The sequence below is a fragment of the Steroidobacter sp. genome, from assembly GCF_036406195.1.
Classification (GTDB): domain Bacteria; phylum Pseudomonadota; class Gammaproteobacteria; order Steroidobacterales; family Steroidobacteraceae; genus Steroidobacter.
The window spans coordinates 1-55,000 of record NZ_DASWVW010000017.1; the positions used below are offsets into that span (position 1 = coordinate 1).

At 62.3% G+C, this 55,000-nt stretch carries 44 protein-coding genes and 2 rRNA genes (1 of these 46 cut by a window edge); 15 read left to right on the forward strand and 31 right to left on the reverse strand.

Annotated features, from left to right (window positions below; translation table 11 throughout):
- Nucleotides 1-724, forward strand: a 724-nt coding sequence (locus VGE08_RS07455) for a DUF4351 domain-containing protein (RefSeq protein ID WP_331067233.1), incomplete at its 5' end; no start/stop codon positions are given.
- Nucleotides 725-741: 17 nt separating this feature from the next.
- Here VGE08_RS07455 and VGE08_RS07460 read toward each other — a convergent pair.
- The 18 genes from VGE08_RS07460 to VGE08_RS07545 all read right to left on the reverse strand — a co-directional run bounded on the left by VGE08_RS07460 (nucleotide 742) and on the right by VGE08_RS07545 (nucleotide 22,017).
- On the reverse strand, nucleotides 742-1,002 hold the full coding sequence (locus VGE08_RS07460) for a hypothetical protein (RefSeq protein ID WP_331067234.1): 261 nt from the start codon (nucleotides 1,000-1,002) through the stop codon (nucleotides 742-744).
- Between the two features lie 122 nt (nucleotides 1,003-1,124).
- Nucleotides 1,125-1,886, reverse strand: a complete 762-nt coding sequence (locus VGE08_RS07465; RefSeq protein WP_331067235.1) for an SPOR domain-containing protein — start codon at nucleotides 1,884-1,886, stop codon at nucleotides 1,125-1,127.
- 14 nt (nucleotides 1,887-1,900) lie between these two features.
- Entirely contained in the window at nucleotides 1,901-2,209 is a 309-nt protein-coding gene (locus VGE08_RS07470) for a hypothetical protein (RefSeq protein WP_331067236.1), read from the reverse strand.
- A gap of 142 nt (nucleotides 2,210-2,351) precedes the next feature.
- On the reverse strand, nucleotides 2,352-3,131 hold the full coding sequence (locus VGE08_RS07475; protein ID WP_331067237.1) for a type III pantothenate kinase: 780 nt from the start codon (nucleotides 3,129-3,131) through the stop codon (nucleotides 2,352-2,354).
- Nucleotides 3,131-4,168 carry a biotin--[acetyl-CoA-carboxylase] ligase gene (locus VGE08_RS07480; RefSeq protein WP_331067238.1) on the reverse strand — a complete coding sequence of 346 codons (1,038 nt, stop codon included), beginning with the start codon at nucleotides 4,166-4,168 and terminating at the stop codon, nucleotides 3,131-3,133. Before VGE08_RS07480 ends, VGE08_RS07475 begins: the two co-directional genes overlap by 1 nt.
- Before the next feature lie 4 nt (nucleotides 4,169-4,172).
- Complete coding sequence (gene plsY / locus VGE08_RS07485) at nucleotides 4,173-4,814, reverse strand: glycerol-3-phosphate 1-O-acyltransferase PlsY (RefSeq protein WP_331067239.1); 642 nt, start codon at nucleotides 4,812-4,814, stop codon at nucleotides 4,173-4,175.
- Between the two features lie 10 nt (nucleotides 4,815-4,824).
- A complete protein-coding gene (ctlX, locus tag VGE08_RS07490; protein ID WP_331067240.1) occupies nucleotides 4,825-5,814 on the reverse strand; it encodes a citrulline utilization hydrolase CtlX in 990 nt (329 codons plus the stop codon).
- A gap of 9 nt (nucleotides 5,815-5,823) precedes the next feature.
- Entirely contained in the window at nucleotides 5,824-7,806 is a 1,983-nt protein-coding gene (locus VGE08_RS07495) for an alginate lyase family protein (RefSeq protein WP_331067241.1), read from the reverse strand.
- A 10-nt stretch (nucleotides 7,807-7,816) separates the two neighbouring features.
- Nucleotides 7,817-9,175, reverse strand: coding sequence for an AMP-binding protein (locus VGE08_RS07500; RefSeq protein WP_331067242.1), 1,359 nt, complete (start codon nucleotides 9,173-9,175; stop codon nucleotides 7,817-7,819).
- A gap of 8 nt (nucleotides 9,176-9,183) precedes the next feature.
- On the reverse strand, nucleotides 9,184-10,287 hold the full coding sequence (locus VGE08_RS07505) for a glycosyltransferase family 4 protein (RefSeq protein WP_331067243.1): 1,104 nt from the start codon (nucleotides 10,285-10,287) through the stop codon (nucleotides 9,184-9,186).
- Entirely contained in the window at nucleotides 10,280-11,470 is a 1,191-nt protein-coding gene (locus VGE08_RS07510) for a glycosyltransferase (RefSeq protein ID WP_331067244.1), read from the reverse strand. Before VGE08_RS07510 ends, VGE08_RS07505 begins: the two co-directional genes overlap by 8 nt.
- A gap of 3 nt (nucleotides 11,471-11,473) precedes the next feature.
- Nucleotides 11,474-12,610: a glycosyltransferase family 4 protein gene (locus tag VGE08_RS07515; protein ID WP_331067245.1), complete on the reverse strand. Its 1,137-nt coding sequence runs from the start codon at nucleotides 12,608-12,610 to the stop codon at nucleotides 11,474-11,476.
- Nucleotides 12,611-12,641: 31 nt separating this feature from the next.
- On the reverse strand, nucleotides 12,642-13,949 hold the full coding sequence (locus tag VGE08_RS07520) for an O-antigen ligase family protein (RefSeq protein ID WP_331067246.1): 1,308 nt from the start codon (nucleotides 13,947-13,949) through the stop codon (nucleotides 12,642-12,644).
- 273 nt (nucleotides 13,950-14,222) lie between these two features.
- The gene (locus VGE08_RS07525; protein WP_331067247.1) at nucleotides 14,223-15,266 is read right to left on the reverse strand and encodes a sulfotransferase; all 1,044 of its coding nucleotides are present in this window, start codon (nucleotides 15,264-15,266) and stop codon (nucleotides 14,223-14,225) included.
- 104 nt (nucleotides 15,267-15,370) lie between these two features.
- Nucleotides 15,371-16,876 (reverse strand): lipopolysaccharide biosynthesis protein, encoded by a 1,506-nt coding sequence (locus tag VGE08_RS07530; RefSeq protein ID WP_331067284.1) that lies wholly within the window; start codon nucleotides 16,874-16,876, stop codon nucleotides 15,371-15,373.
- Complete coding sequence (locus VGE08_RS07535) at nucleotides 16,833-18,863, reverse strand: ArnT family glycosyltransferase (RefSeq protein WP_331067248.1); 2,031 nt, start codon at nucleotides 18,861-18,863, stop codon at nucleotides 16,833-16,835. The genes VGE08_RS07530 and VGE08_RS07535 overlap by 44 nt, the downstream gene beginning before the upstream one ends.
- Before the next feature lie 25 nt (nucleotides 18,864-18,888).
- Nucleotides 18,889-20,445 (reverse strand): undecaprenyl-phosphate glucose phosphotransferase, encoded by a 1,557-nt coding sequence (locus tag VGE08_RS07540; RefSeq protein ID WP_331067249.1) that lies wholly within the window; start codon nucleotides 20,443-20,445, stop codon nucleotides 18,889-18,891.
- Nucleotides 20,446-20,649: 204 nt separating this feature from the next.
- Nucleotides 20,650-22,017 carry a hypothetical protein gene (locus VGE08_RS07545; protein ID WP_331067250.1) on the reverse strand — a complete coding sequence of 456 codons (1,368 nt, stop codon included), beginning with the start codon at nucleotides 22,015-22,017 and terminating at the stop codon, nucleotides 20,650-20,652.
- Nucleotides 22,018-22,358: 341 nt separating this feature from the next.
- On the opposite strand from VGE08_RS07545, the gene VGE08_RS07550 reads away from it, so the two are divergent.
- The 3 genes from VGE08_RS07550 (at nucleotide 22,359) to VGE08_RS07560 (ending at nucleotide 27,204) form a co-directional block, all read left to right on the forward strand.
- Nucleotides 22,359-24,152, forward strand: coding sequence for a glycerol-3-phosphate dehydrogenase/oxidase (locus VGE08_RS07550; protein WP_331067251.1), 1,794 nt, complete (start codon nucleotides 22,359-22,361; stop codon nucleotides 24,150-24,152).
- Nucleotides 24,149-25,207: an NAD(P)-dependent oxidoreductase gene (locus VGE08_RS07555; RefSeq protein WP_331067252.1), complete on the forward strand. Its 1,059-nt coding sequence runs from the start codon at nucleotides 24,149-24,151 to the stop codon at nucleotides 25,205-25,207. The genes VGE08_RS07550 and VGE08_RS07555 overlap by 4 nt, the downstream gene beginning before the upstream one ends.
- A gap of 281 nt (nucleotides 25,208-25,488) precedes the next feature.
- Nucleotides 25,489-27,204: a protein kinase domain-containing protein gene (locus VGE08_RS07560; protein ID WP_331067253.1), complete on the forward strand. Its 1,716-nt coding sequence runs from the start codon at nucleotides 25,489-25,491 to the stop codon at nucleotides 27,202-27,204.
- A gap of 9 nt (nucleotides 27,205-27,213) precedes the next feature.
- On the opposite strand, the gene VGE08_RS07565 is transcribed toward VGE08_RS07560, so the two are convergent.
- Nucleotides 27,214-27,975 (reverse strand): class I SAM-dependent methyltransferase, encoded by a 762-nt coding sequence (locus VGE08_RS07565; RefSeq protein WP_331067254.1) that lies wholly within the window; start codon nucleotides 27,973-27,975, stop codon nucleotides 27,214-27,216.
- A 177-nt stretch (nucleotides 27,976-28,152) separates the two neighbouring features.
- Here VGE08_RS07565 and VGE08_RS07570 point away from each other — a divergent pair, with 177 nt between their 5' ends.
- From VGE08_RS07570 to VGE08_RS07585, 4 genes are read left to right on the forward strand one after another with little or no spacing between them, the layout of a single operon-like run.
- The gene (locus VGE08_RS07570) at nucleotides 28,153-29,382 is read left to right on the forward strand and encodes a glycosyltransferase family 4 protein (protein WP_331067255.1); all 1,230 of its coding nucleotides are present in this window, start codon (nucleotides 28,153-28,155) and stop codon (nucleotides 29,380-29,382) included.
- Nucleotides 29,383-29,394: 12 nt separating this feature from the next.
- The gene (asnB, locus tag VGE08_RS07575; protein WP_331067256.1) at nucleotides 29,395-31,341 is read left to right on the forward strand and encodes an asparagine synthase (glutamine-hydrolyzing); all 1,947 of its coding nucleotides are present in this window, start codon (nucleotides 29,395-29,397) and stop codon (nucleotides 31,339-31,341) included.
- A gap of 15 nt (nucleotides 31,342-31,356) precedes the next feature.
- Nucleotides 31,357-31,650 (forward strand): hypothetical protein, encoded by a 294-nt coding sequence (locus VGE08_RS07580; RefSeq protein WP_331067257.1) that lies wholly within the window; start codon nucleotides 31,357-31,359, stop codon nucleotides 31,648-31,650.
- Nucleotides 31,647-32,222, forward strand: a complete 576-nt coding sequence (locus VGE08_RS07585) for a serine acetyltransferase (RefSeq protein WP_331067258.1) — start codon at nucleotides 31,647-31,649, stop codon at nucleotides 32,220-32,222. Before VGE08_RS07580 ends, VGE08_RS07585 begins: the two co-directional genes overlap by 4 nt.
- A 134-nt stretch (nucleotides 32,223-32,356) precedes the next feature.
- Here the strand turns inward: VGE08_RS07585 and VGE08_RS07590 are convergent, their stop codons facing one another.
- The 4 genes from VGE08_RS07590 to VGE08_RS07605 all read right to left on the reverse strand — a co-directional run bounded on the left by VGE08_RS07590 (nucleotide 32,357) and on the right by VGE08_RS07605 (nucleotide 36,757).
- Entirely contained in the window at nucleotides 32,357-33,199 is an 843-nt protein-coding gene (locus VGE08_RS07590; protein ID WP_331067259.1) for a CpsD/CapB family tyrosine-protein kinase, read from the reverse strand.
- Nucleotides 33,200-33,244: 45 nt separating this feature from the next.
- Nucleotides 33,245-34,933, reverse strand: coding sequence for a GumC family protein (locus tag VGE08_RS07595; protein ID WP_331067260.1), 1,689 nt, complete (start codon nucleotides 34,931-34,933; stop codon nucleotides 33,245-33,247).
- Nucleotides 34,934-35,010: 77 nt separating this feature from the next.
- Nucleotides 35,011-36,168, reverse strand: coding sequence for a hypothetical protein (locus VGE08_RS07600; protein ID WP_331067261.1), 1,158 nt, complete (start codon nucleotides 36,166-36,168; stop codon nucleotides 35,011-35,013).
- A 31-nt stretch (nucleotides 36,169-36,199) separates the two neighbouring features.
- The gene (locus VGE08_RS07605) at nucleotides 36,200-36,757 is read right to left on the reverse strand and encodes a polysaccharide biosynthesis/export family protein (RefSeq protein ID WP_331067262.1); all 558 of its coding nucleotides are present in this window, start codon (nucleotides 36,755-36,757) and stop codon (nucleotides 36,200-36,202) included.
- A 254-nt stretch (nucleotides 36,758-37,011) separates the two neighbouring features.
- Between VGE08_RS07605 and VGE08_RS07610 the strand changes: the two genes are divergently transcribed.
- Nucleotides 37,012-38,112 (forward strand): glycosyltransferase family 2 protein, encoded by a 1,101-nt coding sequence (locus VGE08_RS07610; protein WP_331067263.1) that lies wholly within the window; start codon nucleotides 37,012-37,014, stop codon nucleotides 38,110-38,112.
- Nucleotides 38,109-39,179, forward strand: coding sequence for a glycosyltransferase (locus VGE08_RS07615; protein ID WP_331067264.1), 1,071 nt, complete (start codon nucleotides 38,109-38,111; stop codon nucleotides 39,177-39,179). The genes VGE08_RS07610 and VGE08_RS07615 overlap by 4 nt, the downstream gene beginning before the upstream one ends.
- Here the strand turns inward: VGE08_RS07615 and VGE08_RS07620 are convergent.
- From VGE08_RS07620 to VGE08_RS07630, 3 genes are read right to left on the reverse strand one after another with little or no spacing between them, the layout of a single operon-like run.
- Nucleotides 39,071-40,471: an HAD family hydrolase gene (locus VGE08_RS07620; RefSeq protein WP_331067265.1), complete on the reverse strand. Its 1,401-nt coding sequence runs from the start codon at nucleotides 40,469-40,471 to the stop codon at nucleotides 39,071-39,073. The genes VGE08_RS07615 and VGE08_RS07620 overlap by 109 nt on opposite strands.
- Before the next feature lie 49 nt (nucleotides 40,472-40,520).
- Nucleotides 40,521-41,762 carry a glycosyltransferase family 4 protein gene (locus VGE08_RS07625; RefSeq protein WP_331067266.1) on the reverse strand — a complete coding sequence of 414 codons (1,242 nt, stop codon included), beginning with the start codon at nucleotides 41,760-41,762 and terminating at the stop codon, nucleotides 40,521-40,523.
- A gap of 6 nt (nucleotides 41,763-41,768) precedes the next feature.
- Nucleotides 41,769-43,187, reverse strand: coding sequence for a nucleotide sugar dehydrogenase (locus VGE08_RS07630; RefSeq protein WP_331067267.1), 1,419 nt, complete (start codon nucleotides 43,185-43,187; stop codon nucleotides 41,769-41,771).
- Nucleotides 43,188-43,594: 407 nt separating this feature from the next.
- On the opposite strand from VGE08_RS07630, the gene VGE08_RS07635 reads away from it, so the two are divergent.
- A complete protein-coding gene (locus VGE08_RS07635) occupies nucleotides 43,595-44,635 on the forward strand; it encodes a sigma-54 dependent transcriptional regulator (protein ID WP_331067268.1) in 1,041 nt (346 codons plus the stop codon).
- A gap of 113 nt (nucleotides 44,636-44,748) precedes the next feature.
- Here the strand turns inward: VGE08_RS07635 and VGE08_RS07640 are convergent, their stop codons facing one another.
- Nucleotides 44,749-45,669, reverse strand: coding sequence for an anti-sigma factor (locus VGE08_RS07640; RefSeq protein ID WP_331067269.1), 921 nt, complete (start codon nucleotides 45,667-45,669; stop codon nucleotides 44,749-44,751).
- The gene (locus VGE08_RS07645) at nucleotides 45,666-46,223 is read right to left on the reverse strand and encodes an RNA polymerase sigma factor (protein WP_331067270.1); all 558 of its coding nucleotides are present in this window, start codon (nucleotides 46,221-46,223) and stop codon (nucleotides 45,666-45,668) included. Before VGE08_RS07645 ends, VGE08_RS07640 begins: the two co-directional genes overlap by 4 nt.
- A gap of 377 nt (nucleotides 46,224-46,600) precedes the next feature.
- On the opposite strand from VGE08_RS07645, the gene lexA reads away from it, so the two are divergent.
- The 4 genes from lexA (at nucleotide 46,601) to VGE08_RS07665 (ending at nucleotide 52,871) form a co-directional block, all read left to right on the forward strand.
- Entirely contained in the window at nucleotides 46,601-47,302 is a 702-nt protein-coding gene (gene lexA / locus VGE08_RS07650) for a transcriptional repressor LexA (protein ID WP_331067271.1), read from the forward strand.
- 32 nt (nucleotides 47,303-47,334) lie between these two features.
- Entirely contained in the window at nucleotides 47,335-48,087 is a 753-nt protein-coding gene (imuA, locus tag VGE08_RS07655) for a translesion DNA synthesis-associated protein ImuA (protein WP_331067272.1), read from the forward strand.
- 4 nt (nucleotides 48,088-48,091) lie between these two features.
- Nucleotides 48,092-49,525, forward strand: a complete 1,434-nt coding sequence (locus tag VGE08_RS07660; RefSeq protein WP_331067273.1) for a DNA polymerase Y family protein — start codon at nucleotides 48,092-48,094, stop codon at nucleotides 49,523-49,525.
- A gap of 193 nt (nucleotides 49,526-49,718) precedes the next feature.
- Nucleotides 49,719-52,871, forward strand: coding sequence for an error-prone DNA polymerase (locus VGE08_RS07665; protein ID WP_331067274.1), 3,153 nt, complete (start codon nucleotides 49,719-49,721; stop codon nucleotides 52,869-52,871).
- 68 nt (nucleotides 52,872-52,939) lie between these two features.
- Here VGE08_RS07665 and VGE08_RS07670 read toward each other — a convergent pair whose 3' ends face one another.
- The 3 genes from VGE08_RS07670 to VGE08_RS07680 all read right to left on the reverse strand — a co-directional run.
- Entirely contained in the window at nucleotides 52,940-53,104 is a 165-nt protein-coding gene (locus VGE08_RS07670) for a hypothetical protein (protein WP_331067275.1), read from the reverse strand.
- Nucleotides 53,105-53,223: 119 nt separating this feature from the next.
- Nucleotides 53,224-53,339, reverse strand: a 5S ribosomal RNA gene (gene rrf, locus VGE08_RS07675).
- Between the two features lie 154 nt (nucleotides 53,340-53,493).
- A 23S ribosomal RNA gene (locus VGE08_RS07680) occupies nucleotides 53,494-55,000 on the reverse strand (it continues 1,398 nt past the right edge of the window).

Genomic DNA, 55,000 nt, shown 5'->3' on the forward strand with positions numbered 1-55,000 from the left:
GGTGCGCATCCTCACGTATGTGGGATTGCTGTATCAGGACCTGATCCACACGAAACAGATCGAGCGTGGACGGCTGCCTCCGGTGCTGCCGATTGTGTTGTACAACGGCGAGTCCCGCTGGGGCGCGGCGCAGGAACTGGCAGCACTGGTCGAGCCCGGACCGGCAGCGCTGGAGATCTACCAACCGCAGGCGCGCTATCTGCTCATTGACGAAGGATGCTATCGGGCCAGCGATCTGCCGCTGTGCAACCTCGTGGCAGCGCTATTCCGGTTGGAGAACAGCCGCAGTCGCGAGGAGATCGATACCGTTCTGGGGGCGCTGGTGGAGTGGTTGCGGAGTCCGGAACAGAGAAGCCTCAGCCGCGCGTTCGCGCTGTGGATCGGCAGGATTATACTCCCCAAGCTGTCCGCCGAACCGGTGACGGGCATAGATGACTTACAGGAGATGCGCACAATGCTGGCGGACCGAATCCAAGAATGGGGCGAGGAGTTCAAGCGGGAAGGTATGCAAGAAGGCATGCGGGAGGGCATGCGAGAAGGCATGCGAGAAGGCATGCAGGCCGGCGAAGCGCAGCTGCTGTTACGGCAGTTGCGCAGGCGATTTGGCGAACTGCCCGATTGGGTTCAATCCCGGCTGCGGCAGGCGCCCTCCGAACAGCTGGAGTGCTGGGGTGAGCGGCTGCTGGAGGTCGACACGCTCGACGCGCTGTTCGAGGGTGAGTGAAGATAACGGGGCTTTCTTCAATAACCTCGTTCTTCGCAGCAAGTAGCGAGAGCGGTGTCGTTGTCGGCGCTGCGAGCACAATCGATTCCGGCGCGGTCGGCGCGCCAATCGCGCCACTCCGCATCACCAGCGCCGAACAGATCGCGCAGCTCTTTGCCGGCGCCCGCCATATACGCTTCGGTACCGCTGCAATAGCGGGCGATCAGACCAGCAGCGAGACAATGCGTCCGCAAGTCCGGCAAACCGGCAGGCACTTTCTCCTGCACGACAGCTTTCATACAACCGTAGGATGATTTGGCCGGCCTCGCCGGCCGATTTGGCACCGTCGCGCAACCAGCGAGAATGAAACTTGCCAACGCCAAGGTGAGCCACCGCATGGCCGGCATGCTTCGCGACGGCGTCAACCCGTCTGCGGACAGCCGCGCAGTTCCAATCTCAGAATCCGGCTCTGCCCCACCTGAAACAAACTGGTATCGATGGTCTGCCCGGGCTCCTTCAGATCCACATCGATCCAGAACACCGAGCCGGCCCGCTTGCGGTCACTGATCTGCGGCGTGAGTCCGATGGCGCGAACTTCCTCGGCGCGGCGTTGCGCGCGTTGATAGTCGGAGAACACGCCGAGGGACAATACATTCGCCGGATCGCTGCCCGGCATCAGATAGACATCCGTGATGCCGTTGTCGTTGATTCTCTTGAGCGCGGCCTCGGCAGCATCGCGCGACGGAAAGTCCCGCACGCTCACCCAATAACCAGCCCACAGCTCGCCCTGCTCCACTCGCTGCCGCGGCTGAAAGCCCATGCTGCGCAAAGTGGCCTGTGCCTGCGACGCCTGGCCAAGATCGGCAAATGGACCAACGCTGGTGCAGCTCAAAGTATCCGCACGCGCAGCTGATGGCGGCGAGCGCGGGGTCGGAGCCGAAGATTCCAAAGGCTCGACTTGCGGCGGGACCACCTCACGCACGTCCGGCACGTCGTCTTCTTCGTCCTCCGCCGGGCCCGCCTGCGCGCCGTTCTGGGCTTCCTTGGCGAGCACGATGCGCGGCGGCGGCGCGGCCACGCGAATCGGCACGCGATCGAGGCTGCTCACATGCACATCGATCACCTGGGACCAGATGAAGTACAGGGCATTGACCAACACCAACAGCAAACAGAACGCACGCATGTACTAGGAATCCATCAACGCCGCTTGTTTTTTCCCTGCTGGCTGCTCTCGCCCCAATAGGCTGCGATGTCGGCAACTTCCGCCGGCGTCAGTTGCAACGGCTGCTTGTGCTTGACCTTGCCGGCCACGATGTCGCGAATCAGGCTCTCCAGCGACGCGGCGCTTTCGCCTTCCCAGTCATCGGCCTCGTGGCACGCGATGCACTTGGCCTGCGATACGGCCTTGCCTGCCTGAACGTCGGCGGCGACCGCGGCCAGCGGCGACAGACCGAGCGCCACGAGCGCCGTGCCTGTAAGCAGTTGTCGGGATCCAGAGCGGGTCATCCGAGCATCCTCTGATTCACGGCCCTGTTCACATCGAGGGCCGTCGCGCATCGAACCGGCCGGATGATACACGAAGGCCCTGCCCCGCCGAGGCAGGCGCGAATCAGACATCGGATGATTCAGCGGGCGATTTCGCTGGGAGTCACGTGCGTGGATCGGGGGCAGCGGCGTCGGGCTGCGCTGCCACTACCGCCAGGCCGCGCAGCACCAGATCGGGAATTTCTCTGCCAGGCGAATGGATTGCGCCCTGGATTTGCCCGCTGGCCCCACCTGTAAGCAACAGGACCGGCGGCTCGCCGAGCCGCTTCCGCATTGTTTCCAGCGCACGGTCGACCAGCGCCGCGAGGGCTTGCACCGCACCCTGTTGAATCGCGCCAAGGGTATTGTCGGCGAACAACTCGTCGCCGGCCCGGCCGCCGGCGGCGCGCTGGGCAATGTCGCTGGTGTTCTTGAGCAGGCTGGACACCATCAGCTCCGGCCCGGGCACGATCACGCCGCCCAGATGCTGGCCACTGGCATCGAGCCCGTCGATGGTCATGGCCGTTCCCACGCTGACCACGCACAACGGCCGCGGTTCAAACGCCCGGCCGCCCAACATGGCGAGCCAGCGATCGACGCCGAGCTTGGCCGGCTCGGGATAGGCATTGCGGATCCCCGCCTGCTGCGCAGGCGAGTGAACAAAGCGCGGCTCGATCTGCCACGCACCTGCGAGTGCTGCTTGCGCCACGTCGGCCATGCGCTTGCCGCTCACATTCGCGATGAACACCCGCTCCATTCGCGGGCCCGAGCCCAGGATTTGCTGAATGAAATCGTCGCTCGTCCAGTTGGCGTGCACGGCCGCCGACTGCTCGGCGATCTCGTTGCCAGCCAGTCGCGCCCATTTGATGCGCGTGTTGCCAATATCTACGAGCAGCGCCGTCATCAACCTTTCACCGCGCGCAGGCTCACTTCCCCCGAAACGAACCTGCGCAGCTCGCCATCAACGTCGACCAGCAGCGTGCCGTCCGCATCGACCCCCCGGGCCGTGCCGAGCGTCGTCTGCGAACCGCTGAGCACCTTCACGGGCGCATTCGCCAATGTGTCCAGCTGCTGCCATTCATCTTTGAAGGGCGCGAAGCCCTGCACCGTGAACGTGCGTAGCATCTCCAGCAACTCGGCGACGATCGCGCCGATCAGCAGGTTTCGAGTCGGAGTCCGCTCGTGCATGATTTCGTGCACGTCCGCGATCAATACGGCTTCGCGTTCCGCCAGTTGCATGCGGACGGTCGCCGGCATGTGCATGTTGATACCGATGCCGATGATCACCTGCGCGGGCCCGGCCGACTCGCCGCGCATCTCGATGAGGATGCCGCCGAGCTTGCGGCCCTGCCATTGCAGATCGTTGGGCCATTTCAAACCCACGCCTTCGATGCCAAGCCGCCGCAGGCCCTTCACCACCGCCACGCCGACCGCCAGGCTCAGCGCGGAAAACGTCGGCGGCGCTTCGGCAAACTGCCAGGCCAGCGACAGGCAGATGCCGCTGCCGAACGGCGCCAGCCAACTGCGCCCGCGGCGACCACGGCCGGCGTTCTGCACTTCCGCCGTACACAACTGAAAATGTCCGGGCTGCGGCAGCGGCAGATCGGCAAGAAAGCGATTGGTGGAGTCGACGGTCAAGAGCACGTCGGCTCGCTCCATCAGCGAGCGGCTCGCGGCGGGCAGCGAGCCGAGGATGGCCTCCTTGTCCAGCAGATCGACGGCGCGCGGCAAACGATAGCCCTGACGCGGCACCGACTCGATGTCGACGCCCAGCGCCTTCAGCGAGTTCATCAGTTTCCAGATGCCGCCGCGGGAGATTTTCAGCTTCTTCGCCAGCTGCTCGCCGGAATAGAACGTGCCTTCGGCCAACAGGGCGAGCAATCGTTGCCGCCGTGCCTGCGCCTGGGTCTTGGGGGGCTGGGCCTTGCTGCTGGTGGGCATTCGACTACCGGCGTAACAGCCAAAGACGGCGGGCCCGGCTTTCGGTGCCGGTCCACATGCGCTCGATGTTGGCGCGATGGGTATAGCAGACGAACACTGTCATGACACAGCCAAAAACCAGCAACGCCATCGGCAGCTCGGCCTGCGTCAACGCCAGGTACGCGGGAAACGAGGCCACGGCCAGCATGGTGCCGAGCCCCACGAACCCGGTGAGCATCACGGTCACCAGCCAGACCATGAACACCGGCAGGACCGCGGTCGGCTGCAATCCAACCAGCACGCCGATCAATGTCGCCGCGCCTTTGCCGCCACGGAAGCCATACCACACGGGATAAACGTGGCCGAGCACGACCGCACTCGCGCAGGCGACCGCCAGCCAATCGCGCGCGACCTGCGGATGGATACCGATACCGGGGAGATTCATGGGCGGCAGCAGAGCCGCCGCGAGCCAGCCCTTGCCGACATCGATGACCATCACCCAGGCCGCGAACGACCAGCCTTGCGTGCGCAGCGCATTGGTGCCGCCAGCGTTGCCGCTGCCGAGTTTGCGAATGTCCACGCCGCCGCGCAGTTGGCCGACCAGCAGGCTGCCGATCAACGAGCCCAGCAGGTAGGCCAGCAGGGATTTGACGCCGAGTTCCAGCATATTGTCGAAATTATAGTCGTTTCTTTTTTGGCAGATGCAGCTCGGCGAGCATGCATCTCACGCTGCCGCCGCCCAGCTTCTCGATGGTCGGGATGGCGGCAGCGACAATGGGACCGGCGCTGCTCTCGAGTGTAGCCCGCTGCTCGGCCGTCAATACGTCGCGCGCCCGCGCCGACATGGCCACCACGCTGCCGCTCAGGGACGAGCCCAGTTCCAGCATGTTGCCCGCGAAAGCGTTCATCTGGTCCATCGACAAGTCGATGACCGTCCTGCCGGTGCCGCGCAGCTGATCGAAAACACCCTGGCGCTCGTCTTCACGAATCGCGCTCAGGCACACTGCGGCGAAACGCTCGCCGACCGACATCAAGACATTGGTGTGATAGATCGCCGCGCCGTTGGCGTCTCGCGCTTCGAACGCCACGATGTCGTAATCGAGTTGCTGGGCGAAGTCACCCAGCACGTCCAGGTCGGTACGAGGTGAAACGCAGGCATAAGCCACGTGATGAATGCGATCGAGTACCAGGCTACCGGTGCCTTCCAGATAGCGGCCATCATGTTCGTGGCGCGTGAGGTCGATCAGCCGCGCAGCGTGAAAGCCATGCTTGGCGCTCAGCTCCTCGATCAGCTCGACGCGCCGTTCCAGCCGACGGTTCTCGGCCAGCATCGGGTACAGCACCACCGTGCCGTCGGCGTGAAAGCTCACCCAGTTGTTCGGGAAAATGGCATCCGGCGTGTGCGGCTCGGGCGTGTCGTCGAACACGTGGACGGTGACACCGGCCTGTTCCAAGGCGCGGGCCAGGCCCTCGAACTCGCGTAATGCCGCGGCTTGGTTAGCCGCGTCGAGTTGCCCCGAATCCAGTTGCTGAAATGCGTTGGACGGCTGGGTCTGTGGATTGCCGGCAAAGGCCACCGGCCGGATCATCATGACATCCGTTGCCGTTTGTCGGTCAGTGAGTCGATCGGCCAGGCCCATGGGCGCCCCCTGCAGTGAGGCCGCCATTATCGCCCCTCAATCGATGAAGTCGAGGACGAAACGCGTGACCAGCCGCGCAGCACCGTCGATCCGGCCGCGCGCAACCAGTGTGGTGGTGGGCACTTTGGAGTCGAAGCTGCGCGAGATCCAGCCGCTGGGCTGCGGACGCTCGACGCCGCGATGCACATCGCAGTGCAGCTCCTTGGGCAGCATCATCGAGATCAATACGTTGCCGCTGGACACCCGGACGTCACGGCCATTGGCCAAGACGTTGCACTGCTCTGCGAAATGCCAGAGCACTTCCACGTCGTGCGAGCCGCTGCCCAGCAATTCGTCGGTAACCTGCAGGCGCGAGGACTCTTTCTCGAAAAGCAGCTCGCGACGATGAGTCACGGGATGTTTGAGCCGCGAGTAACCGTCATGGCTTGCGATCCAGCGGTCGGCCAGCGGCGTGCGCTCGATCGCTATCGCCTGCGCCTGTGCATGTTTGATCCACAGGAAGTTGCCGCCGCTGACGGACTGATCGACGCCATCGACGCGCACGGTGTTGTGCGCCGAAGTGCCCTTGAAGTAGTCGCGCCACATGCGGTTGGTGTGATACGCGTAGGTTCCCGGATCGATCAATATTTCCCGGCCGCCGACGCTCAGCGTGAACGACAACGCATCGGCATGACCGTGCGCGGCGATTGATAGATAACCGAGCGGGCCGGCATCGGCGACGATGCGCACCTCGCGATCGGTTTCGAAGCGATCGCCCAGAATGTAATAGCCCGCATCCGGGAAATCCTTGCGCACGGGCAGCGACACGTTCCCCATCTCTATAGCTTGAAACTTACCCGCCGCCGCATCTCCCAGCAGCCAGCGCGTCTTGTCGTCGAGGTGACCGGCCTTGAACTTGAGCTCGGCGCAGTCGAACAACACCGCGCCAGTAGCGAGCAACGAGCGATATACATCCGTGGCATCGGGATCGAGCCGCGCGATGATGGCGTCGTCGGCATCACCGAAGTTTGGCACCTGTCCGCCGCTATCCATGATGCTGGCAATGTACTGCAACATGCCACGCAGCCGATCCCAGTAAGCCGCACCGAAGTCGCAGCCATTGGCGCGGGCGATCAAGCCGCTGACGATCATCATGTCCGCCACTTCGTGATGATACCAATTGGCCTGCTCGCGATTGACGCCGTCTGAAGCAATCTGCAGCAGGGCCTCGTGCTCCAGCTCACGTTGCGACATGTTCTTCCAGCGCCGGCTGCGCTTCCACAGCGGCCACGTGAGCGACGCTATGAACAGCCCCATCAATTCGCCCAGCAGATGATTGTTCGCCGACGAATAGCGTGAAAAGTGCCCCGCGATGAACTCGCAATGCTGATAAACGCTGGTCAGCCAGCGCTGCCTGAAGGCTTCACCCGCGGCACCTTCGAATACCGGCGCAGCGTCGCCGCCCAGCAAGTGCCAGGCAAACGACCAGTTCACCAGCCGGATCGCATGTTCCAGGCTGCTGGTCCAATGCACCCCTGAAGGGTAGGGACATTGATCGAACCACGACTCCAGCAGCGTTCGGCATCCGTCCTGATACTTCTGCTCACGAGTGAGATGCCACGCTTGCGCCAGCGTCACCAGTTGCGCGTGCCGGCTCGGCTCCCACAAGTATTTGATATCACCGACCAGCGACTCGTCGCGATAGTTCAGGGTCTTGCCGAAGCGCAATGGCGCCTGGCGCCCGGTCTTCGGATCGCGATTCCACTGCGGTGGAAAGCCCAGCGCGGCGGCCGGCATTGCGAACACCGGAAAGCGGCCGGCGAGAATCTCATCGGCGGCGCGGCGATACTTATCTATATTGAATGCCGTCGGCAGCGTCGCCACCCAGGGCGCGCCGGTTCGATCGCGCGCGGGAGCGGGAGGCACCGAAGAATGCAGACCGAACTGCTCGACGCTGGCTTGAACGCGCTGTTTGACCCGGTAGCCGACCTCCCACCCGCTCATCGCCGACAAACGGTGCAGCTTCCACTTCAGGCTCATGGCGCACGCCTCACGCAATGTTTCCGTGGACACGCGTGTTGTCGAGCAGTTCTTTGACCTGCGGCCGATGAATGACGAAAGGCGTCTTGCCGCGGGCGGTGCGCTCCAGGGCGGTCACGCTGCGAATCTCCACTTGCATGCTCACGGGCAACTTCTCTCGGGCGTTGTGCATCAACCGGTCGCGATCACGCTCGCTGTACTCTTCGGTCGGCAGCACCTGGATGATCACCTTGCCAGCGCTCTCCTGAATCACCTGGATGCGCTCGATGTTGGCCACGTCGCGCTGGAAATGACTGATGCCCGTCACCTTCACGCCATCGGGAGTGATCAGGATGTCGCTATCCCGGCCCAGCACGCCCGAAAACGTCCGCAGACCCAGCGCCAACTCTTCCAGCTCACGCTCGCCCCACTGCGCTGGCACGCGAATCAGATCTCCAGTGCGATAACGGATCAACGCCATCGATCGATTCCACAGCGGTGTGCCCACGATTTCATACAACTTGTGCTCGCCATCCATCCCGGCCGATTCGAATTCCACGTGGGCATATCCGGGTAGGAATCGATACTCGTCTGGCGACGTCGCATACGCGAACGCAACGCGCTCGGCCTGGCCGTAGTAGTCGAGCACACGGCAACCGAGAACATCTCTTGCCACCTGCCATACACGCGAGTGCAACACCTCGGATGAACACAATACGGCCGGAATGCGCACACGGCGTCCAGTTCGCCGCAATAGGAAGCACAAGGCTTCGAGCGAGGTCGGATAGCCGAGCAAACAATCGGGAGCGAAGTCCTCGATAGCTTGCGCGAAATGCTCGATAGTCGCTGCATTCAAGTGCGTGGACGACAGCACCAGTCGACTGCCGCCGCCGGCGTAGATCCAATACGGGGGTTTCAAATCGTTTGGATTTTTGATGCTCTCGGTGCGCAGCACCGCGCAGCGCGCGGCGCGGGCATCCACCCCGACCTCTTGCATCATGCGATCGATACAGACCTGCTCGAACACCACCGAGCGCAGCGATCTCAAGATCTGCAAAGGCGCCCCGGAAGTCCCGCCCGTGCTGGCCTTGATGGTGAACAGCCGCGAGCCCATCTGAAAATCGGCCAGCGCGGCACGAACCCTGTCCTTCGTCAGCAAGGGCCAGCTGGCGATGTCGGCGCCGCCGCGCACTTTTTGTCCATAACCCGTGCGACTCGCAGGCCAGAGCACTTCCCTGAGCCGAGCGAGCATCCACTTGCGGCGCTCCTCCAGTCCGGCCTGCTCGAGATGCGTCAGCTCGCGCTGCGCATCGGCATAGAACAACGGATTGCGACGCACCGCCGTGTCGCCCACCTGGAGCAGTTTGAGTTTCTTTACCAGCGCTTGCATGCCTGGTATCACCTCGTGCTCAGCCGGGCGACTGCGCGACGGCCATTGCCGTTGGCGAGCGAGCGATACAGCGCGCACATGCGATTCGAGTAATCCTTCACACACAACGGTTCTACCGTGGCTCGCGCCAGCCGGGCCATCTGCATCCGCTCCGCGTCGTTGGACACCAATCTCTCGATGGCCGCAGCCAACTGCGGAATGTCACCAGGAGTGACCAGCAGGCCATTCGCACCGTCCACCACATGCTCGGGAATGCTGCCGACCGGAGTGCAGATGGGCGCCAGGCCCCAGGCCATGGCTTCCAGCAGCGACATGGGTAACCCTTCGGCGTGCGACGGCAAAACAAACGCATGCGCCGCCGCCAGTAGCCGGTCACGCTCGGCCGGTTCGACCCACTCGCGAATCTCGACTGCATCCTGCAGCGCGAGCTCGTTGACGCGTGTACGCAATCGCTCAGTGTCGCCATTGCCGGCGAGCACGAACTCGACGCGAGCGCGACACTCTGGCGACAACTTGGCAACAGCTTCCACAAGCTCGAATGGCCCTTTTCGAGCGGAGATCAGTCCAAAGAAAACGAAACGCACCTTCTCGCCCGCAGGCCGTTCGGGCACCTTCTCGGGCAGCACCACCGGGTTTGGCAATACCAGGATGCGTTGCTGAGGAATCCCGATCGATACGAAAAATGTCCTCCAGCGCTCGCCCAATACCACCAGCCGCTGCGCCCGCGCCAGTGTGTCGCGCGTGAATGCCTTGGCCGCTGGAGACATCTGCGCCCAGTATTGCTGATAAGCCGCACCGTGCGCGTGCATGATGACGCTAGCGCCGCGCACCATCGCTATGCGCGCCAGGATGATCTTGCGAATGTTGCTGGCGCCGCTAGCGAAGTGAATGTGCACTACGTCCGGACACTGGCGCAGCTCCAGGGCGAACCTGGCGAGCGCTTGCGCGAAAGTCACCGTCTTGGCCCACTTGCCGCCATCGACCATGGTGGCGATGTGAGTCGCGCGCACGTCCTCGGGCAACGCGTCGAGCAGTATCCGTTCCACGCCTGAAACGCCGCCGCGCACGTTCAGAGCAGGACCAAGCATCAAGACGTTGGCTGGCTCAGACACCGTTCACCGCTCCACGCGCACCCAGTATTTGTTGATAAGCAGACACCATGCCTTCCCACGAGAATGACTGCTGGACACGCGAGTTTGCCGCGGCGGCCATGCGGGTTCGCAACACGTCGTCGAGTCGCAGCTGGTTCAGCATTTTCGGCAGCTGCCGTGGCAGGTCGGCGACGTCCACGATGAATCCCTCCCGGCCATGCTCGATCATTTCCGCCGCGCCACCGGTCCGCGTCAAAATCACGGGCAACTGCATGGCCATCGCTTCCAAGGCCGCGTTCGAGAATGTTTCGGAGAGCGAGGGCAACACGAAGACATCGAACGCTCGCAAGGCAGCGCGCACATCGGACAACGCGCCGGTGAACGTAACTGCGCTGGAGATCCCTCGTTGCTCGGCCCGCTGTTCCAAGGCCGCTCGCATTGGGCCGTCACCCACCAGCATCAGATGCGCGTCGGCGCCCAGCGCCCGCAATTCGGCCACCGCATCGATCAACGGCAATTGATTTTTCTCGGCCACCAGCCGCCCCACCGTACCCACGACGAATGCGTTCTCGCCGATGCCGTGCATCGCTCGCTGAGTAGTGCCCTCAAACCACGCCGCCGAGAACCTGCTGAGGTCCACGCCGTTGTAGATGACGCTAGAGCGCGAACGCATCTCGCTCTCGGCGGACAACCAGGCATGGCGCTGCAACTCGCAACCGTACACAGTCCAATCGAGATACCGCAGCACTCGGATATAGAAGCCGCGCCTCCAACGAGCCCCACGGCGCAACTCGGTGGTATTCATCAAGCCAATGGTTCGCGGGCGATGGCGCGACCAACGCGTAGCAGTCACAACGTAGAGCGCCGGGTAGAGATTCACCGATACGAGATTGCGCGGCCGTTGCTCTTCGATGAGCTGGCGCAACGCGGCGTTCGCCTTGAGCGAGTATCGGCCCTGCCGTGCCAGGAAGAATGTCGCGACGCCGGCAGCGATGTCCTCGAGCAAGGTCGCCGGTTCGTTCAGATACGCGATGCCAACCCGCATGCCGCGCGTGGCGAAAGCGTTGGCCAGGCGAACGGTCTTTCGCTCCGAGCCGCCGACCGCAAGATTGTTCAGCACGAACAACACGTCCAACGCATCGTCGCTCACGGCCGGCTGCGGAGCAGCGAGCTTGCGATCGAGCTGTGGTTGGGCGCTCGCCATGATTCAGCCGCTGGTGCCGTAACGCAGAACCTGCGAGGTGTCGCGAGCCGCCAGCATTTCCAGATTGCGACTCGCGATGCGCGTCGCTCCGAACTGCGCGATGGCGTAAGCACGGGCGCGATCGCCGATGCGCTTTCGTTCGGCGTCGTCGCTCAGCAAGCGCTGGATGGCTCCGACCATGTCGTCCAGATCGGTGGCCGTATGACCGAGCTGGCGATGTTTGATCAGTGAATCGGGATCGAAGAACGCCACCACCGGCACGCCGCGCACCCAGGCTTGCAGGAAGGTGTTCGGAAAGCCTTCGATCTCCGAAGTGTTCAGAAACAGTTTCGCGCGGCTGAACAGCGTGCCCACCTCGGTATAGGGCACGGCGCCGGGGAAGGTGAGATTCGGAATCGAGCTCGCGGCTTCGCTCACCGTCCGGTAGTAGTCGTCCGCTCCGGGCAACGCGCCGCCGGCGAGCGTGAAGCGTACATCGGGCAGGCGGCGCGCCAGTTCCAGCAATACTTCAGGACGCTTCACCGGCCGGAGATTCGACACCCACAGCACATCGATGTCCTGGTCCGGCTGCGGGCCGCTCGGCATTTCCACGGCCATTTCGAGCACTTCGCTCTTCAGGCCGTAGTTCTGCTGGAGCAGCGTGCGCTGCTGTTCGCTCTGCGCCACGATGAGATCGGCGTGACGCAGGCCGTATTCATAGATCTTGCGATCGCGCCAGAAGCGGATCAGCTGTTTGCCTGGAATACAGGCCAGGTCGGAGGCGATGCGCGCGATGAAGCGTTTGCCGTTGCGGCGACAGAACCAGGCCGTGATGCCGGTGGCCACTCCGGCCGGCGATTGATAGTAGATGTCGGCGTCGACCTCGCGCATCGCGCCAAGCATGCCGGTCATGCGCGGATGTGCGAAGCGCAGCACCGGAATGCCATCATCGCGTCCGTAAGGAGCAACTGCACGAATGCCATCCACATCGGTGACGCGACCCTGACCGTGATCGTGCACGATCATGGACACGTCGTGTCCCAGGTCGCGCCAGGCCTGCGCCAGCAGCACATGTTGCACGGATTCACCGCCCACGTACTTCGCGTCCTTCAGCCCGGCCAATTGCGGATAGTCGTCGAGGCCGACAATACAAATCTTCATCGTTGCTTCCACGCAGACCCATCATGGGACATCAATGACGGACGGCTCCGATCCAGCCATACGGATCCGGTCGCTGAGTGGCGACGGCGGGCCGATCCACAACCACCGGTTCCGAAACAGTCTCGCGTGCGATCAGCGCGAGGCGCATGGTTACGCCGGTGTATGCCCAGAAATAGATCCAGGGGCCATAAAGGTCCACGAAGAAGGTCGCGCTGGCGAACGCCAGCGTCGAGACCACGAAACCCGCCAGCAAGGCGCGCATGTGGGTCGGAGCCGCGGCAAAGGATTGCAGCGCCGTGCGTACTGGAATGACCAGCAGCAGCACGCTGCAGATCAGTCCCGGCAGCCCCAGGTTGAACCACTGCGACAAATAATAGTTGTGCGGCGAATAGCGGAACGGCATGACCCAGTAGGAATTCCAGCCGAAGCCGGTGAGCAGGGTCAGCGGATGCTCGAACATCACGGCGATGGCGGTGGACCAGATCTCGGTGCGGCCCGACGAGGTGCCACTCAGATCCTTGGTGCTGAACTGGCCGATGACGCGCTCGTACAGCAGATCGCCGAAACCGATGCTGACCATCACCACGATCGCCAGCAAGGCGCCGCCAGTCAGCACGCCCCACCGCAGCAGCTTGCCCGCCGACAGATACCGACGGAACAGATAAGCGCCAAACACGACCGCAAACAACGTCGCGACGAACGCGCCCCGTGACACCGTCATCAGCAAAGTACACGCGGTGAGCACGGCTCCAGCAATCCAGAACCATCGCCACCATCCTTTCACTGCCACCGCCATGGCGACTACGGCCGGCAGCGTCAGCGCGACGAACGCGCCGTACTGGTTCGATTCGCCCACCGCACCCTGCACGCGCCCGTCGCCTCGGCGCTCGATGTCGCCGATCTGCACATAGCCCAAAGCGTCCAGCACTGCGACGGCATGCGATACGATCCAGGACAGCAGCAGGCACTTCAGCACGAACACCGCATCCTTCTCGGAACGCACGCCGTAGAAGAACACCAGGAAGAACACCAGGAAGTCGACCATGCGATTCTTCAGATCGAGGGCACTGCGCAGCACGTCGTATCTTGGATAGTCGATGAACAGGACGATGGCCAGGTAGGTAAGAATGGAATAACCGATCAACATCACGAACGCGGTGTTGATGGCCGGCAGCTGAATCTTGAACCTGCGCCCGACGGCGTAGCTGAACACCAGCCCGCTCACCAGCAGATACAACAGGAAGTTCTTGATCTTGACGCCCGGCGCCGGGCCGGGGTCCCAGTTGAACACGCTGCTGAGGGTGAGAAACAGCGTCAGCGCGGCGAGCAGGAAACGCATCAGAGCGCACTCCGTGGGCACCGAGGGCTCGGGACCGATCGCTCGCCATCATTGCGCTGCAAGCACTGCACGTACTCATCCACCTCGGTAATACCGCTTCTTTATCCAGAGCAAGTTGCATACCAGCAAAAAAAAGACAGGCAAGAAGCGCTAGTGGCAGTCACCCGGCACAGCAAATGGCCGAACTTCTTGTAATTATTGCAACCGCAGGTTCATTCCTTACATCGACAAGTACATTCACCCACCGCGCGCGCCCGGTCCTCGATTTGCTCTTCATCCCGCCATGCGCCGATGCGTTGCATGGAAATGCACCGCGGCCGCGACGCCTCGGCGCGACATGCCATTCGCCACCAGACTTACGCCGTCCTTGATTTTCAGCAGCTGCTGCATCAATGGTGACAGCCTCGCCTGCTCGACAGCTCGGCGCGGCATGTAGCCCAGTACGCGCATAGTCTGCAACGCCAGCGATTCGATGGCGACCAGCTCGCGCGGCGTCAAGCGAGTTTCGAACTTGCTGAAGTTGTCGCGAACGATTTCGGCGCGGCCTGCGGCATAACCGCGCCTCTCGACCGATTGCGACAGCTGGGTCAACCCCACGAAGAACGGGACATCCAGAAACATACAAATGCGCCGCAGCTGCGCTTCAGGATCCTGCAACAGCGCCTCGAATCTCACTTCCAGACAACGCTCCGGCATGCTGGAGCACTGGCGATGCGCGGTCAGCACATCTTTGCCCCAGCGCCAGGCCGAGCGCCGGATATCCTTGCCCCAGGCTTTGCGCATCGAGACGCAATGGTCGCGCACGTCCCGCACGATGTGCACGATCCGGGCACTGGGGAAATGTTTTACGAGCAATGGAATGTGACGAACATAAGCGGGCGACTTGTCCGCCCAGATGATGCCCGAGCCGGGCCGGACATCGAGTTCGTAGCGAGCGAAACCTTCGAACAGGCCGCTAACGTCGAAATTTCCGTCGCAGGCCGCGCGCCAGTCCTGCCACCGGAATGGGCGCCGATCCGCCGGGCGAAAATTGAAATAGTGATTCGCACCGCTCAAGTCGTTCGCGAGGCGCTCGAACGCTGCGGCGCTCGCCGGACTGCCGTAACGCTGCACCCATTCGTCGATGAACGGCAGGAAGTCCGTCTCGGCCGCGAGCACGCGAATGCGTGGATGATTGCTCAACAGGCCGCGCAGCAACTTGGTGCCCGAGCGAGGCATGCCGATGATGAACAGCGGACCTTCCCAGGCGCCCGTATCGACGGTTGCGTCGACGATCGCCTCGTGAAAAACGTGCTCGGGATACTGTTCCAGCGTCACTGTAACACCTCGTCCTGGGAAGTGACCTACTTGTAACCACTGGACCAATGCGTCGGCCGCGCCCAAAGTTCAGGCGCCTGCCGTCGCAGATCTGCGTCAATTCGTCAGGATTTAGCGGGAATGCTCTCGGTTTTACGTAGTCGCCCCACCACAGCGACGGCTTCCGGAACGCGGAATGCGAGCAACAACATGATGAACAGGCTCATGAACACCGTGGCGCCGAGAACGACGCCGACCAGCCCAAAGTGATCGAGCCAGAACGAGCCATAGAACACCACCGACGCCAACAGCGCCGCCAATGCCACGCGGACCAGATCGCCCCAGCGCGCCAGATCTTTTACTCCGATGTTGTAAGCAAGCATGGTGCTGCGGCTGAGCACCACACCTTCGGTCCATCGCGAGATCAGGAAAGCCAGCGCGGCGGCCGGCAAGCCCCATATCGGCAGCACCGTGACCAGCAACAGAAGATTCAGCAGGATGGCGAACAGGCTGCTGGTCACGATGGGTGCGGTCTTGCCGACTGCGCGCAACGCCACGCCGAAATCGAACACCTCGCGCACCAGCACCAGCAGATAGATCTGGAAGATCAGCACCGCCGGTTCGTAGCTGGGCGAAAACAAAGTGACCACGAAGGTGTGAGCGAACTCGAACAGCACCACGCCGGCGGCGGTCAATAGAATCATCGACACCACCGTCGAACGACGCCACAGCGACAGCGCGCCCTCGCCCTTGGTGTTCTTCAATGCCGCAAGCTCCGGCAGCACCGCATCGGATACCGAGTTACGCAGCACTCCAATGACCGGCTGGATGTGAGTGCCGATGGCATAGTGCGCCAGCGCGACCACGCCAAGGGTCTTGGTAACAAACAAGTTGCCCAGCGACTTGTTGAGCGTGACCAGAATCAAGGCCAGACCGACGGGCAGACAGTAGCGAAACTGCTCGCGCCAGCAGGACTCCTGGGCCACGGCATCGATCTGACCGATGCCAACGGCGCGTCGCCAGGCGACGAACGACACCAGCAGACGGGTCGCTTCCAGCGCGATCAATGACCAGACGATGGGCATTACATCGCGCCAGATCGAGGCCGCGGTCACCACCACCAGGATGCGCGCGATCAACCGGCCGGTCGTGTAAGCGAACACGGGCGCCGGCCGCTTCAACGCCAGCCAATAGGATTCCCAGAAATCCAGATTGACGAACAGCAACACATAGATTGCCACCGGCAGCGCGACCGCACCCAGGATCGCGCCGTTGGCGAAGTAATCCGCGAGCAATGTGCCACCGACCACCAGCACGCTGCTGCCGAGTGTCATGGCGACCGCCTGCCGCACCATCTGCCGCACGCCGTTCGGGCGCGACGGCAGGAAGTACAGCAGGCTGCTGTTGATGCCGAAGGCGGAGATGGTGGTCAACAGGCCGGCGTACAGCAGGAACTCGCGATAACGGCCGAACTCTTCGACCGTCAGCAGCCGCACCAGCAGGATGGGACTGATGACCACCAGTCCCTGATTCATGAACCGCGTGATCGAGATGATGGCGGTTCGACTGACTAACCCGGCGATGGCTCTACTCCCGTGGCGGCGCCGATGCCTGCGACGGCAGGGCGCCAGTGGCGCGCCATACTTGTGTCAGGCCGTCCCGGCCCTGATAGACAACTTCGAACTGCGGTGAGTGCAGCACGGCGTCCATGTCGCCGCGCATTCCCTTGCGCTTGTCGCTCTGATTCTCGCCGCTGCCGATCACGAAGATGCGATTGCCTCGCTGCTCGCGCAACAGATCCTGCAGCATCTTGGCGCTGCTGATGACGCCGGAACGAGTATAGAAATCGCGGATCTGGCCGTCGACCAGCTCCACGTAACGGCGCGCGTGATGGCGGCTCATCAGCCAGTAGTCCACCTTGCCGAGATAATACGTCTGCTGCAACACGTCCTCGGCGAGGATCACATCCGCGTCCACGATGTTCTGCGCCTTCATGAACTCGGCCGCGCCCTTGTGATCCGGGTGCGATTCGTAGCCGGAGTTCACCGTAGCCGCGACCGCGACAGGGTCGACGACCAGCACACTGGTAATACCCGCGGCTACCATGTGCAAGGGTCGCCCCTTCAAAGCAGCCACCTTTCGTGCGGCCAGCCTGGTCTGCACCCAGTCAGTGATCTTCTGCGCGAACGCGAAAGCGCAGACCATCATCGGCAGCAACGAGGCCGCGGTGTAACGCGCAGGCATGTTCCAGACGAAGAAGCCGAGAATGAATACCGGGATCCAGACTCCAAGCACGCCCAACAGCACGTAGTCGGTGACCCGGCCCCGCTTCATCAAGCGCCACAGCCCCCAGGCCAGCGCCGCCAGCGCAAGCACACCGGCCACTTCCGAGTAGGAGACCATGCGATAGTACGGCCAGATACTAGGCTGGCCGACCAGCGCACCGATGACCTTCTTCAGCGAGCCTGGCGTCGAGGCCAACAGACTGAAATGAATCAGCGCCAGTATGGCGCTGCCGAGCGCGAAGATGCTCATTCGGCGCCAGATGCGCGGTCCGCCATGGCGCCGCGCGAGCACCGCGGCCGCGATGAACAGCAACCCTGCCAGGTGATAGTACAGCCTGAGCTGCAATGTCAGCCCGGCCAGCAGCAGGATTGCGACGCTGATCGAAGCGATCCGCTGTGGCACGGCGCGCGCCAGATGAATGGCGAAGAATGCGATCGCCAGTCCGGCGATCCACAGCGCGATTTCGAAAGTCAGCGCGAACGCCGCCGGCGCACGGCTGCGATCCCACAACGGCGGCCCGAGATCGGCTGCATATTCCGGCGGCGGCACCGGATAGTGCGAATCCACCCAGCCATTGATGAGCAGATAACTCAGCATGACGATCGCCGCGGCGGCGCTGCCATACAGCAGCTTGCGCAGATCCCCTTGCAGCAGCCCAGGCATCAGGAACAGCAGGATGGTCGTCACTGCCAGCGCCTGCAGGTCGATGCCGATCACCAGCGCCACGACGGCGCCTATCAACCAGCCGATGCGGCCACTGCGCTCCCAAGCGAAGATACAAACCATGCAGGCTGCAACCGCCGCCATCAGAAAGATATACATGCGAGCCGTTTGCGAGTACCCGATCATGGACGGCAACAACGCCACGGCGGCAGCGAACGCGAGATTCCAATACGGGCGCAGGAAGCGGCGGCCGGCGAGCCAGGCGAGATAGATCACCAGCACGCCACACAGCGCCGAAGGCAATCGGAACGCCCATTCCGATTCGCCGAACAGCTGCACCGAGGCGGCCATGAGATACAACTGCGTCATGCCACGCGGATAGAACATGCCGCTGGGAAGGATGGGTGCGCCCTCGCGCACGATACTCATCACGGCCATGGCCATGGTTTCTTCATCGCCATGCAGGCCGACGTTGTCCAGACCCCAGAAGCGCAACCAGGCACCCATACCGACGATGACGAACAGCATCACTCGATGCGCCAGCTGCTCCTGCTCGAGAGGCGCCGTCACGCGGAACAGGTCGGAGAGCGAGCGCATCCACTGGCCGACATATGTCGGCAGCGTCGGAATCACCGGCGACAACCCGCGATTGGCAGCGTCCGAGAACATCAGTGGCCCCTTGGTAGTGATTGTTCTAGTAAGCCTTGTCGGTCTTGAATAGTTTCGGCACGGTCAGGACCATGATCTTCAGGTCCAGCCACAACGACCAGTTGCGCAGATATTCCAAGTCGTAGTGCACGCGGGCCTGCATGTCCTGCAGCTTCGGCGTCGGTCCGCGAAAGCCCTTGATCTGCGCCAGTCCGGTGATGCCGGGTGGAACCTTGTGACGCACCATGTAGCCCTTGATCAGCCTGCGGTATTCCTCGTTGTGGCCGACCGCATGCGGGCGCGGCCCGACGATGCTCATGCGTCCCTGCAGAACGTTGATGAGTTGCGGCATTTCATCCAGTGAGCAGCGGCGCAGGACACGCCCGATGCGGGTCACACGAGCATCATTGCGTCGCGCTTGATCCAGCCAGCCGTCATCTTCAGTCACCGTCATGGTGCGAAACTTGTAGATCACGATCTCGCGCCCATCCAGGCCATAACGCCGTTGCCGGAACAGCACCGGCCCCTTGCTGGTCAACTTGATGGCGGCGGCGATGGCCAGCAGCAACGGTGCCGTGAGCAGCAATGCACTGGAAGCAATGACCAGGTCCAGCAACCGTTTGGTCGCGCCCTGGTAGCCATGGAACGGGCTTTCTCGCATCGCGATGACCGGCACGCCGAGAATTTCGCCGGTGCGCGCCTGGAACTGATCCGAGATCACAACGTCGGGTAGATAGTAGAGCGATACGGTAGTGTCGCCGAGCTTGTCGAGCAGGTTTTGCACGCGCCGGATGTGTCGGATCGGCAGCGCGATGAAAATCACGTCTATCGCGTTCTTCTTCACGTATTCCGGCAACTGCGACAGCGGCCCCAGCAGCTTCTGATCGTCCGTGGGTTCGAGCCGCTGCGCGCTGCGATCGTCGAAGAATCCTTGCACTCGCATGCACAACTCGGCATGGCGCGAGAACCGTTCAGCCAGCTGCCTGCTGGAATTGTTATATCCGGCGAACACGACCTTGCGGCTGTTGCTCGGCCGGCACAACACGCGACGTGCCACTTCATCGAGCAGCAGCATGCTGGGGATCAGCAGCGCCGGCGTCGCCACCGCCCACATCAGCATCAGCGGCCGCGAATATCGCGGCGGATAGCCGGCGACATAGCCGATTACCAGCAGAGCCAGCAGCAGTACCGCCCAACGGACCAGCAGACCGAGCGACACCACCTTGCGCGGAGCGATCAACTCAGCAGCTGGCGTGCGCGGCGACTGCAACAAAGTGATGGAGAGAATGGTGACGATGATAGTCACCGCACTGAAGTAATTCGTGGCCGCAGTGCCGGTCAGCTCGGCCAGCACATATAAGGTGAGAATAGATACAGCGGCGGGGGCGGCGGCTCGCAGCGAGAAAAAGATCGCGGCCAGCGCCGACTGCCGCTTGAACAGCAACGGCGGCGTGACGTCATACGTCGCCTGGGGCGTTGCCCTGGGACTGGGTAGCTGTGGGGGAACGCTGGTGTCGGGAAGCTTTACTTGTGATAGCGGCGGCGGAGGCGCGCCGGTCAGCTTGACTGTTTCCCGGACCGCGCTGTCTGGCACTGCGCTCATTCAATGGAATCCAACGAACTCTCTGAAACATCGCCGGATCGAGCCGGTCGATACACTAAGAGCAAGATGCGTACCACGAACGCGCGAACGCGAGCATTGTTCAAATGCCCGCGTTTTCTCCGAAACAACTTATCTGGCCGCTTGGCCCGTGTCGAGCCGGCGCTCCGATTACACTGCGCCTTGTAGAACTTACTTGTTCAAAATTTACTTGTTCAACTTGGGCGATTCCGGCGAATGCGGCGCATGGCCTTCCACCTCCGCGGCCATGCGGTGCAGCCACAATTCCAGATTGGTGTAGCCGCTGTCGGTCACGGTGTTGGGATTCTCCGGCAACTTCAGCGTGCGACGGTTCTGCGCCAGCACGGGCCAGCCGCCACCATTGCGCTGACAGCGGTCCGTGCCGTTCGGCGCAACGCAATTGATGATGCGACCCGTGCCGTTACGTGTCTGCTCGATGATGCGACGATCGGCGCTGTCGCGGTCAGCCGGTCGCGCGCCCGAATAGCGCAGCACGTGCTCACGCACCACGTTGTCGGATGTCGGCATGGTCGTCAGTCCGGCAGGCCAGGCCAGCGGAGAATTCGAACGGAAGTTCGCTAACGTCAATGAGCCATAGATGGCACCTGCGATCGACCAGGCATCCGAGCTCTTGCCCTCGGGCGCGAGATTGTCGGCGAGGAACACTTTGGCACCGTTGCGTAGAGTCGACGCGTCGGCGCGCAAACCAATCGGCGGCTTGGTGCCTTTGGTATCCGGGCCGCGCACGAACACGTTGCCGACCACCGAATTCTGCGTGACATCGCCACGGCTCTGAAGATCCACAGCCGTATTGCCCCAGTTATAAATGAGGTTGTTCACGATGACGGTGCGTGTCGCTGCAGTCATGGGCAGGCGCGACTCCATGCTCGCGAACAGGTTGCCGGCCAACGTTGCATTGCCGTCCACCGGACCGAGCAGCACGCCGAAGCCATGCTTGCCCTCGGGATGAATCGAGTCGTGCAGCGGCTCGGCGAAGATGTTGTTGATCAGGCTGATGTTGTTCCAGTACTGCCAGGCGCTGGCGACCTCGTCGACCGACCAGGTGAAGGTGCAGTGGTCGATGACGATGTTACTGATCGGCGCGGTGGCCGGCGCTTCGATCTTCAACGCGTCGCGATTGCCGGGGGCCTCACCGCCCGGATCGTCGCCGGGCCGGACGCGAATATGCTGGACCAGCACGTCGGAGGTCTTCACCAACAGGCCCGCGCCGCGCAGCGTGATGCCGGGCGACGGAGCTGTCTGGCCCGCGATGGTGATGTTGGGATGGCGCAGCGTGAGATCGTCCTCGAGACGAATCGTGCCGGACACCTCGAACACGCAGACGCGCGGCCCCTTGGCATCGACGCAGGCCTTGAGCGAGCCGGCGCCCGAATAGTTCAAATTGGTCACCCGATGCACCGTGCCGCCGCGGCCGGCGGGCGTGCTGATGCCGTGACCGATCGCGCCGGGCAGGACCGGCACGGCATTGGCGAGCGGCGCCACCGCGCAAGCCAGCGCCACGGCAGCGGCAAGTCGGCGAATCGATGGTTTCATGGCGGGAATCTTCTTAGTCGTCATTAACGCACTTGCTCCGTCAAGAGTTCAACAGCGGCCACTGGCCTGCCGCGAAGGTTCTGCAACCACACCGCTCCGCGCAGCGCTTGCAATCCGCAGGAAAACTTACAAGCGCGGTTGCAATGGTTACATCGGCCAAGCCCTGAACGCCGCCGCGGCGGTCCCAGGCTCACGTAAGTCGATTGCCTGCGAGGAATTGCAGACAGCGTGTTGTCCGCCCGGCGCGAGCGAAGCGCCGCTTGCCCAAGAAATTCCTGCGTGTCGGGCACTGAAAGTGCATCGGATGCGTTGGGCTTGGACATTTCGAGAACTGAACACGAATGGAACGACGAACCGCGACCCTGGCTCAGCGCGAGTACGATCTGCTCATCATCGGAGGCGGTGCTTTCGGTGCCGCCGCCGCGCGTGACGCGGCCTTGCGCGGCTTGAGCACTGTGCTGCTGGAACGCAATGACTTCGGCAGCGGCGCCTCGGCGGAATGTTTCAAGATGGTCCATGGCGGCATTCGTTATTTGCAGCATGCCGATGTGCCTCGCCTGCGAGCCTCGTGCCGCGAGCGCTCCGCTCTGCTGCGAATCGCACCGCATCTGGTGAGCCCCCTGCCCATCGCCATTCCCACTTATGGCTATGGACGCAGCGGCAAGGCATTTTTGGGCACCGGTGCTCGCGTATACGACTTGCTGACGCTCGACCGCAATCGCGGCATTCGCGATCCGAATCGTCAGATCGGCAACACCCGGCAGCTCTCGCGCAGCGAGCTGTTGGCGATGTTTCCTCATCTGCAAGCGTCCGATCTGACCGGCGCCATCGTGTTCGAAGACGGCCAGATGTACAACGCCGCGCGACTGGTGCTCGCCTTCGTCAAGGCAGCGGTCGCTGCCGGCGCCGATGTTTGCAATTACGCCGAGGCGAGGCAGTTTCTCTGGTCAGGCAACAAGGTGCGCGGCGTGCGCGTTCGCGACCAGCTCAGCGGCGATGAATTCGACGTTCGTGCGCGGCTGACGCTGAATGCGGCGGGGCCTTGGGCCGACTATCTGCAAAGCGATCCCGAACACTTCGGGACTACCCGACGCCTGCCCTTCTCGCGCGATGCGTATTTCATCATCGAGCGCGAGCCCGGCTCTGCCTATGGCATCGCCATTCAAGGCTTGAGCCGTGACAAGGACGCGCTGCTCGGGCGCCAGACCCGTCACTTGTTCGCCGCGCCCTGGCGCGACAAGACGCTGATTGGCGTCTGGCACAAGTTGTTCCCGGAGTTTCCGGATCTGGCCTGCGTGCAACCCGAGGAGATCGAGGCCTGGATGGCGGAGATCAACACGGTCTATCCAACGCTGCGGCTGCGACCCGATGAAGTGAGCTTCGCGCATTGTGGACTGGTGCCGTTCGGCGAAACGGCCACGGCCACCGAGCTGAGTTTCGGCAAGGAATCGCGCCTGGTCGATCATCGACGCACGCACGACGTGCACGGGCTGGTCAGCCTGGTGGGCATTCGCTTCACCATGGCTCGCGTCGACGCGGCGCGCGCGCTCGATCTATTGCTCAAACAGTGGGATCGTGCGCCCGCGGCGTCCGCCAGCGATCGAATCGCGTTGCCCGGCGGCGAGATCGAAAACTTTGCCGCTTTCGAGGCGGCGGCCAGCCGTGCCTTGCCCGCAGGGGTCCGACTGCAGAGCCTGCAAGGACTGCTGCGCAATCATGGAACCGGCTATCGCGCGGTGCTCGACGCAAGCGGCGGCTCCACCATCGTCAATATTCCGGGCACCAGCACTCTTGCCGCGGAAGTTCGTTATGCGGTGAGCAATGAAATGGCCGTGCATCTGGACGACGTGGTCATGCGCCGAACAGACCTTGCCGCCGGCTCGCACCCAGGCCGGGCAGCATTGCTCGCCACCGCGGCCGAGATGGGCCGATTGCTGTCATGGTCAGCCGAGCGTTTGCATCAGGAGATCGCCACGACGGAACGCACTCTGCAACGGCATTTAGCGCGCGATTCCAGCTCGACGGCTGCACCAGATCATATGGAGCCTCGCGCCACTGACGCCGCCAGTGCGACGGCATCGTCAGCGAGTCATGGCGCGATGCTTGCAAAAACCATGGTAAGAGCGACTGCATGACTTATACCTCGACAACATCTGCTCAGAAGTTGCTCGTAACGGGGGCGACCGGTTTCATCGGCTCGCGCCTGGCGTTACGGGCCCATCAGCTCGGCCTGGACGTACTGGCGACAGGTCGCGCCGAGCTGCATATCGAAGTCGAGCGCCTGCAGGAGCTGCGCGCCGCCGGCGTCCGAGTCGAGACCGGTATGCTGCAGGATCTCGCGCTGGTCGATCGCCTGCTGCAGGATCGCGATACGGTGATTCATCTGGCCGCCGCCCAACACGAGGCCGAGATGCCCGAATCCTACTTCCGCGCCATCAACGTGGACGCCGTGCGCACGTTGCTGTCGGCTTGCCGCAATCACAACGTGCGTCGCTTCGTCTATGGCAGCACCATAGGCGTTTACGGAGATGCGGGCGAATCGTTGCTGGACGAAGACAGTCCGGTGCGTCCGGATAACGTCTACACCAACACCAAGCTCGAAGCCGAGTCGGTGCTGCGATCGTTCGAGAACGACCTGGAAACCTGCATCGTGCGTATTTCCGAAACGTACGGTCCCGGTGACCGCCGCCTGCTGAAATTGTTCCGCAGCATCGCGCGAGGCCATTTCGTGATGATCGGCAGCGGCAACAACCGCCGGCAGTGCATCCACGTCGATGATCTGGTTCGAGGGTTGCTGACTGCGGCCCAACATCCCAACGCCGTGCGGCGGACTTTCGTGTTCGCCGGCAGCGAGATCATGACGACGCAGGAGATGGTCCGGCGCATTGCGCACGTGCTCGACCGCAAGCCGCCCCGCCTGCAATTGCCGATGTGGCCCTTCGTTGCAGCCGCTGGAGTCATGGAGACCACGCTACCGCCACTGCGCCTCGCGCCGCCCTTACACAGCCGGCGACTGGATTTTTTCCGCAAGTCTTTCGTTTTTTCCACCGTCCGGGCACATTCGTTGCTAGGCTTTCAGCCAACGATCGATTTTCTGACCGGGGCGGCCGACACGGTCAGCTGGTACCGGGCTCGCAGCTTGCTGCCGCGCCCGGACGTGACTGAGGTCACCAACCGGCAATCGGCTTGAACACTATGTCAGCGTACTTTCACAGCTCATCCTTCCGCTCGCGCCGGCGTCCGCACCGGCCGGCGACTCAGGACCTCGACACGACCACCGACGTGCACGAGGAGAATACGGCTGACCTCGCGCCTGCCACCGCCGACATTGTTCCTGGCGAAATGCCGCGTGCCACACTGGCAGCCCCTGCGGAGCACCGAGCGGCGCCCACTCTCACCGAGTCCGCAACTCCTGCGACTGCAGCTGCCACGAAAGATCAGCCGCCGGCGCCAACACTTACCGTGGAGCCAGTGACTGCGCCAGTGACTGCGCCAGTGACTGCGGATGTGCCGCCGGACCTCGTCGCGTCGACGGCAAAAGTTTCATCGTTACCGCCGACGGTCGATATATATAACGGCCCGCCGCTCACTGCTGCCAGGCCGGCAGCACCTGCAGCTTCGACGGTCGCCGCGGCTCGCAAGATTTCCACGCTCAAGTCGTCGGAGTCGCAGCGTCCCGCGCTGGCACCGGGCAAAGTGCTGTGCGACCGCTACTTGCTTGAACAAGTCATTGGCTGCGGTGGCACTGCCATCGTTTTCCGCGCACGCGACATGCTCTCCGCCAAGGGTACCGCGCCGAATCTGCAAGTCGCGATCAAGACGCCGCGACCGGAGCTCGGCAACCCGCAACGCGCGGCGATGCGGCTGAAACACGAGTTCGAGCACGCGAAGTTGCTATCGCATCCGAGCATCGTGCGCGTCCTGGAACTGCACGAGGACGAAGGCCGCAGCTTCATGACCATGGAACTGGTCCAGGGCAAGCTGCTGTCGCAGCTACTGCGCGACTGGACCATGATGCCCCAGCCGCTCGCTCACAAGATCCTGCGCAAATGCGCCGAAGCTTTGCAGTACGCGCACAGCCAGAACGTCGTGCATGGCGACTTCAAGCCGGGCAACGTTTTCATCACGCCGGAAGAAGACGTGCGCATCGTCGATTTCGGCACCGCCGCCGGCCCGACTTCCAGCGATTCACGCATTCCCGCGGGCACGCCGACTTACGCAAGTCCTGAAGTGCTCGCCGGCGGGACGCCCGATGTACGCGACGATGTGTTCAGTTTCGCTTGCGTGGCATACGAAGTCCTGACCGGCCAGCACCCGTTCGGCCGGCAATCTTCGTTACAAGCGCGTGACGAAGGGAAGATTCCGCCACGGGCATGGAACCTCTCGACCTCGCAGTGGCTCTCATTGCTCTCGGCCCTGTCGTGGACGCGCGAGCAGCGTCCCGACAGCGTCGAGGATCTGCTGACGCGCCTGAGTGCCGACCAACCCGTGATGGCAGCGCCGACGCCCGTTCATATCGACCCCGAGGAAGCTGTGTCCGCTGAACTGCCCGCAGATTTGATGCCGAAGCAACGCAGCTGGGGATTCTTCGCTTTCATCGGGTGCGCGCTACTGGTGACGTATTTCGCGTTTCAACGGCGGAATGCTCAGGAAGACGTGACGCCCGCGCCTGCTATCGTGCCTGCCGCGGTCTCCTCGCCATCGGTTGCGCCACCCAAGCCAGCTGCACAGCCCGAGACAGAAGCAGCGGCGCTGGCACCCGAGAAAGCGGAGGCGCCCGCCAAGAGCTCAGTTGCAACAGCGAGCGCTGCGCCGGTCGCCACGAGAGCACGGCCCGCAGCACCGCCGATCAGCGAAATCTCGTTCGAATCCTCCAGCATCGTCACCAGCGAGGGCTCGGTGGCCGCGGTCTTTCTCATCAAGCGTTCGCAGCCGCTGTCGGGCCGCGTCAGCGTCAGCTGGAAAGCAACGAGCGGCACCGCCGATGCCGGCATCGACTTCGCTTCGAACGCGTCCGGCACCGTGACCTTCGCCGACGGCCAGGCGCAACGTGCCATCTACGTGCCGTTACGCAACGATCTGCTTGCCGAACAAGACGAGTCGTTTTACGTAGAACTGATCTCGCCGAAGTCGGCGCGCCTGGGTAAGACGGTGCGCGCCGAAGCCATCATTCGCGACGACGATTGATTAAGTCCCTCAGCCGCGAATCGCCACCGCGGCGACTTTCTTGCTCAGCACGTTCACCTTCTTGCCATACATCCGGAACACGATACGCATGCCCAGCTCCAGCACGCTGGTCACCGCGAGCCCCACGTAGTTCAGTGGATTCTTCCAGAACACGTACAGCTGCAACGCAAACGGCTTGATGTCGCGAAAGCCGCCCAGTTGCAACAACTGCCCCAGGCTGTATTCCGTGACGATGTAAAAATGGTCGATGTTGTGCGCAAGGTTTTCAGCGCCCACGAAAGGATTGGCGCCATTCATCGCATACACGATCACGCGCCCACCGGGGCGAAGCGCCGCGTGGCACAGCTGCAGGAACTCGATCGTCTCCTGGTGGGTGAGATGATTCAGTTCCTGCTCGGGAATGATCACGTCGAACTGGCCCTGGCATTTTTCCAGGTACGGGAACGCTTCGGCGGCCTCGCACGGCAAGTTGTGGCGCCGTGCGTGCTCGACCTTCGCCGGATCCGAATCGATGCCGACCACGGATTTGTACCCCGCCTGCGCCAGCACGTTCAGCAGATAACCCGGCCCGCAACTCACCACCAGAATTTTCGCGGCTTTATCGGCCGGCAGATGCGGCAGGTAGTTGGCCCGATAGTAGGCAGCGAACGAGCTGTAGCCCGCTTCGATGTCGGCCGGCGCCTGCCAATAGGAATCGAACGGTTCCAGGCGAGCCGCCAGGACACGGCGTTGCGGCGCCGCGCGCTCGGTGACAATGGGCTGAGCACTCATGATCGGATTCCCCAGAGCGAACAAAGGTCCCGAAAATTCACGACCGCGTAGACAGCGGCCGCGAGATCAAAGGGCTAAATACCGCGTGCCGTCGGATAGTTCCCCCCAATGGATCCCCCATGCACACGAGTGCCGACATGGCGGTCCAGGCATGGAACTTGCTCCTGCTAGCAGATCATGCGCATCCTTCTTTGCAACTACGAATACCCACCGCTCGGCGGCGGTGGCGGTGTGGTCATGGCCGCGCTCGCGCGCCAGCTTGCGCGTAGTCATGAGGTCACTGTGCTCACGTCGCGAGCTGGAGACCTCGCCGCTGAACACCGCGACGATGGCGTGCGCGTGTTGCGCGTTCCCGTTTTCTTTCGACGCGAGCTGGCCGTGGCGAATTTTCCATCCATGGCTGCTTATCTGCCGACTGGCTTCTTGCGCGGGCTGCGCTTCGGGCGCAAAGACTTCGATGTCATGAACACGCACTTCGTGGTCCCCACCGGTCCCTTGGGACATGCGCTGGCGCGCTGGCAAGGCGTTCCCAATGTCTTGTCGGTTCATGGCGGCGATCTGTTCGATCCGAGCAAACGCAGCTCACCGCACTTGCATGCGCCACTGCGAGCAGCCGTGCGGTGGATGCTGCGCTCGGCGGATGACGTGGTCGGTCAATCGCGCGACACCGTTCGCCATGTCACCGACTTGTATGGCGTGCGCCGGCCCGTTGAATTGATTCCGCTGGGCATCGACCGCCCGCCGCCAGTGCCTCCGGCCTCGCGCCAGAACCTGGGGCTGCCGGCCGATGCGTTCGTGATGATCACCGTCGGCCGCCTGGTGGCACGCAAGGCGACGACACAGATCATCGACATGTTCGCCGCGAGCAACCTTCCCAACGCGCATCTGGTGATCGTCGGTGACGGTCCAGACGCGCCCGCTATCGACCAGCGCGCAACCGAGCTTGGCGTTCGCGACCGCGTCCACATGCTCGGTCTGGTCTCTGATGTGGAGAAGTACGCCGCATTGTCCGTCGCCGATGTGTTCGTCACCGCCAGCCAGCACGAGGGCTTCGGCCTGGTGTTCCTCGAAGCCATGGCGTTCGGCCTGCCGGTGCTGTGTTACGACCGGGGCGGGCAGACGGACTTCCTGGTCACGGGTGAAACAGGCCACGTCATCAAGTTGAACGACCAGGAAGCATTCGTGCGCGCGCTCATTGAATTGCATCGGGACCGGGATGCGCGCGCCCGTTATGGCCAACACAATCGGCGGCTGGTCGAGAACTATTTCATCGACACCTGCGCGGCTCGTTATGAGCAGGTCTTCGAACGGGCCATTTCACACCGGCGTACCGGGACGAGCCGCAACGCGCCGCTGAACCGCATGGACGCTAGTGCCTCCGACCACCCTCCAACCGCCAATCGCTAACCGCCAACCGCAATGTGTGGCATCGCCGGTATCATCAACTCAGATCCGCAACGTGAGCAGGCGCTGCGCCGGATGCTCGGCGCACTCAAACATCGCGGTCCGGACGACGAAGGGATCTATTCCGATCGGCATGCCGCGCTGGGCCATCGCCGCCTGTCCATCATCGATCTGGCGGGCGGCCAGCAACCGCTGTACAGCGCGGACCGCTCGCTGGTGCTGGTCTGCAACGGCGAAATCTACAACTACCGCGAGCTGCGCCGGCGCTTGGCACAGGATGGCCATCGCTTCCTGACCAACAGCGATTGCGAAGTGATCCTCGGCCTGTACCAGCGTCATGGCGAGCAACTGCTGGATCACCTGCGCGGCATGTTTGCATTCGCTCTTTGGGATGCAAAGAATCAGCGCTTGCTGGCGGCGCGCGACCATCTTGGCCAGAAGCCGTTCTTCTACAGCGCCGGCGAGCAAGGCTTCGCGTTCGCTTCCGAGATCAAAGCACTGCGAGCGCTGGACCGGCGGCGTCAGCGAATGAATCTCGCCGCGCTGGATCAATATCTGGGCCTGCGGCTCATCGACGCGCCGTTGACCATGTTCGAGGGCATTCACAAGTTGCCCCCCGGCCACTTGCTGACGTTCGAGCCAGGCGCCGCGCCGCGCATCCGCCGTTATTGGCAGTTGCGCCAGAATCCCAAGCTGGCAGGCAGTGAAGAACAGTTGCTGGATGAGCTGCAAGCCCGACTGCAAGAGACGTTGCGCCTGCATCTGGAAAGCGATGTGCCCGTGGGCGCATTCCTGAGCGGCGGCATGGATTCGAGCCTGCTGGTGGCCATGCTGTCTCGTGACTTGAAGGTGCGGCGGCTGCCGACCTTCACCATGGGACTGAATTATCAGCGCTTCGATGAAGCACCGGCCGCTCGCGCAGTGGCCAGGCTGTTCGACACCGAACATCACGAAGAGCGCGTGCGACCCGAAATCGCCGCGCATCTGCCCGATCTGGTTTGTGCCCTCGACGAGCCATCCGATCCCTTGTCGTTATGTACCTGGTTGCTCGCGAAGTTCACTCGGCAGCATGTGAAAGTCGTCATTGGCGGCGACGGCGGCGATGAATTGTTCGGCGGCTACGATCGCTACTATGGCAATCTCTACGCCGCGCAATACGGCCGTCTGCCGGAAGCCCTGCGCCGCAAGCTGCTGGCACCAGCAATGGCGATGATTCCCGAATCCGGCTGGTACAAGAGCTTGGGACATCAGCTGCGCTGGCTGCACCATCTGTCGTTTCATTCCGGCAGCGCCCGCTACGCAGCCAGCCTGAACTATTTCTATTTCAACCCCGACAAGCGCCGCGCACTATACACGCGCGAAATTCGAGAGCGTTGGCCGAATCTCGATGCGGAGGCGGCGATCCGCCGTCCCTATGAAGAGTCCGAAGGCGGCGAGCTCGATCGCATGCTGTACGCCGACAGCCTGGTGCGTTTGCCCAATCATCCAGTGATGATCACCGATCGGATCTGCATGGCTCACGGACTGGAGGCGCGCAGTCCGTTCATGGATCACGAGCTCGCCGGTTTCGCGGCGCGCCTGCCGGCAGCGATGAAAGTACGTGGCGGAAGCCTGCGCTACATTCAACGCAAGCTCGCGGCCCGGTATCTGCCGCCGGAAATTCTCGATCGCCCCAAGCAGGGCTTCTCTTCGGCCCTGCCCTATCTATTGCAAGCCGAATACACGCGCCTGTACCAGACCTGTCTGAGGCAATCGCAGCTGGTACAGGATCGCGTGCTCGACCGGCACGCCATCGCGCAACTCGTCGACGAGCATCTGGCCAGGCGGGTCGATCACGGCAACCGGCTATGGCTGCTGATCAACGCCGAGATCTGGTATCGCATGTGCATTCTCGGTCAATCCAAAGAAGACCTGCGCCGCGAACTGGTCGCGGACGAGCGCAACACGCGCCGCGTCGGCTGAGCATTCCCTGTACCGGTGACCTCGAACGTCTGCACGAAGCCTATACGTCGCTCGTGCGTCGCTCGTGCGTCGCTCGCCTCGGACCGACGCCGGATTGCGACGTTTTCGCTATTGACGCCGGTAGAGCACATCATCGTCCTTCAGTGCTACGACCTGGTCTTCCGGGCGCTCGAGGTGGAATTCAATCCGATGTTCGTGTTCGCTGCCGTACCCCTGCCCACCCTGGTTTCGCGCCTGCCCATCTCGCTGCGTCCGCCGACCGATCCAGTCGCGCCGGCGACGACAGGCGCCAGCGTCGGAACATCATGACCCGTCAAGATATCAGTCCACTGCGCGCCGATCTGAAGCGTCGCTATGCGATGACGACGGGAAGTACACTGCGCCGTGTACTCACATTGGCGCGCGCTCCAGGCACGCACGCCGTGCTGGTACTGCGTTTCGGACAATGGAGCCAGCGCCAGCCCGCACTGTTGCGACTATTGTTCGATCCGCTCTATGCCATCCTGGATTTGTTCATCCAGGCGTTCTGGGGCATCGAGATTCCTCGCCGCACGCGCGTGGGACCGGGGCTATACATCGGTCATCACGGCGCCATCACGGTCTCTTCGGGCGCCGTCATCGGCCGCAACTGCAACCTGTCACAGAACATCACTATCGGAGTTTCGGGCCAGGGCGGCAAGCGAGGCGCGCCGACGCTGGGCGACAATGTCTACGTCGCACCGGGCGCGCGACTGGTGGGCAAGATCAACATCGGCAACAACGTGAAAATTGGCGCCAACGCCGTCATTTACAAGGATCTGCCGGACAACGCGATCGCGGTGATGGAGCCGGGCTTCAAGATCATTTCTTTTGCCGGCAACCGATCTGCGGATAGCGGTTAGTGGTTGGCGGTTAGTTCTGTCACTAACCCCCAACCGCTAACCGCCAGCCACTAGAAAGATTCAACCCCAGACCGATTCATCATCGGTCTGAGGCGAAATCCCCCTGAGCACTCTTCTTGGCGTCGTTTCTTCGGTCAGCGGGCATACGAGTAGTACGCCGCTTCTTCTTGCGCCTCGGATCGATTCAACACCACCCCCAGCAAATTCATTTCCTGTAGCAGTTCCTTGGCACCGCGCAAGGCATCGCGGCTGGTGATGCCTTCGGCGACCACGAGCAGCATGCCATCCACTTGCGGCGCGAACGCCAGTACATCGTCGGACGCCAGCACCGGCGGCATGTCGAATATCACGATGCGCCGTGGCGCCTCCGCTTCCAGCGCTCGCACCAGCTCATCCATGCGTGGCGAAGTAAGTAGCTCCGACGCATTCGCGACCGCCTGGAAATTTGGAATGACCGCCAGGCGCTCGATTCCGCCCGGCGAGTAGATGATCTGTTCGAAGGTGGCGTCGCCGAGCAGGAAATCGGTCAGGCCGCGCTCGCCCAGGCTCTTGTTCAGTCCAATATAATCGGCCACTTTCGGCCGCTGCAGGTCCAGATCGACCAGGAACACCCAGGTGTTGGAATCCTGCGCCAGCGCCATGGCGAGATTGATCGATGTGAGCGTCTTGCCCTCGCCCGCCGTCGCGCCGGTGACCGCGAACGAATACCACTGGTTGGCTTCGAGCCGACGCAGCATGCGAGTGCGCAGAATCTTATAGGCGCGCAAGGCACCGGGATCGGTGATATGCGGGAGAATATGGTTCTCCTCGAGCACCGCCCGCTCCAGCGTGACCGGCTGAAAGCGCCGCACGCTGGCTGCATCGACGGCCGGGGGCGGCACACGCCGCAGCCGCGGCCGGTTCCCCGGGTGCTCAGGCGAGGCAGGACGTTGGTGGCGTTCCGCCGTCTTGCGCACTGCCTCTTCAATGATGCTCATTTGCGTGCCTCGCTGTCGGGTCAACCGCGCTCAAATAATAGCGCCTCAGGCAATGAATCTAACAACTACCGCTGCGATGGCGATCGCTGCAACCATGGCACCAGCGGTCGCGGCGTAAGCCGGTGCCGCGGCCTTGCGGCCCTTGCCAGCTCGCTTGATCACAGGCACCGCGGTCAACGGCGCCACGCCCAGGATGTCCTGAATATCCCGAGCGCCACGCACGGTGGTGTCGAACAGCTGCGCCAGGATCACTGAAGTAATGGATGCAATCACGCCGAGTACCACGGCGATGATGGCGATGCCCAGGCGCGCCGGCTTGGCCGGTTCTTCGGGAATCTTTGGCGACGACTTCACGCGGAATTTGTCAGCGGTGCCGCCGGAGATGGCAGCCTCGCTGACTTCTGCATCCATCTGCCGCCTCAACAGCTCGTCGTACTTGGCGCGAGCGCTGGCGAGATCGCGAGTGACTGCCTGATATTCGCGCTCGACTTCCGGGGCCGCGACAATTCGGCCTTCCAGGCCGCTCAATTTGGCTCGCAATTCCATGGCTCTAGCCTGCAAGGCTGCGAGTTGCGTATCGGTAGCATTCAGCTGAGTCTGTAGTTGTACTGCCATGGGCGAGTCGGCGAAAACACTTCCGTCTGCTGATTCACCCGAAGCAATTCGAGCTTCCAGCGCTTGGATGTTACGCACGAGGCGCTGTACGTCGGGATGGTCTTCGCTGTAGCGCTGACGAGCTTCGGCGAGGATGGAGCGCTGCGTCTGCAACTGCGCCTGCAACGACTGGCCGCCGGCGGAACCTCCGGCTTTCAATTGATCGATCTGCCGCCGCAGCATGATCAGGTCCGGATGGCTCTGATCGTATTGCACGCTCTTGCGGGCATATTCGTCTTCGAGCGCTCGCAGACTGGCGGCCTCGGGATTGGCGGCGCGCGCCTGCTGCAATTGAGCAACCAGAAATACTCGCTCCCGGCGCAGTGCCTGCATCTGCGTCTCGACGTTCCGAATGTCGCTCTCGGTACGATCCATCACGCTGAGGTTCATTTCGTTGAGCTCGGGCAGCTTGCCCGCGTTCTTGGATTTGAATTCGGCCAGCTTGGCTTCCAGGCCTGCCACGTGCGTGCGCATGCGCTCCGCTTCGCGGGCAAAGAACTTGGCTCTACCGCCGGCCTGCCGCGCCCGATCGTTGCGATTCTCTTCGAGGAAGGCGTTCACCAGCCATTCGGCGCCTTGCTGAGCACGCTCCGGACGCGCGTTGTCGTAAGCGACGGTGAACGCGGTCACCACATCGCGCTCGCGACCGGTATTCGGGTCCAGAATCGGCACGGTGACGATGTCGACCTTGATGTCACCTCGCAACTTCGCCAGCGCGCCCGAGGGATCTTCATCCTGCTCGTCGTAGAGCTTGTGCTCGCCGAGCAGCCTGGCCAGATTGCGGTCGCTCAACACTACGGTGCTGAGGCTGCGCACGTACTGGTCCGCATACGGCGTATCGTCAGGATCCTGCGCCAGCGAATTGGGATTCTGTTTGATGTTCTGCGCACCCTCGAGCTCGATCTGTCCTTGCGAGCGATAGACATCGGGCAAGCCGAGCGCCAGGGCGATGCCGAGCGCGATGATGGGCAGCCCCACCATCAGCAACAGCTTGCGACGCTTGCGCAGGGTGCCCAGATACTCGCCAAAGCCGGCGCTGTCCGGCTCGCGGCCGGTCGAGGAGGAGGATGGCGTCTGCATGTTGCTAGTGGTTCAGATCGTTGATGACTCGAACACCGATTGCTCGACTGTGATGCCGTTTTGCAGCGCGCAGCCAGTCATTCGGATCGCTTGGGTTCGTACACGATGCCGATCAGGAACGAGTTCGCGGTCCGATCGGAAGGCTCGTCTTCGTATTCCTGCCAGCGGTAGTTGTACGTGCCGATGAGCGACCACTGCCGCAGCCAGCGCCACTCGAAACCCAGCTCGCCGATAGCGTACTCGCGCGTCGGGTACGTGCCGTCCTCGACCTGCTCGTCGCGTGACAGGCGAGCGCCCACTCTGAGGGCAACCCGTTGTGTGACATCGTGATCGAGCCTCAAACGCAACTGATAACGCTCCACCACGGTTCCCGCCGACACCGGCCCGACGCTGCGCGTGAAGTCCAGAAACAACCTGTTACGTTCGCTGGCCCACTGGCCACCCGCGCCACCGGTGACATTGGTGTCACTCGAACCGCGCTCCGGTTTGGTCTGTTGCGCGCCGATCCGGACATACGCGCGCGAATTGGGTGAATACTGTGTATTCCATTCAACCTCACCGCCATACGCATCGGTCTTGGCGGTGGTCTCATACTGGAACGCCACCGCTCGCACCAGCACTGCCGAGCGCGGCGAGGTGAGGAAGCCAAAGCCGGCGCCAGCGCCCTTTTCGCTGAAGTCTTGCTGGAAACCGGGCAACTGGCTGTCGAAGTCCGCCTTCAGGTAATGGGCATTCAGCTCCATGCGGTAACGCTGCGAGATGTCGTACTCGAAGGACGGCGCGATTCGATAGAAGTCGCGGCGGTTGCGTGTGAGGAAGCGGCCCGAGTCGCCTTCGGTAGGCTCGCCCAGTCCGCCGCCCTCGCTCACGTCCGGCAGCTCGCTGCGCGTCACGTCTTCGTGAGAATAGGTGAAAGGAACATCGAAGCGCCGGCGCGGCGTGACATCGGAGAAGCCAGCTGTCAGGTAATAGTTGTTCGCGTCCTCGCTTTTCTCGTCCGGGAAGTAGGTCGAGTTGATGCGCGGTGTGATTTCGAAGGTGGTGCGTGGATCGACCGTCCTGAAAGTCACACCGATATCGGCCTCGCCGCCGGACACGTCGACTTCCTGCCCATCCTGATAGAGGCGGAAGTTGTCGCTGTAGCGATAACCGGCCTGCACGCGCGGCGCCACTTCCCAATTGGCCGCGCCGGCGCCGCACGCGACGCAGAACGTAGCCAGCCCGAGCGGCAGCACTGTTCCCAGGTTCGTTCCGTTCGATTTTGATTTAAGGCACAACAACGACGTCTCCTGCAATCAGCTCGATGTTGGTTTCCAGACGACGGCCGCGCACCACTTCGGGATAGCGGAACGCCATTGCGGTTTGTTTCTCGCCCTGGCCGCGCAACACGATGATGTCGTTGGTGGCCGCGAACGGCGTCGTGCCGCCGGCCATGCTCAACGCCTGCATGATGTTGACGCTGGGATTGACGATGAATTCGCCCGGCTTGTTCACCTGACCGAGCACGAAAATCTTGTTGCCCTTGATCTCCTGCACCGAGACGGTGACCACCGCACCGGAGATGTATTTGGCGAGCCGCTCTGACACCAGCTTGTTGAGATCGGCGACGGTCTTGCCACGCGCATCGACCTCACCTACCAGCGGAAAAGAAAATGCGCCGTCGGGACGCACCAGCACCGTACGCTGCAGGTCCGGCTCCTTCCACACGGATATTTCCAACGTGTCGCCGGGCTTGATGACATACGACGCCTGTTGTGCGTGCACGGCCTGCATGCCAAGCACGAACATCATCAGCATTCCCCACACCCATCGCATTTTCGACATCGATGCTGCTCCTCCAAACATTCGCCTCACGCTGTAGCCCTGTATCACCGTTTCATCACGTTGGCCTGTCCTTTGCAGGTCACGTGCCAACGATGCAACGGATCGTTCGCCCGGGGGCGCTGCGACGTGGATACAAGGCTCTGGCGCCGCGTTGTTGCTACACCCTTAGAAGGGCGAGCGTGTGGGCGAAGTTCCTGCATCCGCTGCGAGCGCGCGAGCCAGGACATGTTTGTAAGAAGGTCGGGAAAAACAGGATGAGCGGTGCAAAAGTTACAACCAACGCGGAGCCGACGAGCGAAGTCTCGCTGTCGCCGGTAACCAATGCTGCGGAAGCGGGTGGCGCTGTCTGTGATGCTCCGCGCCCACGGCTGTCGGTCATCGTGCCGCTTTACAACGAGCAGGAGAGCATCCGCCCGTTATACGCGGCCATCGTGCAGGCCCTCGGCGACATCGGCTGTACGTTCGAGATGGTGTTCGTCGATGACGGCAGCCGCGACCAGACAGCAGAGATCGCCCGCGAGATCGCGCGCTTCGACTCGCGACTGCGACTGGTGAAGTTCCGTCGCAACTACGGGCAGACGCCGGCGATGGCGGCGGGCATCGAGCATGCGCGCGGCGAGATTCTCGTCACCATGGACGGAGACCTGCAGAACGATCCGGCGGACATTCAATTGCTGCTGGAACAGATCGAGGCGGGCTACGACATCGTGGTCGGCTGGCGGCACAACCGTCAGGACAAGCTGGTCACACGCAAGATTCCCTCGCGAATTGCCAATGTACTGATCGGCAAAGTCACCGGCGTGCCGATTCGTGACAACGGCTGCTCGTTGAAGGCTTTCCGCGCCGAGCTGATCAAGAGCATTCCGCTCTACTCGGAAATGCATCGATTCATTCCGGCCATGGCCTCGATTGCCGGGCCGCGCGTGGCTCAGATCCGCGTGCGCCACCACGCGCGCCGCTATGGACAGTCGAAGTACGGCCTGTCGCGCATCTATAAAGTTCTGTTGGACCTGATGGTCATCAAGACGGTGACCACATTCGCGTCGCGTCCGTTGCGCTGGTTCGCGCTGTTGTCAGTGCCGCTGTTCCTGGCGTCGTTCGCGATGCTGGCGCATACGTTCGTCACTCTGGTGACGGGACGAGCCCAGGCGTCGCTGCCCCTGGCCGGCACCGGAATAATTTTTCTGGCATCGGCGACGATCCTTTTGTGCAGCGGTGCGTTAGCTGAGTTGATCTATTCACGCGGCGACATCCGCGACAACGAGTTTTTCCGTTTGACACAAACCATTCAGCGCCGCGGCTCCGCCCAGCCGAAGCCGCGACCCTCGCAACCAGTGACGACCATCCCATCATGAGCACTCAGTCCCAGGCAGCTTGCCCGACAACCGCGCTACCCTCGGTATCCGTGATCGTGCCCGTCTGCGGGCGGCGTTCGGAGCTGCGGACGCTGTACACGCAGTACAAGGCCGGCATCGCCGCCGTCGGCCTGCCCTTCGAATTCATCTTCGTCCTCGACGGCGACCGCACCGACGCCAGCCGCACGCTGCAGCAGATGCTGGAGGAAGGCGAGGATTTCACGATGATCAGCCTGACGCGCAGCTTCGGTGAGGCGGCGGCATTGATGGCGGGCTTCGAGCGCGCCTCCGGCAGCGTCATCATCACCTTGCCGGCGTATCACCAGATCGAGCCGCAGGACATTCCCAAACTGGTCGCGGCACTCGGCTCCTCCGACATGGCGATCGGCTACCGCTCGCCGCGCTATGGCAACTGGCTCGACCGCATGCGTCGCAGCGCCTTCCATGGCCTGGTCAATTTCGTCACGGGCTCGCGTCTGCAGGACATCGGCTGCGGGGCCCGCGCCATGCGCCGCCAGGTGTTCGAAGAAATGGACTTGTACGGCGACCAGCACCGCTTCATGGCCATCCTTGCCGCGCGCCTGGGCTTCCGCGTCAGCGAAGTGGCCATGCGTCAGTCGCCGCAAGATCGCCACGAGCGCGTGTATCGCCCCAAGGAATACGCGCACCACGTGCTCGACCTGTTCAGCATTTTCTTCCTGGTGCGCTTCACCAAGCGGCCGTTGCGCTTCTTCGGCATGCTGGGGGCGGCGACCTTTGGCATCGGCGCCGCGGTGATCGCATTCCTGAGCGTGCAGCGCCTGTTCTTCGACGAGAAGCTCGCCGACCGCCCCGCGCTGCTGCTGGGAGCGCTGCTGGTGGTGCTGGGCATGCAGGTGTTCGCGCTCGGCCTGCTCGGCGAGCTGATCATCTTCACTCATGCACGCGGCATGAAGGACTACCGGGTGCAGGAAGTGATTCAGTATCCGGAAACCGTGGCTTCGTCGGCCGAAGTCACGGATGTCGAACCGGCAGATGGCCGAAACAGGGAAATCCGGCAGACCGCGCCGCCAGCGATGACGGCCTGAGCCTGCGCCGACTCGCCGGACTCCGCCGGCGGGTCGTTCGTTCCCGTTCCGGTGGCGATGGTGAGCTTCACATCGTCGAGCACGCGTGGCGGCAATTCATTCGCTGCCGCGGTCGAATAGATCATCGTCACCTCCGACAAGCGCCGGATCGCGGCCGCCGCCTGATTGCCGGTCAAGAAGTGATGCGCGCGATGGATCAAGATGCAATGCGGCCGGCCGGTTCGATCGTGCAGCGCCTGCAATTGCAGCAGCAATGCGTCGACGAACACAGGCCGCGTTTCCACGGGGAGTGCGGCAAGATTGATTTCAATGCTGTGTGTGGGCGGCTCCAGCGCCGCCAGAACATCCGTCAAGCGCGGCGCTTCGTGCGCGTCGCCCCAACTGCTCATGTTGGCGAAAGCGCCGCGTGGCGATGCCACCGGCACATTCCGATCGGCACCGATGACACAGCATTGATAGTCCTGCTGCATCAACTGCTCCAGCAGCCGGTTGCAGATCAAGGCGCGCGCCACCTCATCCGGACCGGTAATAAGCACCGAATCCCGGCAGGGCGAAAGCGTGATCTCCCGATCATCTTCGCTCGTGCCCAACAGCACGCGGCGGCGAGGCACCGAGCTCGCCAGGTCGGTCGCCATCAAGTCGCGCGCCAACTCGAGGAAGCCGTCGCAATACGCGCCATCGGTGACGCGATCGGCCGCCTGCTTGACGGACTCGGCGGCGTTGCTCACCACCACGGCATGCTCGGCCCAGGCCAGCATCGGCAGATCGTTCTCGGCATTGCCGATCGCCACCAGGTTGTGACGCGACACACCCAACTCGCGCAGCGCTTCGTTCATGCCCGAGGCCTTGTCGATGCCAGGCGGCAGGATCAACAGCGAGTCATCGTTCATCACCAGCTCGTAGTCCATGTGCAGCTTCAGCTTGCGCAGCGACGCGCGCACAACGTCCAGGTGCTCCGCGGTGGTGCTGATGATGGAGCTGCCCACCGACAGCGGCGAGATGCGCCTGCGCCGCAATTCCTGGAGCAGGATTTCCGGCGGCGCCTGGCCGAGGATTTCGGATTGCCGTGTCGCGGTCCGATGCAGAACTGCGCCATTCTCGGCGACGATGTAATCGAACAGGCGCGCTTCGGGAAAGACTTCCAGCAAGCGCCGCAGCTCCCGGCCCGTGACCAGGATCAACTTGCGTCCCGTGGCGGAAAGCTCACGCAAGACGTCGATGCAACGCTCGTCGCAACGTCCATCGCGAGCCAGCGTTCCGTCAAAGCCTGCGGCTAGCACCACGTATCGCATTACATTTCGTCTCGGCGCCCGGCTCTCCCCGAGCAAGGCGCCCTGCAGTTCAGCCTCTAGTGAACAGCGTGTCGTATGCCGCCAGCAGGCGCGGCACTTCGTGCTCCCAGGCGAGCGAATTCTTCACTCGCTCGCGGCCCCATTCGCCCATCTGCTTGCGCCGCGGCTCGTCATCGAGCAGCAGCACGATCTGTTGCGCCATGTCGACGGGATCATTGCGCCTGGCGTACAACGACGCCTGCTGCGCCGAAACCCGCCCCTCGGTCAGGTCGTACTGGACGATGGGCTTGCCCAGCGCCATGTACTCCATGATCTTGTTCATGGTGGACTTGTCGTTCATCTCGTTGGCGACATCGGGATTCACGCACACGTCCGCCGTGTTGAGCATGGCGAGCAACTCGGCATCCGGCACGCGGCCGGTGAAGGTCACGAACTCGGCCACGCCGAGCTCCTGCGCCAGCTTACGCATCGCGTCCAGCTCGGTGCCGCCGCCTACCAGCCCGAACTGAATGTCGGTTCGCCCCATCTCGTACACGATGTGACGGACCGCGGCGAGCAGCCCGTCGATGCCCTCCTGGCGGCCCATCACGCCGACATAGCCGACCAGGTACTTGCGCCCGCGCTTGAGCTCCAGTTGCGGCGGCAACACTTTCAAGCGCCGCAGGTCCGGTCCGCTGCGCACCACGAATACCTTGCTCGGCTGCCGCCCTCCCCGCTCGATGGCGATCTTGCGATACGACTCGTTGGTGGCCACGCACACGTCGGCGGTGCGAAACGTCCAGCGCTCCAGCGCCAGCATCAGCCGGTAGAACACATCGCGGCGCTGGAACTTCGCCTCGTACAGCTCCGGATTGATGTCGTGGTGGTCGAACAGGAACTTCTTGCCGAACAGCTTGTAAAAACCGCCGATCAGAAAAATCATGTCCGGCGGATTGCAGCCGTGCACCACGTCGAAGCCGCGAGTGACCAGCACCTTCAGCGACAGCAGGAACTCGGCCGCGAGCGCCCAGCTGTATTCCAGCGCGTAGCCGAGCGGACCGCTGGCTTCGAACGGCATGGAATGTCGATAGATGGCCACTCCGTCGATCTCTTCGAAGCTCCTTTCGTAACCCTTGCCCTTGGGACAGATGATCGACACCTGATAGCCATTGGCATGCAGCGTGCGCGCTTCCTGCCACACACGCCGGTCGAACGGCAGTGGCAGGTTCTCCACGATGATGAGCACGCGCCGGCGGTGCGCTACGGCCAGGCCAGCGCTCATTGCCTGGGTTTGTTCCTCGGCATTCGACATGGTCCGCTACCAGCACACGCCCTGATAGGCGGCGCGATACGCATCGCGGTCGGGCAGCATGGCAATGTCCAGCAGCAGTTGATCCGGACGCGTGTGAGCCCGCAATGCCGCGAGCACTTCGGGCGTTTTCATGGCCACCACCAGCACCTCGGAATCGCGCACCAGCGCGTCGAGATCGGTGGTCATCAACGAGGCAATGTGGGGAATGCTCTCCTCGATGAAACGGCGATTGGCGCCGATCAGCCGCGCCACGTTCACCTGAGGATCGAAAATGCACAGCGGCAGGCCCTTGCCGATGAAGCGCTCGGCCATGATCACCATCGGGCTTTCGCGCAGATCGTCGGTGCCGGACTTGAAGCTCAGCCCGATCATGCCGACCGCGCGGCGGCCGCTCGCCAGCACGCGCTCCACGGCGTGCTCGATGTGAGCGGCGTTGCTCGGCAACACGCTGCTCAGCATGGGCAGCTCCACATCGTTGTTCTTCGCCAGATATAGCAGCGCCTTCAGGTCCTTCGGCAGACACGAGCCACCGAACGCGAAGCCGGGCCGCAGATAGGCCGAGGAGATATTGAGCTGACGATCCATGCACAGCAGCTTCATCACTTCGTGCGGATCGACGCCAGCCGACTGCGACAGCCGGCCGATCTCGTTGGCAAACGTCACCTTCAAGGCATGGAAGGCATTGCACGCGTACTTGAGCATCTCTGCGGTGCGCACGGAGGTGTGTACGAACTCGCAGGGCAAATGGCCGAAGATGCTACGCAAGGCGACGACGGCATACTCGTCATCGGCGCCGATGACTGTCAGTGGGGGATTGTCGTAATCGTTGATCGAGGTGCCTTCACGCAAGAACTCCGGCTGGAAACACAGGCTGAAATCGCGCCCCGCCTGCAGGCCGGAGGCCGCCTCGATGGCCGGCTTGATGACTTCATCGAGCGTGCCGGGCTTGACTGTCGAGCGCACCACGATGATGTGCCGAGTCTGCTTCTCCGGCAGCACTGCGCCGATCTGCTCGGCGATGCGGGTGATGGCGGCCAGGTCCTGGTTGCCGTTCGAACGAGCCGGCGTACCGACACAGACGAATGAAATGTCAGTGGCAAGAATTGCATCGCGCACCGAATCGGTCACGCTGACGGTGCCCCCGCGCATCACGGCGCGTGTCAGCTCCTGGATGCCCGTCTCGACGATCGGCGCCTGACCACGGCGCAACAGCTCCAGCTTGCCGGGATCGATGTCCACACCGAACATCTCGTGGCCGTCGCGCGCCAGACACGCCAGCGAGACCGCGCCCACATAGCCGAGGCCGAAAATGCTGATTCGACGCGGCGAGCCCGGGGCGAGATCTTCATCTTGCGCGCTCTCCCGCAACCAGCCACGGCGAGCACGTTGTGCCTCGGCGCTCACGTTATCGATCTGCAACGCCATCACTTGCCTCCGTAATGAAAGTACCGAGCGACGCTTCGCGCCAGCACTCGGTTCCCTTCAGAACGGCAAGTTCTATGCCGCCATTACGCACAGCGAAAAAGCGTCGCCATGCTGCGTCAGGTGTTGCTGTCGCCAATGAGCGAGATGCCTTGAATCGCAGGGTTTTACGGCGCTTCGAGCGTCAACTGTCTCGACGCTGGAAATTGCCTACTTTCACAGCGCCGAAAAAACTTTCTTACAAAGGAACTCGGCCCGCGCTTGAAGAATTTGCATCTCACGCACGACGACACGCGCGTGCGAGTTGGACAGCGAAAATCGAAGCAGGCTTTTCAACTCGAGCGTGTGGTTATTCTTCAGTCGGCTTTTCAGTCGAATCCTTTCAGTGGTTTTTGGGGAGAGATTACACAGTGGACGCACCGATAACGCTGCACGAGAACGGCCTCGGCAACCTCCTCGGGCGCTCGCATGCGATGCATCAGGTCTTCGGCTTGATCCAGCGCGTGGCGCCCACCGAAGCCACCGTCATGATCATGGGTGAGAGCGGCGTCGGCAAAGAGCTGGTCGCCGAATGCATTCACAACCTGAGCCACCGCGCACAGGGCCCGCTGGTCGCGATCAATTGCGGCTCCATTCCCGCATCGTTGATCGAGGCCGAGCTGTTCGGCTACGAGAAGGGCAGCTTCACAGGCGCTTCGCGCTCGCACGCCGGCGTGTTCGAGCGCGCCACCGGCGGCACATTGTTCCTCGACGAAGTCACCGAGATGCCGCTGGACATGCAGACGCGCTTGCTGCGTGTGCTGGAGACCGGCCGCTTCTATCGCGTCGGCGGCACGCAGGAGATCAAAACGGATATTCGAGTGGTGGCGGCAACCAATCGCAATGTCACCGAGGCGGTGGCCAATCGCCAGCTGCGCGAGGACTTGATGTATCGATTGGCGGTGTTCCCGTTGCACATCCCGCCATTGCGCGAGCGCCCTGGCGATGTGCCTTTGCTGGCGGAATATTTCCTGAGCACGCTCAATCGCGGCAGCGATGTGACCAAACGTTTCTCGCCCTCGTTCCTCGAAGCATTGAGCGCGCGCCGCTGGGCAGGCAATGTGCGCGAGTTGAAGAACACCGTCGAGCGCAGTTTCATCCTCGCCGACGAAGTTCTCGACGTGGACCTGTCCATCACCATGCCGACTCGAGCCGCCGAACCCATCGAACCGCCGCGCCCGGCCGGCGTGCACGTTCCTCTGGGCTCACGGCTGGATGAAGCCGAGCGCTCGCTGATCGAAGTCACTTTGGATTATTGCGAAGGCGACAAACGCCGCGCCGCCGCCGTGCTCGGCTGCAGCCTGAAAACGCTCTACAACAAATTGAACAGCTACGCCCGCGAACGCGCCGAGCACGAAAGCATCAGTCGCCACATTCCAGGCGTCGGCACCAGCGTGCCCCTGCCGGGCTGACTTGCCAGAGTTTGATTTACACGAGACCAGCACCCGTCATCGATCGACCCGCTATCGGCCCTCTAGCAGAGGGCCGCTCTTTTATGTGCGCGGATTTCTGATCGATGGGCCGGTCAGCCGGCGGCGACCGGGGCGATGACGACGATGCGGTCGCGGCTGGAGACTACCGAGCCGCCGGGTTTCTCGATGGTGACGGCGAACAGCGCCGGGTCGCGGATCTCGAGCTTGGCGGTGATGGGAATGATCACTTCGCGTTGCCCGGGAGGCACGTCGAACACGCCGCCGTCCACCGGATAGCGTTCATCGCGCGTGCTGTCGAAGATCCACAGCTGATATTGCTGCTCGTCCGAGTTATTGGCCTGCAGACCGCGGAAGCGCAGATAACCATTCTGAGTGCGCGGGTCCCAGACCACATCGCCGGTGACGCCGCTGGCGGCCGGGTCCTGCGTGGTTTGCCAGGTCCGCGTCAGCACGCCTTGCTGGGCGAGCAGTTGTTCCCGCTCCTGTTCCAGCGTGGTGGCGACGACAGGCGTCTCGGTCGTCGGATCCTCGCCCATCTGCAAGCGCGGCCACCAGCCAGCAATCGCGATCAACACGCTCGCAGCGGCGGCGAACCAACCCACCTGGCTCTGCCAGGACGGCGACTTGCGGGATGAACGCTGCGATGGCTGCGCCTTCGGCGCCGCAGTGATAGAAGGAGCCGGCGTCGCCGAGCGCGAGCGCCCGGCGATACTGATGACTCGCGGCTGCGCAGTGACCTGTCGCGACGGCGGCGGCATCGAGGCGGCGAAGGTATCCGCCTGCATCATCAGCCGTTCGCGCAAGTCGTCCGGCATTTCCTCCGGCTCGTGACTCTCCACGTCGCCGGCGAGCAGCAACGCCGCGGCGGTATATTCGAAGCGACCGGCATCGTCGTACTTCTCTTCGGAGAGCAACTGCTTCAACTCGGCGCGTTCGGAAGAGTTCAGGCCATCCACGGCTCGCTGCACCAACAGTTCCACCAGCCTGGGGTTCTGCATGACCGAGTTGCTCATGAGCGCACCCCGTCGGAGGCAGCATTCTGTATGCCCATCAATTCACGTACCTGGATCAACCCACGACGCATCATGGTCTTGACTGTACCGAGCGGCATTTGCAGCACATCGGCAATTTCCGAATGACTCAACCCCTGCAGGATGCCAAGCTCCAGCACCTGCCTTTGTTCCGGCCGTAACTGCATCACCGCGCGCGCTGCCGCTGAAGCTTCGGCACAGACCTCGGCGCTGTTGCCCGAATCGGCGAAGCCCAACGAATCGATGTCGTCCGTGGATTCGGTGCGTGCCTGGTGCGCGGCTCGCCGCATGCGGTCGATCAACCGGCGCCGGGCGATGGTGGCGACGAAGACTTTCTCCGAGCCTTGCGCGGGATCGAAACGGCCGGCGCTGCGCCAGACATCCGTGAAAATTTCCTGTACGGCGTCTTCAGCATCGGCGCGGGTGCGCGTCAGACGCCGCGCAATCGACCAGATGAGACTGCCGAATTGATCGATGCACTCGTGCACGGCACGCGCATCTCCTTGTGCGACTCGAGCGAGTACGGAGTCCGTCATTCGGGGGCGGCTCTGAGCTGTTGTGGTTCGCGTCGCATCGTCGTTGGTCAGTGCGATTAGCGAAGTGTAGGGAGCCGGAAGTATAGCGGAGACTGTCACTGCAATTCGCCAGCCCGTCAAAAGGTTGATCGGATGTTTAAGGGATACTCGCAAGCACTTATTCGCCGGGGGTCCTTCGATGGGATTCATCGGTATTCGCGTACGCCAACTCGATCACATTTTTGCTCCCGTTTATCCCGGGCACGTTCAGCTTCACGCCCGTAACCATCGATGCATGGCCTCGCACATCCCTTGTAGTGCCGCGCGAAGGGACCTAGACTCCTCTACCAGACGTTTGTCTGGTACCGCCCTGGCCAGGGCGCCAGCGCCACTCGCACATGTCCGACCTCACTCGCAAGCAATTGGAAGTATTGGCTTTTATCCGTCGCTTCATGGAACGCGACGGGCTGCCGCCGACCCGGGGAGAAATCGCCGCAGGCCTGGGGCTCAGGAATCGCCAGGGCATCGATCAGCATCTGCGTGCCTTGCAGAGCAAGGGCGCGCTCGAGCTGGTGCCGGGGATCTCTCGCGGCATTCGTTTGCGGGAAGAATTCTCCTCCGCGCCGGCCGGCACCACCGGATTACGTTCAAAGCGCGCTACCTTGGACTCGCCCACCCCGGACTCGATGAGCCTGCCGTTGCTGGGCCGGATCGCCGCCGGCGCGCCCATCCTCGCGGCTTCTCATATAGAAGAGCATGTCACCGTCGATGCGTCGCTGTTCAGACCGCGCGCCGATTTCTTGTTACGCGTGCGCGGCGACAGCATGAAGGACGCGGACATTCTCGATCGCGACCTGCTCGCCGTCCATCAAACCTCACAGGTTCGCAGCGGCCAGATCGTCGTCGCCCGCCTGGTCGATGACGACGAGGCGACGGTGAAGTACTACCGCCGGCAAGGGCACACCGTGTGGCTGGAGCCCGCCAACGCGGCATATCGGCCCATCGAAATCGATCTGCGTGAACAGGAACTGTCTATTGAGGGACTGGCGGTAGGAGTCATCCGCACTACGCTGCTGCCCCTGAAAAGGGGACAGATTTAATTTGTCCATGGAACATGAGCGGTGATCGAGCCATGGGGGGAGAAATTAAATCTGTCCCCTTTTCAGCATCCCGGGCCGAGACGCTGGAGCAACTCGCGCGGCTGTGTCGCAACGGCCGCGAAGGGCCGCCGCCACGGATCGAGCCCAGCGGTTCGGCCAGTCTCGATGCCGTGCTTCCCGGCGGCGGCTGGCAATCGGGCACCGTGGTCGAGCTGATGCCGGTGAGCGATGGCATCGGCGAGCTGCGCTTGTTGATGCCCGCGCTGGCGAAGATCACGCAAAGCGAACGGCACGTGGCCATGATCGCGCCGCCTTATATTCCTTTCGCTCCAGCCCTGCTTCGCCATGGGCTGCGGCTGGAGCATCTTTGGATCATTCGCGCGCAGAGCACGACCGATGTGCTGTGGTCCGCGGAACAATCATTGCGTTGTAAATCGTTCGGCGCGGTATTGGTGTGGCCGCAGACGATCCGCGATCGCGAGGTGCGGCGGCTGCAACTGGCGGCTGAGGCCGGCAGCAGCATCGGCTTTGTTTATCGCTCTCCCGCCGCGGCCCGTGAATCTTCGCCCGCTGCGGTCCGGCTGCGGTTGCAAGCGGCCAGCAATGGCGAGCTGAGCATCGATATCGTCAAGTGCCGGGGCGCGCGGGCCGGCATGTCAGTTGAAGCGGTTAGCGGTTGGCGGTTAGCGGATGGTCAGAACAGCACAGCTGTTCTCGCACCGGAAACTGATATCTCCACTGCCCCTCCTCACCAACCCCCAACCACCAACCGCCAACCGCTGTGATGCCATGCTCTGGCTCTGCATCACCCTGCCCCAGTTGCCTCTCGAGGCTTTGCAATGCGAGCACAGCGAGAAGGCCACTGTCGTGACGGTGTTGGAAGGCAGCGTGCGCTCGGTGGTCTGCTGCAATCCCGCCGCCGAACGGGTCGGATTGAAGCCGGCCATGAATTTCACCACGGTGCTGGCGATCCTGCCGGAAGTGATTGCATTGGAACGCCGGCTGACCGCCGAGCAAGCCGCGCTGGAACGTTTGGCGGCCTGGGCTTATCAATTCAGTGGCACGGTGATCCTCGGCGAGATGTTCACTGATCTGCAGCGAGCCCGGACCACGGCGTTGTGGTTGGAAATCGGCGCCAGCCTGCGTCTGTTCGGCGGCTTCCGCAAGCTCATCGAAAAACTGGAAGCCGAGCTGCGCGAGCTTTCCTATAGCTATCAGCTCGGCATCGCGCCGACGCTGGAAGGTTCGGCATTGCTGGCTCGCACAGGCGTACGCGTCGCGATCACCACTCTGGCGGCGCTGCGCGCGCGAATCGATGTCATTTCCGTGAGCTGGTTGAATCTCGACCCATGGATTCCGCAGCAATTGCAGACTGTCGGAGTACGTACGGTCGGAATGCTGGTGGGGTTGCCTCGCGACGGCGTCGCCAAGCGATTCGGACCCGAGGTGTGCAATTACCTCGATCGGCTCATCGGCGCCGCGCCCGACCCGCGGCCCACCTACCGCCTGCCACCGAAATATCACGCGCGTTTCGAGCTCGATGCGGAGGTTCATAGTACCGAGGCATTGCTGTTTCCTCTGCGTCGCATGCTACGCGAGCTCGTCGGCTTTCTGCGGGCTCGCGATACCGGAGTGCAACGGTTCACGCTGCGTTTCATTCATCGCGATAGCGTCGCGACTTCGCTGGAGATCGGCCTGTCGATGCCCGATCGCAGCAGCGAACGTTTTCTCGCGCTGACACGAGAGCGGCTCGAGCGCACGGCACTTCCCCTGGCATCCGTGGCGCTGGAATTGTCGGTCGACGAGTTCGCCATGCCCACCGGTTTACACGTGGACATGCTGAGCGGCTTCACGGAGCAAAGCGAAGATCTTCACCACACCATCGATCGGATCGCCGCTCGGGTGGGCGAGACTCAAGTGCATGGAGTCAAGGCCGTCGCCGAACATCGCCCGGAGCACAGCTGGACCACGGCAGATCCAGGCGAAAAGTGTCCCCCTCTGGATTTCCCGGATCGGCCGCTGTGGCTGCTGCCCGAGCCCAAGCCCCTCCAGCTGAGCGGCATGCCGGCGCTTGCCGGTGCCGAACGCATCGAAAGCGGCTGGTGGGATGGCGGAGATGTACGGCGCGACTATTTCATCGCGCGCACCCAGCAAGGCGCCGCGCTGTGGATCTTCAAGGATCTGCGCGATGGCAGCTGGCATCTGCATGGGTTCTGGTCCTGAGGTCGAACCCCATGACTCGAACGCCAGCTCCTCTCTCCTCTCCCCTCACCCCAACCCCTCTCCCAAAGGGAGAGGGGCTAAGAAACATCTTCTGGCTCCCTCCCCTTCTGGCTCCCTCTCCCCTTGTGGGAGAGGGTCGGGGTGAGGGGTGGGAGAGGGTCGGGGTGAGGGGTGGGAGAGGACCGGTGTCTCCATGACTCGAACCATACCTTCACGCGAGATCCAATACGCCGAGCTTCACTGCGTCAGCAACTTCACGTTCCTGCGCGGCGCGTCGCATCCGGGCGAGCTGGTTTATCAGGCCTACAACCTCGGCTACTCGGCGCTGGCCCTGACCGATGAATGCTCGATGGCCGGCGTGGTGCGTGCGCTCGAAGCCGCCGAGGACTGCGGTTTGAAGCTGATCATCGGCGCGGAATTTCGCTGTCCCAACGATTTTCACGTGGTGCTGCTGGCGCCCTCGCAGCGCGCCTATGCGCAAATCTGTCAGCTCATCACTCGCGGCCGTATTGAGTCGACCAAGGGAACTTACAATCTATCGCGCGGTGATTTCGAAAAAGACTTGGGCGAATGCCTGGCGCTGTGGGTCGCTCCTCGCAATGCGCGGCCTTCCGAGGCGCGCTGGTTACGTGAGTTCTTTCCGGACCGCGGCTGGATCGCGGTCGAGATGCTGCGTCAGCCCGACGACGCGCAGCACCTGGCGGCGATGCGGCGGCTGAGCCAATCGTTTGGCTTGCCACTGGTGGCCAGTGGCGACGTTCACATGCATGTCGAATCCCGCCGCGCATTGCAGGACACCGTGACTGCCATTCGGCATGGCTGCACAGTGAAAGACGCCGGACATCGTTTGTATCCCAATGGCGAACGCCACCTGCGGCCGCGGGACGTGCTGGCGGAGCTGTATCCCCCCGACCTGCTCGACGAGACATTGAAGATCGCGGACCGCTGCGAGTTCTCGCTACGCAGCCTGCAATACAACTATCCGAATGAAATCGTCCCCCCGGAGCTCACGGCCATCCAGCATCTGCGCAATCTCACCGAGGCTGGCATCAAGAAGCGCTGGCCGCAGGGAGAGTCCGCCACAATCCGGAGCACAATTGAAAAAGAGCTTGCTCTGATCCAGCGCAAGCGCTACGAGCATTTCTTTTTGACGGTGCACGAAATCACCGAGTGGGCGCGCTCGGAGCTGGCCGATGACGGCACGAAGAAAAAACCCATCTTGTGCCAGGGCCGCGGCTCGGCCGCGAACTCGATCGTCTGCTATGCGCTGGGAATCACCGAAGTCAACCCCGACGATATCAAGGTGCTGTTCGAGCGCTTCTTGAGCGACGAGCGCGACGAGCCGCCCGACATCGATGTGGATTTCGAGCACGAGCGCCGCGAGGAAGTGATTCAGCACGTCTACAACAAGTACGGACGGGCGCGCGCGGCCATTGCCGCCACTGTCATCACTTATCAATCGCGCAGCGCCATCCGCGATGTCGGCAAGGCCCTGGGCTTGAGCGAGGACGTGGTCGGCCGGCTCGCGAAATCGCACGCGTGGTGGGACAGCTGGGAGCGGTTGTATGCCAACATCAAGGCGCAGGGCATGCACGTGGATGAAACCGTCATGCAGCGGCTGTGTCTGCTGGTGAAGGAGCTGGTGCGTTTCCCGCGGCATCTATCGCAACACGTGGGCGGCTTCGTGATCGCCGAGGAGCCGATCAGCGAGTTGGTGCCGATCGAGAATGCCGCCATGCCCGATCGCACCATCATCCAATGGGACAAGAACGATCTGGAAGAGCTCGGCCTGTTGAAGGTCGATGTGCTCGCGCTGGGCATGTTGACGGCCATGCGCAAGACTTTCGAGCTGCTGGCCACTGCAGGGACAGGCCCCACGAGCATGGAGCAGATCGAACGCGATGACCCAGCGACTTACGACATGATCTGCCGTGCCGACACCGTCGGGGTTTTTCAGATCGAGTCCCGGGCGCAGATGAGCATGCTGCCGCGGCTCAAGCCGAGGAAATACTATGACCTGGTGATCGAGGTCGCGATCGTGCGGCCCGGGCCGATCAAGGGCGGCATGGTGCATCCGTATCTGCAGCGCCGGAACATGAAGCCCGCGGAGGTTCCCTATCCGAGCGAGAAGTTGCGTCCCGTGCTGGAGAAGACCTTGGGCGTGCCCATCTTCCAGGAACAGGTCATGCAGATCGCCATCGTCGCCGCCAATTTCAAACCCGGCGAAGCGGATCAGCTGCGCCGCGCGATGGGAGCCTGGCAGCGTAGCGGCAAGATGGAGATGTATCGCGACAAGCTGATGAGCGGCATGCTGGACAACGGCTATACACCGGACTTCGCCGAACAGATCTACAAGCAGATCCAGGGTTTCGGCGAATACGGCTTTCCGGAATCGCACTCGGCGTCGTTCGCGCTGCTGACGTACTTCTCCAGTTACCTGAAGTGCCATCATCCCGCGGCGTTCATCGCGGGGCTGATCAACAGCCAACCCATGGGCTTTTATCAGCCAGCGCAATTGCTGGAGCAGGCGAAGCGCCAGGGCGTAAGAATTCTGCCTGTAGACATCACGTGCAGCGACTACGACTGCACGCTCGAGCCGGATGGAGAGCGCGACGACCCGAATGGCCGCAGAGTCCGCTGGCATGCGATCCGACTGGGCATGCGCCTGGTGAAAGGTTTGCGCAAGGAAGACGCAATGAACATCGTCGCCGCGCGTGCGGTCGCGCCTTTCCAATCAGTGCAAGATGCGGCATATCGCGCGGGATTTAGGTCGCGTGCCGCGAAAGCTCTCGCATTGAGCGGCGCATTTCGCAGCTTGAGCCAGCATCGCAATGAAGCTTTCTGGAATGCGCTGGGTATCGAAAGTCTGCCAGGCGCGTTGGCGGGACATGCGGCCGCGGAGTCCGCGCCTTCTTTGCCGGTGCCGACCGAGTGGGAGGAGATCCAGCGCGACTACCGGCAGATGGGTTTGAGCACCGGGCGGCATCCAATGGCGGTGCTGCGACCCAAGCTGCGTGCGTCAGGAATTGCCACTCGCCGCGAGCTCGACTCGATGCGCCATGGCCGCACCGTTCGCGTGGGCGGACTGGTCACTCACCTGCAGCATCCGCAGACGGCAAATGGCGTGATCTTCGCGTCGCTGGAAGACGAGACCGGCATCAACAACATCATTTTCTGGCCGGCGGTTTTCGAGCTGTATCGACAACGCATCCTGCAGTCGAACTTCATGGTCGTGACGGGGGAATTACAGAGCGTGGAATCGGTCGTGCACGTGGTGGCGACTGAAGTGGAAGATTATTCCCACTGGGTGAGAACACTGCCGCGCAAGTCGCGCGACTTCCACTAACACGGGGAGCGGTCGCACGAACGGCGACCTTCGGAAATCTATCTTGGGAATCTATCGGAGAGAGAAACTCAGCTGGCAGCGCGCAGCTGGTTGAAATGCTCGGCAGCCATGTCCTTGCGGAGCACTTTGACTGCCTCGGCACGCTGGCGTTTCGAGGCGCTCACGGCGGTCTTGGCCACCTTGACGTCGATGACCTGGGCTTTGACGAGCCGACGGCGTTCCAGCGTGTTCATGTTGTTCAACCCCTGATTACCTGAAGCAATTGGTTGGTTGCTGTAGCGCAGCGATGCAATCGCACCTGAGCAAAAAGCCCCGACGGAATACTCCGTCGGGGCTTTCGCTACATTTAAGAGCCTGGCAGTGACCTACTCTTGCATGCCCGCAGGGCACACTACCATCGGCGCAAAGCGTTTTCACTTCCGAGTTCGATATGGGATCGGGTGGTTCCCGCTCGCTATTGCCGCCAGGCAAACTGGCTCACGTCGTGGCCGACATCTGCTGTCGACCACAGTGAATTCGGAGTTGTTTTGACAACATTTCGACTCAGGACTTCGTTCAAAGAACCGATGTCACATTGAGTATCAACAAGGTCCAGATAAAACCCAAGCTGATTGGGTGTTATATGGTCAAGCCTCACGGGCAATTAGTACTGGTTAGCTCAATGCATTGCTGCACTTACACACCCAGCCTATCAACGTCGTAGTCTGCGACGGCCCTTTAGGGGAATCGAGTTCCCAGGGAAACCTAATCTTGGGGGGGGCTTCGCGCTTAGATGCTTTCAGCGCTTATCCCGTCCGCACATAGCTACCCGGCAGTGCCACTGGCGTGACAACCGGAACACCAGAGGTGCGTCCATCCCGGTCCTCTCGTACTAAGGACAGCTCACCCTCAAGTTTCCAACGCCCACGGCAGATAGGGACCGAACTGTCTCACGACGTTCTGAACCCAGCTCGCGTACCACTTTAAATGGCGAACAGCCATACCCTTGGGACCTGCTACAGCCCCAGGATGTGATGAGCCGACATCGAGGTGCCAAACTCCTCCGTCGATGTGGACTCTTGGGAGGAATAAGCCTGTTATCCCCGGAGTACCTTTTATCCGTTGAGCGATGGCCCTTCCATACAGAACCACCGGATCACTAAGACCTACTTTCGTACCTGCTCGACCTGTCCGTCTCGCAGTTAAGCACGCTTATGCCTTTGCACTCTAGAGCGCGATGACCGACCGCGCTGAGCGTACCTTTGCACTCCTCCGTTACTCTTTGGGAGGAGACCGCCCCAGTCAAACTACCCACCATACACTGTCCCCAATCCGGATTACGGACCTAGGTTAGAACTTCAAACATTCCAGGGTGGTATTTCAAGGTTGGCTCCACCTGAGCTAGCGCCCAGGCTTCAAAGCCTCCCACCTATCCTACACAAGAAGGTTCAAAGTTCAGTGTAAAGCTGTAGTGAAGGTTCACGGGGTCTTTCCGTCTTGCCGCGGGAACGCCGCATCTTCACAGCGATTTCAACTTCACTGAGTCTCGGGTCGAGACAGTGTGGCCAGCGTTACGCCATTCGTGCAGGTCGGAACTTACCCGACAAGGAATTTCGCTACCTTAGGACCGTTATAGTTACGGCCGCCGTTTACCGGGGCTTCGATCAAGAGCTTCGCCTTGCGGCTAACCCCATCAATTAACCTTCCGGCACCGGGCAGGCGTCAGACCCTATACATCCACTTGCGTGTTCGCAGAGTCCTGTGTTTTTGATAAACAGTCGCAGCCACCGATTACCTGCGACCTTCAACAGCTTCGGGAGCAAGTCCCTACACCGTCGAAGGCATACCTTCTTCCGAAGTTACGGTATCAATTTGCAGAGTTCCTTAACCCGAGTTCTCTCAAGCGCCTTGGCAGATTATCTGCTCGCCCACCAGTGTCGGTTTACGGTACGGTCCAATGTGATCTGAAGCTTAGAGGCTTTTCCTGGAAGCGGGGCGTTACTCACTTCGGCTCACGTGGAGCCTCGTCATCACACCTCGGAGTTAATGAGCTACCGGATTTGCCTGGTAACTCCTCCTACATGCTTAAACAGGGAACCAACCCCTGCTGAGCTAGCCTTCTCCGTCACCCCATCGCAATCACACCGGGC

Excerpts from the sequence above, each read along its gene's own strand:
- VGE08_RS07460 (WP_331067234.1), bottom strand. The coding sequence starts at position 1,002 with ATGAAAGCTGTCGTGCAGGAGAAAGTGCCTGCCGGTTTGCCGGACTTG.
- VGE08_RS07465 (WP_331067235.1), bottom strand. The coding sequence starts at position 1,886 with ATGCGTGCGTTCTGTTTGCTGTTGGTGTTGGTCAATGCCCTGTACTTC.
- VGE08_RS07470 (WP_331067236.1), bottom strand. The coding sequence starts at position 2,209 with ATGACCCGCTCTGGATCCCGACAACTGCTTACAGGCACGGCGCTCGTG.
- VGE08_RS07475 (WP_331067237.1), bottom strand. The coding sequence starts at position 3,131 with ATGACGGCGCTGCTCGTAGATATTGGCAACACGCGCATCAAATGGGCG.
- VGE08_RS07480 (WP_331067238.1), bottom strand. The coding sequence starts at position 4,168 with ATGCCCACCAGCAGCAAGGCCCAGCCCCCCAAGACCCAGGCGCAGGCA.
- plsY (WP_331067239.1), bottom strand. The coding sequence starts at position 4,814 with ATGCTGGAACTCGGCGTCAAATCCCTGCTGGCCTACCTGCTGGGCTCG.
- ctlX (WP_331067240.1), bottom strand. The coding sequence starts at position 5,814 with ATGGCGGCCTCACTGCAGGGGGCGCCCATGGGCCTGGCCGATCGACTC.
- VGE08_RS07495 (WP_331067241.1), bottom strand. The coding sequence starts at position 7,806 with ATGAGCCTGAAGTGGAAGCTGCACCGTTTGTCGGCGATGAGCGGGTGG.
- VGE08_RS07500 (WP_331067242.1), bottom strand. The coding sequence starts at position 9,175 with ATGCAAGCGCTGGTAAAGAAACTCAAACTGCTCCAGGTGGGCGACACG.
- VGE08_RS07510 (WP_331067244.1), bottom strand. The coding sequence starts at position 11,470 with ATGGCGAGCGCCCAACCACAGCTCGATCGCAAGCTCGCTGCTCCGCAG.
- VGE08_RS07515 (WP_331067245.1), bottom strand. The coding sequence starts at position 12,610 with ATGAAGATTTGTATTGTCGGCCTCGACGACTATCCGCAATTGGCCGGG.
- VGE08_RS07520 (WP_331067246.1), bottom strand. The coding sequence starts at position 13,949 with ATGCGTTTCCTGCTCGCCGCGCTGACGCTGTTTCTCACCCTCAGCAGC.
- VGE08_RS07535 (WP_331067248.1), bottom strand. The coding sequence starts at position 18,863 with ATGTTCTCGGACGCTGCCAATCGCGGGTTGTCGCCGGTGATTCCGACG.
- VGE08_RS07540 (WP_331067249.1), bottom strand. The coding sequence starts at position 20,445 with ATGAGCGCAGTGCCAGACAGCGCGGTCCGGGAAACAGTCAAGCTGACC.
- VGE08_RS07545 (WP_331067250.1), bottom strand. The coding sequence starts at position 22,017 with ATGAAACCATCGATTCGCCGACTTGCCGCTGCCGTGGCGCTGGCTTGC.
- VGE08_RS07550 (WP_331067251.1), top strand. The coding sequence starts at position 22,359 with ATGGAACGACGAACCGCGACCCTGGCTCAGCGCGAGTACGATCTGCTC.
- VGE08_RS07555 (WP_331067252.1), top strand. The coding sequence starts at position 24,149 with ATGACTTATACCTCGACAACATCTGCTCAGAAGTTGCTCGTAACGGGG.
- VGE08_RS07565 (WP_331067254.1), bottom strand. The coding sequence starts at position 27,975 with ATGAGTGCTCAGCCCATTGTCACCGAGCGCGCGGCGCCGCAACGCCGT.
- VGE08_RS07570 (WP_331067255.1), top strand. The coding sequence starts at position 28,153 with ATGCGCATCCTTCTTTGCAACTACGAATACCCACCGCTCGGCGGCGGT.
- asnB (WP_331067256.1), top strand. The coding sequence starts at position 29,395 with ATGTGTGGCATCGCCGGTATCATCAACTCAGATCCGCAACGTGAGCAG.
- VGE08_RS07585 (WP_331067258.1), top strand. The coding sequence starts at position 31,647 with ATGACCCGTCAAGATATCAGTCCACTGCGCGCCGATCTGAAGCGTCGC.
- VGE08_RS07590 (WP_331067259.1), bottom strand. The coding sequence starts at position 33,199 with ATGAGCATCATTGAAGAGGCAGTGCGCAAGACGGCGGAACGCCACCAA.
- VGE08_RS07595 (WP_331067260.1), bottom strand. The coding sequence starts at position 34,933 with ATGCAGACGCCATCCTCCTCCTCGACCGGCCGCGAGCCGGACAGCGCC.
- VGE08_RS07605 (WP_331067262.1), bottom strand. The coding sequence starts at position 36,757 with ATGTCGAAAATGCGATGGGTGTGGGGAATGCTGATGATGTTCGTGCTT.
- VGE08_RS07610 (WP_331067263.1), top strand. The coding sequence starts at position 37,012 with ATGAGCGGTGCAAAAGTTACAACCAACGCGGAGCCGACGAGCGAAGTC.
- VGE08_RS07615 (WP_331067264.1), top strand. The coding sequence starts at position 38,109 with ATGAGCACTCAGTCCCAGGCAGCTTGCCCGACAACCGCGCTACCCTCG.
- VGE08_RS07620 (WP_331067265.1), bottom strand. The coding sequence starts at position 40,471 with ATGCGATACGTGGTGCTAGCCGCAGGCTTTGACGGAACGCTGGCTCGC.
- VGE08_RS07625 (WP_331067266.1), bottom strand. The coding sequence starts at position 41,762 with ATGTCGAATGCCGAGGAACAAACCCAGGCAATGAGCGCTGGCCTGGCC.
- VGE08_RS07630 (WP_331067267.1), bottom strand. The coding sequence starts at position 43,187 with ATGGCGTTGCAGATCGATAACGTGAGCGCCGAGGCACAACGTGCTCGC.
- VGE08_RS07640 (WP_331067269.1), bottom strand. The coding sequence starts at position 45,669 with ATGAGCAACTCGGTCATGCAGAACCCCAGGCTGGTGGAACTGTTGGTG.
- VGE08_RS07645 (WP_331067270.1), bottom strand. The coding sequence starts at position 46,223 with ATGACGGACTCCGTACTCGCTCGAGTCGCACAAGGAGATGCGCGTGCC.
- lexA (WP_331067271.1), top strand. The coding sequence starts at position 46,601 with ATGTCCGACCTCACTCGCAAGCAATTGGAAGTATTGGCTTTTATCCGT.
- imuA (WP_331067272.1), top strand. The coding sequence starts at position 47,335 with ATGGGGGGAGAAATTAAATCTGTCCCCTTTTCAGCATCCCGGGCCGAG.
- VGE08_RS07660 (WP_331067273.1), top strand. The coding sequence starts at position 48,092 with ATGCTCTGGCTCTGCATCACCCTGCCCCAGTTGCCTCTCGAGGCTTTG.
- VGE08_RS07665 (WP_331067274.1), top strand. The coding sequence starts at position 49,719 with ATGACTCGAACCATACCTTCACGCGAGATCCAATACGCCGAGCTTCAC.
- VGE08_RS07670 (WP_331067275.1), bottom strand. The coding sequence starts at position 53,104 with ATGAACACGCTGGAACGCCGTCGGCTCGTCAAAGCCCAGGTCATCGAC.